The organism is Aureivirga marina (assembly GCF_015767265.1).
Lineage (GTDB): Bacteria > Bacteroidota > Bacteroidia > Flavobacteriales > Flavobacteriaceae > Aureivirga > Aureivirga marina.
The window spans coordinates 1-57,671 of the sequence record NZ_JADPIB010000005.1; the positions used below are offsets into that span (position 1 = coordinate 1).

Annotated in this window: 46 protein-coding genes (1 of these 46 running past the window's edge); 20 read left to right on the top strand and 26 right to left on the bottom strand. The window is 27.9% G+C overall.

Features of this window, described 5'->3' with window-relative positions:
• Both I1A51_RS11265 and I1A51_RS11270 read right to left on the bottom strand, forming a co-directional pair.
• A partial coding sequence (locus tag I1A51_RS11265) for a hypothetical protein (protein WP_196893948.1) occupies window positions 1–6,765 on the bottom strand: 6,765 nt, incomplete at its 3' end.
• Window positions 6,766–7,055: 290 nt separating this feature from the next.
• Window positions 7,056–8,552 (bottom strand): carboxypeptidase-like regulatory domain-containing protein, encoded by a 1,497-nt coding sequence (locus I1A51_RS11270; protein WP_196893950.1) that lies wholly within the window; start codon window positions 8,550–8,552, stop codon window positions 7,056–7,058.
• A 196-nt stretch (window positions 8,553–8,748) separates the two neighbouring features.
• Between I1A51_RS11270 and arsC the strand changes: the two genes are divergently transcribed.
• The 3 genes from arsC (at window position 8,749) to I1A51_RS11285 (ending at window position 12,908) form a co-directional block, all read left to right on the top strand.
• The gene (arsC, locus tag I1A51_RS11275; RefSeq protein ID WP_196893952.1) at window positions 8,749–9,090 is read left to right on the top strand and encodes an arsenate reductase (glutaredoxin); all 342 of its coding nucleotides are present in this window, start codon (window positions 8,749–8,751) and stop codon (window positions 9,088–9,090) included.
• A 37-nt stretch (window positions 9,091–9,127) separates the two neighbouring features.
• Window positions 9,128–10,249 (top strand): C1 family peptidase, encoded by a 1,122-nt coding sequence (locus I1A51_RS11280; RefSeq protein WP_196893954.1) that lies wholly within the window; start codon window positions 9,128–9,130, stop codon window positions 10,247–10,249.
• Between the two features lie 259 nt (window positions 10,250–10,508).
• Window positions 10,509–12,908 carry an aminotransferase class I/II-fold pyridoxal phosphate-dependent enzyme gene (locus I1A51_RS11285; protein ID WP_196893956.1) on the top strand — a complete coding sequence of 800 codons (2,400 nt, stop codon included), beginning with the start codon at window positions 10,509–10,511 and terminating at the stop codon, window positions 12,906–12,908.
• A gap of 43 nt (window positions 12,909–12,951) precedes the next feature.
• Here the strand turns inward: I1A51_RS11285 and I1A51_RS11290 are convergent, their stop codons facing one another.
• From I1A51_RS11290 to I1A51_RS11370, 17 genes are all read right to left on the bottom strand, one after another.
• A complete protein-coding gene (locus tag I1A51_RS11290; protein WP_196893958.1) occupies window positions 12,952–13,713 on the bottom strand; it encodes an ATP-grasp domain-containing protein in 762 nt (253 codons plus the stop codon).
• A gap of 104 nt (window positions 13,714–13,817) precedes the next feature.
• The gene (locus I1A51_RS11295; RefSeq protein WP_196893960.1) at window positions 13,818–14,288 is read right to left on the bottom strand and encodes a hypothetical protein; all 471 of its coding nucleotides are present in this window, start codon (window positions 14,286–14,288) and stop codon (window positions 13,818–13,820) included.
• Between the two features lie 45 nt (window positions 14,289–14,333).
• Window positions 14,334–14,717 carry a hypothetical protein gene (locus I1A51_RS11300; protein WP_196893962.1) on the bottom strand — a complete coding sequence of 128 codons (384 nt, stop codon included), beginning with the start codon at window positions 14,715–14,717 and terminating at the stop codon, window positions 14,334–14,336.
• Window positions 14,718–14,730: 13 nt separating this feature from the next.
• A complete protein-coding gene (locus I1A51_RS11305; RefSeq protein ID WP_196893964.1) occupies window positions 14,731–15,921 on the bottom strand; it encodes a hypothetical protein in 1,191 nt (396 codons plus the stop codon).
• Window positions 15,922–16,063: 142 nt separating this feature from the next.
• On the bottom strand, window positions 16,064–16,441 hold the full coding sequence (locus I1A51_RS11310) for a VOC family protein (protein WP_196893966.1): 378 nt from the start codon (window positions 16,439–16,441) through the stop codon (window positions 16,064–16,066).
• Between the two features lie 12 nt (window positions 16,442–16,453).
• A complete protein-coding gene (locus I1A51_RS11315; RefSeq protein WP_196893968.1) occupies window positions 16,454–16,792 on the bottom strand; it encodes a hypothetical protein in 339 nt (112 codons plus the stop codon).
• An 11-nt stretch (window positions 16,793–16,803) separates the two neighbouring features.
• On the bottom strand, window positions 16,804–17,322 hold the full coding sequence (locus I1A51_RS11320; protein ID WP_196893970.1) for a hypothetical protein: 519 nt from the start codon (window positions 17,320–17,322) through the stop codon (window positions 16,804–16,806).
• Between the two features lie 7 nt (window positions 17,323–17,329).
• The gene (locus tag I1A51_RS11325; protein ID WP_196893972.1) at window positions 17,330–17,866 is read right to left on the bottom strand and encodes a GNAT family N-acetyltransferase; all 537 of its coding nucleotides are present in this window, start codon (window positions 17,864–17,866) and stop codon (window positions 17,330–17,332) included.
• A 32-nt stretch (window positions 17,867–17,898) separates the two neighbouring features.
• Window positions 17,899–18,498, bottom strand: a complete 600-nt coding sequence (locus I1A51_RS11330; protein WP_394369308.1) for a CDP-alcohol phosphatidyltransferase family protein — start codon at window positions 18,496–18,498, stop codon at window positions 17,899–17,901.
• 32 nt (window positions 18,499–18,530) lie between these two features.
• Entirely contained in the window at window positions 18,531–19,073 is a 543-nt protein-coding gene (locus I1A51_RS11335; protein WP_196893976.1) for a GNAT family N-acetyltransferase, read from the bottom strand.
• A gap of 209 nt (window positions 19,074–19,282) precedes the next feature.
• Window positions 19,283–20,701 carry a WGR domain-containing protein gene (locus I1A51_RS11340; protein WP_196893978.1) on the bottom strand — a complete coding sequence of 473 codons (1,419 nt, stop codon included), beginning with the start codon at window positions 20,699–20,701 and terminating at the stop codon, window positions 19,283–19,285.
• A gap of 246 nt (window positions 20,702–20,947) precedes the next feature.
• Window positions 20,948–21,367, bottom strand: coding sequence for a hypothetical protein (locus I1A51_RS11345; RefSeq protein ID WP_196893980.1), 420 nt, complete (start codon window positions 21,365–21,367; stop codon window positions 20,948–20,950).
• 248 nt (window positions 21,368–21,615) lie between these two features.
• On the bottom strand, window positions 21,616–21,957 hold the full coding sequence (locus I1A51_RS11350) for a hypothetical protein (protein WP_196893982.1): 342 nt from the start codon (window positions 21,955–21,957) through the stop codon (window positions 21,616–21,618).
• Between the two features lie 171 nt (window positions 21,958–22,128).
• On the bottom strand, window positions 22,129–23,706 hold the full coding sequence (locus I1A51_RS11355) for a reverse transcriptase domain-containing protein (protein WP_196893984.1): 1,578 nt from the start codon (window positions 23,704–23,706) through the stop codon (window positions 22,129–22,131).
• 516 nt (window positions 23,707–24,222) lie between these two features.
• Window positions 24,223–25,617 (bottom strand): retron St85 family RNA-directed DNA polymerase, encoded by a 1,395-nt coding sequence (locus I1A51_RS11360; protein ID WP_196893987.1) that lies wholly within the window; start codon window positions 25,615–25,617, stop codon window positions 24,223–24,225.
• 6 nt (window positions 25,618–25,623) lie between these two features.
• Window positions 25,624–27,270 carry a hypothetical protein gene (locus I1A51_RS11365; protein ID WP_196893989.1) on the bottom strand — a complete coding sequence of 549 codons (1,647 nt, stop codon included), beginning with the start codon at window positions 27,268–27,270 and terminating at the stop codon, window positions 25,624–25,626.
• 6 nt (window positions 27,271–27,276) lie between these two features.
• Complete coding sequence (locus I1A51_RS11370) at window positions 27,277–30,264, bottom strand: hypothetical protein (RefSeq protein WP_196893990.1); 2,988 nt, start codon at window positions 30,262–30,264, stop codon at window positions 27,277–27,279.
• Window positions 30,265–31,012: 748 nt separating this feature from the next.
• On the opposite strand from I1A51_RS11370, the gene I1A51_RS11375 reads away from it, so the two are divergent.
• Window positions 31,013–31,420: an RrF2 family transcriptional regulator gene (locus tag I1A51_RS11375; protein ID WP_196893991.1), complete on the top strand. Its 408-nt coding sequence runs from the start codon at window positions 31,013–31,015 to the stop codon at window positions 31,418–31,420.
• 98 nt (window positions 31,421–31,518) lie between these two features.
• Here the strand turns inward: I1A51_RS11375 and I1A51_RS11380 are convergent, their stop codons facing one another.
• Window positions 31,519–32,805 (bottom strand): M56 family metallopeptidase, encoded by a 1,287-nt coding sequence (locus I1A51_RS11380; protein WP_196893993.1) that lies wholly within the window; start codon window positions 32,803–32,805, stop codon window positions 31,519–31,521.
• A gap of 1 nt (window position 32,806) precedes the next feature.
• Window positions 32,807–33,172: a BlaI/MecI/CopY family transcriptional regulator gene (locus I1A51_RS11385; RefSeq protein WP_196893995.1), complete on the bottom strand. Its 366-nt coding sequence runs from the start codon at window positions 33,170–33,172 to the stop codon at window positions 32,807–32,809.
• A 174-nt stretch (window positions 33,173–33,346) separates the two neighbouring features.
• Between I1A51_RS11385 and I1A51_RS11390 the strand changes: the two genes are divergently transcribed.
• The 5 genes from I1A51_RS11390 to I1A51_RS11410 all read left to right on the top strand — a co-directional run bounded on the left by I1A51_RS11390 (window position 33,347) and on the right by I1A51_RS11410 (window position 40,818).
• The gene (locus I1A51_RS11390; RefSeq protein ID WP_196893997.1) at window positions 33,347–33,664 is read left to right on the top strand and encodes a DUF6660 family protein; all 318 of its coding nucleotides are present in this window, start codon (window positions 33,347–33,349) and stop codon (window positions 33,662–33,664) included.
• 86 nt (window positions 33,665–33,750) lie between these two features.
• Window positions 33,751–38,058: a CusA/CzcA family heavy metal efflux RND transporter gene (locus I1A51_RS11395; protein WP_196893999.1), complete on the top strand. Its 4,308-nt coding sequence runs from the start codon at window positions 33,751–33,753 to the stop codon at window positions 38,056–38,058.
• Between the two features lie 150 nt (window positions 38,059–38,208).
• Window positions 38,209–39,453 carry an efflux RND transporter periplasmic adaptor subunit gene (locus I1A51_RS11400; RefSeq protein WP_196894000.1) on the top strand — a complete coding sequence of 415 codons (1,245 nt, stop codon included), beginning with the start codon at window positions 38,209–38,211 and terminating at the stop codon, window positions 39,451–39,453.
• A gap of 99 nt (window positions 39,454–39,552) precedes the next feature.
• Entirely contained in the window at window positions 39,553–40,095 is a 543-nt protein-coding gene (locus I1A51_RS11405; protein WP_196894002.1) for a DUF6985 domain-containing protein, read from the top strand.
• Between the two features lie 147 nt (window positions 40,096–40,242).
• Complete coding sequence (locus I1A51_RS11410; protein ID WP_196894004.1) at window positions 40,243–40,818, top strand: DUF6985 domain-containing protein; 576 nt, start codon at window positions 40,243–40,245, stop codon at window positions 40,816–40,818.
• Between the two features lie 48 nt (window positions 40,819–40,866).
• On the opposite strand, the gene I1A51_RS11415 is transcribed toward I1A51_RS11410, so the two are convergent.
• Window positions 40,867–42,258, bottom strand: coding sequence for a choice-of-anchor L domain-containing protein (locus I1A51_RS11415; protein WP_196894005.1), 1,392 nt, complete (start codon window positions 42,256–42,258; stop codon window positions 40,867–40,869).
• A gap of 334 nt (window positions 42,259–42,592) precedes the next feature.
• Between I1A51_RS11415 and I1A51_RS11420 the strand changes: the two genes are divergently transcribed.
• The 3 genes from I1A51_RS11420 (at window position 42,593) to I1A51_RS11430 (ending at window position 45,420) form a co-directional block, all read left to right on the top strand.
• Window positions 42,593–43,183, top strand: a complete 591-nt coding sequence (locus I1A51_RS11420; RefSeq protein WP_196894006.1) for a hypothetical protein — start codon at window positions 42,593–42,595, stop codon at window positions 43,181–43,183.
• 86 nt (window positions 43,184–43,269) lie between these two features.
• On the top strand, window positions 43,270–44,529 hold the full coding sequence (locus I1A51_RS11425; protein WP_196894007.1) for a multidrug effflux MFS transporter: 1,260 nt from the start codon (window positions 43,270–43,272) through the stop codon (window positions 44,527–44,529).
• A 111-nt stretch (window positions 44,530–44,640) separates the two neighbouring features.
• On the top strand, window positions 44,641–45,420 hold the full coding sequence (locus I1A51_RS11430; protein ID WP_196894008.1) for an SDR family NAD(P)-dependent oxidoreductase: 780 nt from the start codon (window positions 44,641–44,643) through the stop codon (window positions 45,418–45,420).
• Window positions 45,421–45,468: 48 nt separating this feature from the next.
• Here the strand turns inward: I1A51_RS11430 and I1A51_RS11435 are convergent, their stop codons facing one another.
• Window positions 45,469–46,341 carry an SDR family oxidoreductase gene (locus tag I1A51_RS11435; RefSeq protein WP_196894009.1) on the bottom strand — a complete coding sequence of 291 codons (873 nt, stop codon included), beginning with the start codon at window positions 46,339–46,341 and terminating at the stop codon, window positions 45,469–45,471.
• Window positions 46,342–46,463: 122 nt separating this feature from the next.
• Here I1A51_RS11435 and I1A51_RS11440 point away from each other — a divergent pair, with 122 nt between their 5' ends.
• From I1A51_RS11440 to I1A51_RS11450, 3 genes are all read left to right on the top strand, one after another.
• Window positions 46,464–46,781 carry a winged helix-turn-helix transcriptional regulator gene (locus tag I1A51_RS11440; protein ID WP_196894010.1) on the top strand — a complete coding sequence of 106 codons (318 nt, stop codon included), beginning with the start codon at window positions 46,464–46,466 and terminating at the stop codon, window positions 46,779–46,781.
• 304 nt (window positions 46,782–47,085) lie between these two features.
• Window positions 47,086–48,282, top strand: coding sequence for a C10 family peptidase (locus tag I1A51_RS11445; RefSeq protein WP_196894011.1), 1,197 nt, complete (start codon window positions 47,086–47,088; stop codon window positions 48,280–48,282).
• Window positions 48,283–48,288: 6 nt separating this feature from the next.
• Window positions 48,289–48,756 carry a hypothetical protein gene (locus tag I1A51_RS11450; RefSeq protein ID WP_196894013.1) on the top strand — a complete coding sequence of 156 codons (468 nt, stop codon included), beginning with the start codon at window positions 48,289–48,291 and terminating at the stop codon, window positions 48,754–48,756.
• A gap of 440 nt (window positions 48,757–49,196) precedes the next feature.
• On the opposite strand, the gene rpsA is transcribed toward I1A51_RS11450, so the two are convergent.
• Window positions 49,197–50,984, bottom strand: coding sequence for a 30S ribosomal protein S1 (rpsA, locus tag I1A51_RS11455; protein ID WP_196894015.1), 1,788 nt, complete (start codon window positions 50,982–50,984; stop codon window positions 49,197–49,199).
• Between the two features lie 389 nt (window positions 50,985–51,373).
• Between rpsA and I1A51_RS11460 the strand changes: the two genes are divergently transcribed.
• The 3 genes from I1A51_RS11460 to I1A51_RS11470 all read left to right on the top strand — a co-directional run bounded on the left by I1A51_RS11460 (window position 51,374) and on the right by I1A51_RS11470 (window position 55,637).
• The gene (locus I1A51_RS11460; protein ID WP_196894017.1) at window positions 51,374–51,694 is read left to right on the top strand and encodes a hypothetical protein; all 321 of its coding nucleotides are present in this window, start codon (window positions 51,374–51,376) and stop codon (window positions 51,692–51,694) included.
• 76 nt (window positions 51,695–51,770) lie between these two features.
• Entirely contained in the window at window positions 51,771–53,618 is a 1,848-nt protein-coding gene (locus tag I1A51_RS11465; RefSeq protein WP_196894019.1) for a DUF3857 domain-containing protein, read from the top strand.
• Between the two features lie 51 nt (window positions 53,619–53,669).
• Window positions 53,670–55,637, top strand: coding sequence for a transglutaminase domain-containing protein (locus tag I1A51_RS11470; RefSeq protein WP_196894021.1), 1,968 nt, complete (start codon window positions 53,670–53,672; stop codon window positions 55,635–55,637).
• Between the two features lie 35 nt (window positions 55,638–55,672).
• Here I1A51_RS11470 and I1A51_RS11475 read toward each other — a convergent pair whose 3' ends face one another.
• The gene (locus I1A51_RS11475; protein ID WP_196894023.1) at window positions 55,673–56,131 is read right to left on the bottom strand and encodes a DUF1801 domain-containing protein; all 459 of its coding nucleotides are present in this window, start codon (window positions 56,129–56,131) and stop codon (window positions 55,673–55,675) included.
• A 177-nt stretch (window positions 56,132–56,308) separates the two neighbouring features.
• Between I1A51_RS11475 and I1A51_RS11480 the strand changes: the two genes are divergently transcribed.
• Window positions 56,309–57,049, top strand: coding sequence for an HNH endonuclease (locus I1A51_RS11480; RefSeq protein WP_196894029.1), 741 nt, complete (start codon window positions 56,309–56,311; stop codon window positions 57,047–57,049).
• Window positions 57,050–57,136: 87 nt separating this feature from the next.
• Here the strand turns inward: I1A51_RS11480 and I1A51_RS11485 are convergent, their stop codons facing one another.
• Window positions 57,137–57,472, bottom strand: a complete 336-nt coding sequence (locus tag I1A51_RS11485) for a hypothetical protein (RefSeq protein WP_196894030.1) — start codon at window positions 57,470–57,472, stop codon at window positions 57,137–57,139.
• Between the two features lie 181 nt (window positions 57,473–57,653).
• Between I1A51_RS11485 and I1A51_RS11490 the strand changes: the two genes are divergently transcribed.
• Window positions 57,654–57,671 carry the 5' portion of an HD domain-containing protein gene (locus I1A51_RS11490; RefSeq protein WP_196894031.1) on the top strand. The gene runs 594 nt beyond the window's last position, so the window shows 18 of its 612 coding nt (coding positions 1–18); its start codon is at window positions 57,654–57,656; the stop codon falls past the right edge of the window.

A 57,671-nucleotide genomic window follows, 5' to 3' on the forward strand; every position in this document is an offset into this window, starting at 1 on the left:
TAATGAAGAAGTATCTGATAAGATAGCATCTGTCATCTCTGTAACATCTACACTCATCATTCCATCTCCGTCTGATTCACAGAAATAATACGTGTTATCTTCAATATTCTCAAACTCTGGAAGTGCATTTACAATCAGCTCCAATGGCACAATCACAAAACACTTCATCTCTGTATTTTCATTTGTAATCTTCACATAAATCGTTGTTGAAGAGGAGATATAAGTAGCTAAATCTGCATCTGCAATCGCTAATGTCGAATCATCCTCCACACTATCAATATCCGATTCATTCTCGAAGAATAAGAAACTCATCGATGTTGGATTTTGATTGTTTAACAGCTCTGGAATCTTACTTGTTAAATCAAAACTTGCAACTCCATCTGTATTATCATCACAAACTTCTAACGGCTCTGGAGTTAAGTTTGGTTTTGGAAGTGGCTCCACAACTAATGTCAGCGAAGAAATCGCATAACATCCTGTTGTTTGATTCTCCACACGAACATAAAGCTCCTGTGCATTTGCTGTTGTGTTTACAAAGTTTGTGAAATCTGGAATATCCACGATGTCTCCCTCTGCATTTTCCTGTGTTGTATGATAAGTTACAACCATTCCTAATTGTCCTACTAGATAATGATCATTTCTTTGTGTTAAGTCAAAACTTGCGATTCCATCATAATCATCATCACAAATAATCAGCTCATTATTTGGATCTCCAATATTTGGCATTTGCTCAATGATCAGCTCAATGCTCTCCACAATATAACATCCTCCTCCGTTTTCTACACGAATCCAAATTGTTTGTTGGTTTGCGATTGTATTTAAAAATGGCGAATCAATATCTATCGGATCTTCAATCGCTTCTGCATCTTCTTCTGATAGATACATCGTGATTGTTAGAAGTGGATTGTCTGATAAAATTCCATCTCGAATCACAGATAAATTAAAGATTGCAAATCCATCTGTATCATCATCACATAAAACAAAATCTTCTAATGGAGAAATTGATGGTTTTTCTGATAATACAAGTTGTAATGGTTGTGTGATAAAACATCCTGTATCTAAATTCTCTATTCTTACATAAATTGTTGAAGCTACTGAGTAGTATAAATCTGGAAGCATCGGTGTTCCTTCATCTGCATTTTGTTGTGTATAATGGTAAGAAATATCATACTCTTCAAATGGATCTAAAATCGTTGAAACCTCATTTAAATCAAAGATTGCATACCCATCATAATCATCATCACAAGCCTCGAAAATTGTCAACTCCTCTACTGCTGGTAGTGGATTTACAATTAAATCTAAAACAACATAAGCATTACATCCTGTCTCTGTGTTTGTAACCACGGCATACACCGCCTGAGATCCTGCTGTGATGTTTGTATATACACTTAATTTATCAATCACTGGTCCATCCACAGCTCCTTCATGGTACGTTACAACTCCTGTTGTTCCTCCTAAAATCTCTGCATCTTTCTCATATAATAAGAACCCTTCTACAAATCCGTTTGTAGAATCTCCATCTTCATCATTATCACAAAGCTCGTATGGCTCTGGTTGTGTTGGAATTGGAACAGAATTTACTTTTAAGGTTAATGGTACCACATTTCCGCAATTAGTTTCACTAAATTCACCTCGAATCCATATTGTCTGAGGATTTGTTAAATTCACAAAAGCAGCAGGGTTTACAATAAAACCAACACCTAAAGTAGTATCTGTAGTATTCCCTTCAATCGCAGCTTCTTCAGTATAGTAATATTCAAAAGTCACATCCAATTCTGTAACAAGTTCATCTTCATAAACTGTTAAATCAAAAGCAGTAATTCCATCCTCAATTTCATCATCACAAACTTCCAATGGTTCTGGTTCAATTACAAATGGCGTAGGATTAACGATTAGTTCCAAAGGAACAATTTTCGTACAACCCGTAATTATATTTTTAACTAAAGCATAAATAATTTGATTATTAATATCAATATTTGGATAAGCTTCTGGATTTTGAATTGCATCTAAATAAACTTCTTCAAAAGCATCAATATATTCTTCAAAATAAGTGATTTCAACTTGTCCTAATTGATCTGTAATATGAGAATCTTTCAAAGTCAAATTAAAAATTGTAAAACCGTCACTATTTACATCACAAGCTTCTAGAGGTGAAGGATTTTTTGTAATTGGTGAGTTATTAATATGAACATTCATAGTTGTAATACTCACACAATGTGTTATATCATTTTCAATTCTAACATAAACCGAAAAATTAGAAGGAATTGTATTTTCATAAGGCGAAGAAATGGCATTTTCATTGTCAATTGCTTCTTGTTCTGAATGGTGATAAGAAACTGTAAATCCTTCTGTATCGAAAGTATGATAAGCGTCTGCTTCATTTAAATTTATTGAAGTTAAACCATCATTTACATCATCATCGCAAACCTCAAAATCTAGAATTTCAGGAACAGGTGGCAAAGGTAAAACTTCCACATTAAAAGGTGTTACAGTTCCACAACCTGAAACTGTATTTTTAAGTACAGCATAAATTGTTTGAACTGGCGTAATTGTATTTTCAAAATTTTCTGGTGAAGAAATAAATGCAAAAGAATCTACATTTCCATTAAATTGATCATCAACAGCTAAATTTGCTTCATTTAAATCTGTAAAATATGTGATTGAAATTCCTTGTTGTTCATTTAAAATTTCTTCTGTTGTTACATTATTTGTCAAATCAAAAACAACATAACCATCTCCATCATTACATTGCTCAATATTATTTACTTCATTAATTAAAGGTTTTGGATCAACAACAATATAAAAATTCGTAATATCAAAACAATCTCCTTCGATAGCTTCAACTCTCACCCAAATTTGATCGATATTTGGAGTTTGATTTTGGAAATTTACTAAATTTATTCCTGTAATTGGCGATACACCAACTAAAGCATCTGCTTCTGATTCGTGATATGTAACAATTAAATCAGAAGTATCTTCCATTAATGATAAAATCTCATCTTCTTTAATTACCAAACTAAATAAACCAAATCCATCATAATCATCATCACAAATCACATAATTTGAAACATTTTCATTTAAAATTGGTGCAGGATCCACGAAAAGATGCACTTCTGTAACTGTATTACAAGTAGAAATTGTACTCGTAACTTGCGCATAAATCACTTTTGTATTAGAATTATAAGTACTAATATTTGTAATAGGATTTGAAAGTTGATTTAAAGCACTATCATAATTTTCATAAAAAACTATATCTAAAAAAGTATTTCCATTTGCAATTTCAAATTCAATTTCTTGTAAATTAAAAATCGCATGATTATCGATTGGGAAATCATCACATAATCTTTTTTCATATAATGGTTCTACAACAGGAAATGGTAGAACTTCTACTTCAAAACTTCCTAAATTTCCACAATCTGTATTTGGATTTATTAATGTATAATAAATTGTTGTTGTTGCTGTTGCAAAATCTGTTGGGTTTGTAATAATTGCGTCATCAAGACCTTCTGCTGAAGCTAAAGTTTCATGATAAACAATTTGATGTAATCCATTTTCTGTAAATGTAGCTTCATAAACTGTTAGATCAACATTTGCAATTCCATCTGTAGTATCATCACAAATTTCCAATGTTTCCACATCAATAATCTCTGGTAAAGGATTCACAAAAATTGTGAAAGAAGTTTCCAAAGGACACGGACTATTTTCTTGTTCTCCTAAAACGTAAATTGTTTGTTCAATTGGAATTGTATTTTGAAAATTAGAAGTATTTGTAATTATAGAACTTGGATCAAAATCTGGTTGTGTATAAAAAGAAAATGAAAAAACTTCTGGAAAATGTAAATATGTGTTGTTTTCTAAAATCTCAGTAATCTTTATGGTTAAATCAAATTCATGAATTCCGTCAAAACTTGTTCCCACAACATCGTTATCACACATTACAATATCTTCTAAATCTCCATTTTCAATTTCTTCATAAACATTAATTTTAAAAGAATCTACGGTAATACAATTCAATAAATTAAAATCAGAATTCGGTCTATCAGGATCTAGAACCATCACACGAATCCAGATTGTTTCTTCAGAAAATTCTAGATTATTAAAATAATTTAAAGGTAATTGTGCAGAATTATTCAGAGCTCCATCTTCTGTTCCATGAAAGGAAATTTGGTATAAATCTGGATCTAAACTTGCATCCAAACTTGCTAAAATATTATCTGTAATTTCTCCTGAAAAATCGAAATTATTAAATCCATCATTATTACAAATAATTTGATCTTCTATGGAATTAAAAATTGCCGAATTATAAAATTCTACATCAAATTCGAATTCTCCAATTTGATCATTATCATCATTATAAACTTCTACTTTATATTCTCCTGTTTCCGTTACTGTTAAATCCGAATTTGTGGCTCCTGGAATTGTAGAATTATTAAAAAACCATTGGAAAGTAACATCAACTCCTTCAAAATAAGTTAATGGAGTTTGTAGTGTTTTTGAATCTTCATCACATAATAAAACTTCATTCTCCAAACCTGGTCCATAATTACAAACAAAGTCTCCTCCACCTCCAATTTGTTCAATTTGAATCCATCCAGGATTTTGTGAATAATTGGTTACCATTAAAATATAAAACTCTCCTGTTTGACCAACGAAATCAAAAGTTTCATCATTAGAAGGAGAATAACTACAGGCAACAACATCATTAAAACCATTACAAGCTGGTTCTTGATAATGATCATAAGGTCCCCAAAGAATAAAATCCACATCTAACTCAGTTCCTGTTTGATCAGCATTTGAAAATTGAGAAATATTAATTTCAATATATCCTGAATTATCTACTTCTAAATAGAAAAACTTTGGAAAAGGCTCTGAACCTAAACAATCATAATCTGGTCCATTCGGAGCGGTTGGACCGCCAGTTTGATTATTTTCATTTGCATAAATTGTAGGAAAACAAACAGGTGTTGGATCAAATTCAATGGAAGGAGATGTAATTTCATGCGTATAAGAAGTCACGTCAAAACATCCTGTTTCTTTATGAATAAAACGAATATATGTTGTTTCTCCATTGGAAACATCAACATATTTTGGATACACACCTAAACTTGATAAATCATGTGCATCTGCATTTGTTGTATGATATGAAATTGTAAAATCATCTAATGTATATCCTGTCATCGAAACATAATCTAAGAATAAACTTAAATCAACTTCCGTTGTCAAATCTCCATCATTATCACAAGTAGAAAGTGAAGTCAATAAAGGTGTAATTGTAAATTGAAATATTTCAAATTCAACTTTTTTAATGTTTTCACAATAAGTGATGATATTTTTGGATTTAATATAAAAATCTAAGTTATCTGGATTTGCAAAATCTGCCAAAAAGAAAGAAACATCTCCACTTATAGCATTTGTTTCATTTTGAGCATCTGTTAAATTATCATAGAAAGAAATTTCAAACTCTGGATTGTACAAAAACTCATACATAATTGTATTTAAATCATACTCAAAAGGTAAATTCACACCATTTGATTCAGGAAATTCGTTTTCACAAAGTTGTATTAATTCATCTTCTAATAGTGGTTCTGGTGAAACTTTTACTAAAATATTAGTGAAAGAAGAACAACCCGTAATTGGATTTTCAACTTGAATATATACTGGAAAATCATTGTAATTATTATCAAAATTTGATTTTGGAAAGTTTTGCCAATTTGTAATTTCTGAAGTGAATGCTTCATCATAATAATAAGTAACAATATAATCTGAATCATTTGTTACAATCATATTCACGCCAGATAAATCAACAGTAGAAACAGAAGCATCATTTTGATAGCAAACATAAACTTCTTCTCCTTCTGTTGTTAAAATTGCTGGATTTCCTGTAATCATTATAGAAAAACTTTCTAAAATTGTCACATTTGGGAATGAATTGCTTTTTATTTCAACATAAATTGTTTCATTAAAAGGTGTTGTATTTGTATAATTTATCGGTGAAGCAATTAATGTTGAATATGTAGCATCCGAAAAATAATCAAACGTATAATTGTTGGTATTATTTGCAATTAATTGTGGCTCTATTTCTGTCAAATTAAAATTTGCAAAACCAACAGGATTATCTTCATTGCATTCTTCTAGAACTGGTGAAGCGTTAGATATATTATAAACATAAAAAGCAAAATAACTAAAACATCCAGTGTTTACATCTGTAATTTTTGCCCAAACTTCAAAGAGATTATTCGTAGCAAAATCAAGTTGATTTATGGAATTTGCATCATTTAACAAATCTGTTTCAGAAGAAAAATAGCTTACAGAATCTGATGAACTTATAGAAGAACTTGTGTTAGAAATTAAATCAAAAATAGTTCCTGACATATTAGAATTATCTGCTTCAATAGTTCCAATATCTGTATAATTTGGATTTAAATTTACTGAAATTGTAAATTGATCAATGGTGGTAGTTCCATTTATCGTATCTGTAAGTTTTACATAAATAATTTCTGTTGCTGAATTTGGTGTATAAAAAGTGAAATTTGGAATTGCAACTGAATTATTTGCGTTGTCAATCGAAGTGTGATATGTTACTAAAATTGTTGTAGAACCACCTGTAAAATCATCTTCATTTAACGTCAAATCAAAAACAGCTGCCGCAACACTTTCAGCACAAGTTTCTTGATCGCTATTGGTCTGAAAACTTATGCTTCCTCCAAAAGCAAAAGATTGAAAAATTATAAAAAATAGAAAAATTATAGATGTAATTTTTTTCATAGAGTGTCATATTTTCATTTGCATCATAAATATATTAATTATCTATTGTAAATAACTATATATTAAATAGATACAAATCATATTTTATAAATTACAACACTCCAATTTCAAGGAACACCTAGTAATCACAAGGCTTTGAGGGATTTTTATTTTTATATAAATAAATAAAATATTTTATATTAATTCATCAAATTAATACTTTATATTTTACGATATTAAAATTAAATTAACATAACTTAACAAATACAACAAACAAAAGGCTAACATCGATAAATGCTAGCCTTTTTACTTTAATTTAATTCAAATTCGAGTAGTTCTTTGGTCGGTTTTATAATATTATAATCTTCCCAAATGGAAGCATCATATTTGTTTAAATGTTCTACTTTAAACTCTTCTCTTTCTTCCATATTTGCAAAATCATTTTCTTCTAAAAGTTCTGAATTCATAAAAACCATTTCTGTATTACTTAAATCATCTAAAACAAATTTAAATTCCAATTTTGTCTTGTCTTTTTTATCAAATTTTGACACTCTATTTTTGATAAATTTTAAAGATCGATTCAAATAAATATTTGTTCCTTCGTATTCTTTCACAAAGTTTAAAGCAAATTTTCCTGATGACATTCTAGTATAAATTACAGTCGCATCCCATTTGTTTTCTTTATAAGCAACTCCTAAAAGTAATTTCATATTCAATGATTCTCCTTTTTTTCCTTCAGCGAATTTGTAATCAATCCTAAAAACTCCAAAATCTTGTGTTGAAACATACATTTTCCCTATATATTTTGCAGAACTTCTTTTTGGATTAAAATTGATTATATAAATATTTTCACCTTCATATTTAGAAACTCCAAGTAATTCATAATTGTATTTTTTCGTTTCATAAATAAAATCAAACTTTGAATCTTCTTGAATTGTATTTTTAGCAAAAACTTTCGCTAAACTTCCTTTTAGTTTTGCAGTTTTATATGTTGTTAAATTATCTTCTTTTTTCTTTGGTTCTTTAGAAATCATCCCTCCCACTTTTAATGAATCATCCACAGTAAAAATTCCAGTTTTCACTTTATATGTGGAAGTTGTATCTAAATGCGCTGTAAATCTACTTTGTACTTTTTCAACAATTTTTTCTGTTGTACGCTCGTTTTCTTCATCTTTAATAGAAACATACTTTTCTACATTTACTTTTACATTTCCGTCTTTTTTACAATATGAAAAATATTTTTCTGTATAACTTTTTGCAGCAGTTTCCATGTCTTTTTCAAATTCTTCATTCATTTCCTTGTTGATTTTCTTTAACTCTTTCTTTGAAAACATTGGCGATTTTAAAACATCAATTTTAAATTCTTCCACATGAACTTGATCAGCACTTCGAGCAAAAATATTTCCCTTTAAATTCGTTTCGTAATTTTCTACTGCATTTTGTTGAACTTTCTCTAAAATTTCTAAAACAGTTAGCTTCTTAGAAGAAAGAGAAACTTCTCCAATTTCATTTACCTCATCCTCTAAAACATATTTTTTAGAAGTAAATTCATTTTTTTCAATTTTTAATGGTTTAAATCCCAAACTTGAAATTTCAATCCATTTCATTTTCTGGAACTTTTTTAAATCAATCGCAAACTCCCCTTCTTCATTTGTTGTTGTTCCAACAAATCTTCCAACTTTAATTGCTGCATAAGGAATTGGATTTTCATCTTTATCTGTAACTTTCCCTGAAATTGTTTGTGCAAAACTTATCATGCTGAAAAAAGCAAAAAAAGTAAATGCATATAATTTTATCCTTGTATTCATATCTTGTTATTTTTAAAACAAGACGCTAAAAAAAATAGTTTGTAACATTCATTTTTTAAAAAAATCAAATTTATTTCTATAAATCACTCTCTTTCAATTAAATATTTTAGAAGCAAATCAAATTCTAGAATAATACGTATATTTGATTCGTTTCATTGAAAAATGAATTCTTTTCTCAATTAAAACATGAAATAAAATGATTAAATTATATCATAATCCTAGATGTAGTAAAAGTCGCCAAGGACTTGCTATTTTAGAAAATTCAGGGAAACCTTTCGAAACGATAAAATACCTTGAAACTCCACCAACAGAAAGTGAATTAAAAGATATTATTTCTTTATTACATATTTCTCCAATCAATTTAGTTCGAAAAGGAGAAGCTATTTGGAAAGAAAATTATAAAGGAAAAGATTTAACAGACGAACAAATCATTAAAGCAATGGTTGAAAATCCAAAATTGATTGAAAGACCAATTGTGATTAATGACAAAAAAGCTGTCATTGGTAGACCACCAGAAAACATTGAATCAATTATTTAATTTTATTTCTAAAAACATTAAAATCATTAATCTTATTATGAAAAAATTATTAGTAAGTGCTGGACTTTTATTAGCAACTTCTGCTTCTATGTTCGCACAAGAATATAAATTTAAAGATGTAATCGACATCGAAGCTACAGAAGTAAAAAGTCAAGGAAGAACAGGAACTTGTTGGAGTTTTTCTACTTCTTCTTTCTTAGAATCTGAAATTTTTAGATTAACAGGAAAAAAAGTAGATATTTCTGAAATGTACACCGTAAGAAATACGTATCCAAAAAAAGCACATAACTATGTAATGCGCCAAGGAAAAGCACAATTCAGTGAAGGTGGTTTAGCTCACGATGTTTTAAATGCTGTAGAAAGCGATGGATTAGTTCCTCAATCTGCTTTTTCTGGTTTATTTGGTCAAGAAAAAACATACAATCACGCAGAAATGATTGCTGTTTTAAGAGCAATGGTAGAAACATATGTAAAAAATCCAGGAAATCAATTAAGTCCAAAATGGAAAGGTGCAATTAATGGTGTTTTAGATGTATATATTGGTGAAAAACCTGCAAAATTTATGTTTGAAGGAAGAGAATATACTCCAGATTCTTTCAAAGATGCCATGAAAATTGATGCAGACAATTATGTTACATTGACAACTTTTACACACCAGCCTTATTATAAAAGTTTTGTTTTAAATATTCCTGACAATTTCTCAAATGGAAGTATGTATAATATTCCTTTAGATGAATTTGTTAAAGAAATTAATCATGCTTTAGAAAATGGTTATTCTATTGCTTTAGATTGTGATATTTCTGAAAAAACATTCTCTGCAAAACATGGAATTGCTACTTTACCTCACGATAAAGGAGATAATACAAAATCGATGACAGAAATTGTTGCAGAATTAAATGTTACTCCAGATAATAGACAAGTTGAATTTGAAAACTTCAATACAACAGATGATCATTTAATGCATATTACTGGAATGGTAAAAGACCAAAAAGGTAATGTTTATTATAAAGTAAAAAATTCTTGGGGAGGAGATAGCAAAAGAGTTGGAAATGGAGGATATATTTATATGAGTGCTCCATATTTAAAAATGAAAACAATTTCGGTTCTTTTACATAAAGATGGAATGACAAAAAAGATGAAGAAAAAACTTAAATTATAACTTTTGAAAGTAGCTTAACTTAATGTTAAGCTACTTTTTTTCTTCAATTTACCTGTAAAAATAAGTTGCTATCTACCTTTATTTCTACAAAAAACGCAAAATATAAATTTTTAAGCATTTTTATCACTTTTGATTATAATTAATTATTTAACACTTAATTTAAAATAATAATAAATAAGACTTAACATTATATTAATTTCATAATTTTCTTTTCTCAAAAGTCGTTTCTACCTTTAATTAAACTTTTAAAAAAACTTTCATGGTAGAAACTTTAAATCAAATTATTGAAGATGGTTTAAGTAAAAAATTACTACAAAATCATACGAACATCGGTTATCATTCTGAGAATGGATTTGTGAGTATTGACGATAAAGAAATGGCAAATTTCGGATCGTGTAGTTATCTTGGTTTGGAAAATAATCAAGAATTAAAAAACGGAGTTATAGAAGCTGTTCAAAAATATGGAACGCAATTTTCTTCTTCTCGTACCTACCTTTCTATAGGTTTGTATCAAGAACTTGAAAATTTGATGGAATCCATTTTTGAAAAACCTCTTATTGTTACTGCAAGTACAACACTCGGACATCTTGCAACAATTCCAATTATTGTAGGAAAAAATGATGCTGTGATTCTCGATTTACAAGCACATTCTAGTATTCAAATGACAAGTCAATTGTTAAAAGCGAAACAAATTCCGATGCATATTATCAAACATAATTGTATGGATTCTTTAGAAGCTAAAATTAAAGAATACAACAATAAATATGATAAAATTTGGTATTTCGCTGATGGAGTTTATTCTATGTATGGAGATTATGCTCCTTTTGAAAAATTAGAATATTTATTGGATACATATGAAAAATTTCACCTATATATTGATGACGCACATGGAATGGGTTGGACAGGTGAAAATGGTTGTGGTGTTGTACGTAGTAAAATGAAACATCATAATAAAATGATTTTAGCAGTTTCACTTAATAAATCTTTTGCAACTGCTGGTGGATGTATTGTTTTTCCGAATGAAGAAATCGAAAAAAAAGTTCGAAATTGTGGATCTACATATATTTTCTCTGGACCAATTCAGCCGCCAATGTTAGGAGCTGCAATTGCTTCTGCACAACTACATCTTTCTGATGACATCATTTTAGAGCAAGAAAAATTGTTGGAATTAATTGATTTCACAAATAAAAGATTAGATGAACTAAATCTTCCTCAATTTCAAAAAACGGAAAGTCCTCTTTTCTTTATTCCCGTTGGGTTACCTAAAATTTGTAGTGAAATTATTTCAAAAATGAAAGACAAAGGTTTCTTTCTAAATGGTGCAGGTTTTCCTGCTGTTCCAATGCGAAAAAGTGGAATTCGTTTTATGGTGAATAATACATTAAGTATCGATTTAATTGATTCCATGTTGACAACACTTCAAAGTGTATATTCAGAATGTATTTTAGAAAATGGAAGCAGTTTTGAGAAAATTTCCAAACTTTTTCAAATTCCAACTTTTGAAATAAATACGACAAATACACCTAATAATGTAAAACATCAAACAGATGAACTGAGTATTTCTATCAAACATTCGATTCACGATTGCGATAAAGAAGAATGGAATGAAATTTTTCAAAATAATGGGACTTTAGAATATGAAAATATTTCTTTAGTAGAACAGATTTTTTCTAAACAAAAAGAACTTGAAAACGATTGGAAATTCTATTATTTAACGATTAAAGACAATCATAATAAAGTCGTTATAAAAACATTTATCACAGAAGCTATCACAAAAGATGATATGTTTTCTCCTGCTTATATTTCTGAAAAAGTAGAAGAAAAAAGAAAATCAGAATCGCCTTATTTTTTAACTTCAAAAACTGTTGTTACGGGTTCTTTAATCACAAAAGGAACACATGTTTTTATAGATTATTCCAATGAATTATGGGAAAAAGCATTACAGAAGTTTAGTGAATATTTAGTAAAAATTCAAGAAAACTCAAATGCAACTAAAATTATGATTCGCGATTTTTATGGTTTACAATCTAAAAGTTTTGAATCAAAAATGTTGGAACTTGGATTTATTAAATTTCAGCTTCCAAATAATATGAATATTTCAAATTTAGGTTGGGAAAATACAGATCAATATCTTCAAAGTCTTTCACAAAAATATCGATATAATGTTCGAAAGGAAATCTTGAAATTTGAAAAAGATTTTGTGATTGAATATAATAAAGCAAATTCCGAAGAAGAATTAATGGAATACTATAAATTGTATGAAAATGTTTATGAAAAATCATTTGATTTAAATGTGTACAAACTTCCTTTTTCGTATTTCAAAGCTATGAATTCAAGTAAAAATTATGATTTTGTACAGTTATTTTTAAAAAATGGAGAAGAGAAAATTTTAGTTGGTGTGATGTTTAGTCATGTTTTCAATAAAAACTATAATGCATTAATTGTTGGTTTAGATTATGATTATGTTTTCAAAAATAAAACTTATAAACAAATCATGTATCAAACTTTAAAAAGAGCAAAAGAATTGGATTGTAAAAAGTTAGATTTGGCTTATACAGCAGAATTAGAAAAGAAAAAATTGGGTGCAGAAGCAACGGAAGTTTTTGCTTATGTTCAAGCAACAGAACATTTTAGTCATAGCATTTTAGAATCCTTATAATTGATTTAAAGCAGTTTTATTTGACGATAAAACTGCTTTTTCTTTAATAATAGTCATTAAAACAAATCTCTAAAATTTCATTCCAACGAGCGATTAATAAATTTGTATATAATTCATCATCTAAATTATAAGAACCCAAAGCAAACCCATCATTCCATTCGATAAAAGCGGTTTCTCCATTATCTAAAACTCCAAAATCAATTCCGTAAGCAGCTGTTTTTTCCGTAGAATTTTCAAAATTTTGAATTACTGTTTCTACTTCTTTTAAATTTATATTTATTTCTGGATTTCCTGCATAATTTTTAATTCCAACAATTTTAGAATTGATTACAAAAACTCTAAATTCCGACAACCAATTTACTTTTTCACTACAATATATTTTTGTTTTTTTAGAAAGTTTCTCCAAAGAAAATAAATCAGAATTTGAATTAATAACAAAACCTGTAAATAACTTAGTTTTCACTTTCGGTTTTATAAAAATTGAATGTATATTGCTTTGTAAACTTTCTTGAAAAAGAGATTCTAGAGAACTTTCCCAAACATTTCTTTTTAAATATTTCTGTAAACTTTTTGGATAGGAATTATTTATATAATCATACTTTATTCTTTTAAAAACAGTTTCAATTATCGGATGATTTCCAACAATTAAAGTATTTCTATCGATATTTAATTGATTTCTTTGAAGCGTTTTGGAAGTAAATAATTTGCAAACAATCCCTTTCGATTCAAGAATATTTTTAACAATAACATATTCGGATTCTATTTTCCCATTTCCATATTCATGAATAAAAGCTTTTGTAATCATTTTGTTCTTTTAGCTTTAAAATAATTTAAACAATTGACAATTATTATTAGAACAACAAAACAAATCCTTAACATCCTTTTACCTGAAAAAGAAGAAATGATTTATTAATCCCAATCTTCATCGCAAAAATATATTGACTTAAAATTTATTGTATCTTTTTTGTTCTTTGTTCCTAAATATATCTCAGAATTTTCATTAAAAAGGTAAATCCAACCACCTGCATTTATTTCGTAGTTATATATTTTTTTATTATTTATAAGTTTACCTTTATAACCAAAAGCAAAATTACCAAAACATTGATTCCAATCGTATTTTGTTAATGTATCAAACTCTTTTAAATATTTTAATACATCTTTTTCATTAATTTTCAACTTATGAATTAAAGTATCATTAGTTGTATCGAAAAACTTAAATGAAATAATAGAATCACGTTCCATTGAATTATTACTTATTTTATTTTCTTTTTTATAGACAGTTTTTTTATCATTAATACATGAGAAAAAAACGGAACTAATTACTAATTGCGTCAAAATAAATTTGACTTTCCAGCGATGTTTAAATTTGATCTTTTTCATATGGTTTAGAGTAGAATCATTAGCTATTTATCACAAAAATATATTTTATTCTTTAATTATTTTATTCTTTTTAGCTTTAAAATAATATAAATAACTAACGATTATTATTGGAACAAAAACACAAATAACAACGGAAGCTTCTGTATAATTTAAACCAATAATCTCAAACCAATTTAGAAAAACAACTGATTTTTGAAATAAATCTTTCGAAAAAAGATAAAAATTTGGGATAAAAAGAATTGTAATTAAAGTTAAGCTTATATAAATAGGAATCCAATATTTTTTCTTAAAAATCTTTTGAATCAAATACAGAAAATATCCAGGAATTATAAAATAATACACAATAATATTTATTTCAACATAGGTTAAACCAGTAATTCCAGAAATAGCTTTTAATAATTTATAAATAAAGTCGAAAATGGTATTCATTCTAAATGGTTAATTAAATTTTCTTCATTTCTTTTTTAATATAAGTATCAAAATTCTTCTCATTCACACCAAGTTTTTCGTCTAAAAAATGAAAAAAAGCATCATTAGAAGCTTCTTTATGAAATTCCTTTACATTTCCTCCTCCAACTTGCAAAGCATCAACAAACCCTTCAACACCATATTTTTCATAGATTTTTTTCATTAAAAATCCACCTAAAACATATCTAAAATCCGTCATATATTCTCCATTTGGAATTTGTTTCGCTAATTTATCAATATCAGATAAATCGTAATCTGGATTTTCAGCTAAAAACTTTTTTAATTTTTCCAAATGCCAATCCAATGATTTCCCTCCACTTCCACCATAAAATGTTGCAATTCCTTCACCAATCCAAAAATGATAATCTCTTGGCGCAATTTGATACGTATATAAATGAACTAATTCATGTGGATAATATTCTGAATTATTTCCTGAATAAATCATTTTATTATTAATACTAGCAACGCCTCCAGTTTGCTCAGGAATATACATTTTCACCATATATTCATATCCCCAAACATCTACAATATCTCTAGCAGAATTCGCTACGAAATAATCAAATTCAATTGGTTCTGTATTAAATTCTTTTACCATAAACCTATTAAATTCATTCATTTTCTCTGCTTGTTTTCGATCAAATTTGTGAAATGGATGAACATAATAATTAATACTTCCAACTTTATGATGTTCCAAAACAGATTTTAAATATTCTGCACTATTTATCAATAAATATATATCTCCAAATTTCTTTGCATACACAGAAACAATCGCATCTAAATGGATTTCTCCATTTTCATCTACGTGAGAAAAAGCGCTTTTTAAAGCGTAATAATCATTTTCAGCAGGGAAAATTCCAACAATTTTACATTGAACTTCATAATCTCTAGAACTTAGGTTTTGTACACCAATTGCCCAAAGATATTCATCAGGTTTTTTCATATTTTCATAAGACCAATATGGCGAATCATCGATACGAAATTTTCCTGCTTCTAAATAATTTTGCCAAAGTTCAATAATTTCTTTTTCAGGCGAATCTTTTGCATTTGTCACCTCAGCTCCAATATAAAATTTTAATCCAGATTTTTTTGTGGAAACTTCCTCTTTTTGTTGTGCGCAACTCAGTTGAAAAAATAAAATAGTTAGATAAAATAGATAGTTTTTCATAGTTTGTGATTTAGTTAATTTGCTGACAATAATAAACTATATTTCACTAATTATTATATTTTTATCATTTCCTTAACATATCTATTTTTTTATTATAAAGCCTATTACTTTAAATAAAAAGTATTCTAAATATTTTTCAATTTTAATTAATTCTCCAAGGTGGATTTAATCTATTTTCTCCAGCAAAATATAAAATCAATTGATTTCCATCTAAATCTTTTAATCTTGCTTCTCTCCACAACCAATTTTTGTCATTTGGCATTTCATCAAATTGAATTCCAAGCTTTATTAATTCTTCAACTTTCTCGTCCAAATTTTCGCATTCAAAATAAATCATAATTCCTTCTCCACTTGGTAATTTTTCTGTTTGGTGAATAGAAAAAGTTGAATTTCCATCTAAACATTCAAATCTTACATAATGTGGGAGTGCTTTTACGATCAATTTTAAACCTAATTTTTCATAAAAAGGAATCGATTTTTCCAAATCTAAAGAAGGAACTGTAATTTGATTCAAATTCATAATAATTATTTTTTATATTTTTTTCCAACTTACAATTAATTTTTCATCTTTTTCTATTCCAATTCCTACTTCTGAAATTTCTCCTTGAAAACTCCAAATCAATTCAAAATAATCGGTTTGTTTCGTGATTTTTAAATCTATTTTTGGTGAACTTTTTCCTTCAGAATCTATATAGATAATTTCATAATCTCCTTCAAATTCATTTTCAAAATTATTTTGAGAAATTCGCTTTCCAATTCCAGTTCCTTTTTCTAATTTTCCGTTGCTTGTAAACAGCCATTCTGCTTCAATTCCTGTTTTGCTTTTTGTATAAATTACACAACCCAAATTGGATATGTTTATATTTTGCATATTTATAAGTCTTATTTTTTAAAACTAAAAGATTGGAGTTTAAATAAATTTGGAGTTGTATTTTTTGAACGATTATCAAATTCTTCATAATTCTCTCCTTCTTCTATTTCAAGACAAAAACCCAAATTCACACCACTTTCTAATTCTAAACAAATTGTTCTCTGACCTAAAAAATTCGTCTTTTTACAAAAATCAATATTTTTTTCATTTAAGTGTGAAATTACATTAGATAAAGTTAATTTTTCAATATCATCTAAAAACCATTTTTTCAATTCTAATGTATTTCCTCCATCTAATTCGTTTATATAATCTGAAAAAATTAGCCATAATTCATCTTTATCAAAATGTAATTCAATGTTTCCGTATCGCCAAATTGAACTTTTATAAATCTCTGGAAATTCTTCTAAATCATCAGGATCAGGAAAATTATGAAGTATCCATTCTTTTGTTTTTCCTAATTTCAAAAAATCAAATTTACCTTTTGAAAAAAATACTTCAAAATCAATAACAACTTTTTCTTTTAATTTCATTTATAAATTATTTTAGCTGCTCCCAATCACCTCTCTCCAACTCATACCAATTATGTTCTTCCTCTTCATAGAAAAAAGTTTCTTTAAATTTCAGTCCAACTTTTTGTAAAATTTTATTCGAAGCCGAATGTTCTATTTCAGCTGCTCCACAAATTTTATCTAATTTCAAAGTTTCAAAACCATGTTTTAACGAAGCAAGTGCTGTTTCTGTCGCAATTCCTTTTCCCCAATACTCTTCTTTTAATCGATATCCTAAATCATAGTAATTAAACTCTTCTCTTAAAGCTTTTTCATATTTTAAACCTGTCCAACCAACAAAATCTTTTGTATTTTTATCAATTATCGCCCAACGACCAATCCCATTTTCTTCATATTGTTTTCTAATATAATGAATCACATCTTTGATTTCTTCTATTGATTTTACTGGATTTTTCCCTAAAAACTCATGTACTTTCGGATTAGAATCTAATTCAAACATTCCTTGAGCATCCGACATTTCAATATCTCTTAAATAAAATCTTTCTGTTTCAACGTGTATTTTCATATTCAATATTTTATAAATTCTTTAAATTTAGTCTAACCATTTAAATATTTATTTCTTTTAATCGTAGCGCCTTTTCGAATTAAATAAGCATGATAAGAACTTGGAACATCATGCGTCCATTTTGGTAAAATCAACGTGATTAAAATAACATCAATATGCGAAGTTAAACCAACAATAATTGTCAAAACAGTAGGAAACCCAGCATGATTAAATCCAATTAATGAAGTAAAAGCAATCAACAAAGTAATTCCCCAAATTTTAGATAAAAAAGCATGTGTACAAGTTTCTTTTTTAAATTTCAGCAAACTTACGACATAACAAGCTGCTTCCATTCCAATAATCGCAATGACAGCATACATATTTTCTTGAATTAAATGTGGTGATAAAATCCAAGTTGCAAATCCAATAGAAAGCCAGAAAAGAATATCAATTTGACTATCCATTCTTCTTAATTTTTCTGTGGAAATATTTTGTTTTCTAGCAACAATTCCATCTAAAATATCGGAAAACAATCCTAAATACATTAGGATTACAATAATAACTCGTGCATTTTCTCCTAAAAAATAAGCCAATCCAATGATAATAGGAACTAATAATAATCTAAATAAAATTAAAGCTTTTGGTATGTTTATCTTTTTCATTTTTCAAATAAGTATTTTCGTTTTTAATTTTCTACATTTAAAGTCATGGAAGTATAATCGTAAGAATTCCCATCAATTCGAAACATATCTTTTGTAGTTGTTAATTCTTCAAAATTCTGTTTTCTATACAAACTAATTGCAGGAATATTTTGTGACATTACTTCTAAATCTAACCAATAAATTTCTGGTTGTACCTTACAATAATCAATTACAAAATCGAGCATTTTTTGTCCAATTTTCAGTTTTCGAAACTGACTATCTACTCCCATTCCAAGTAAAACTCGATGTGAAGTATTTGGTTCCATTCGAGATCGAATATCAATATGACCAACTATTTGATTTTCTAAATTTGTAGCAATCCACATTTTTCTCCAACCTTTTTCAGCATATTTTTTCGAAAATCCACTTGTAAATTTTTCTTTCCAATCTTCTGTAATTATTGATTCTTCTTGTGTAACTGGTTGGAATAATTCTTTTTCATCTTTTCCATTTTCTGAAAGATGTTTATCTAAATATTCAAAAAAAGCTAAAAACTGTTCTTTTTCTAATTCGTTTATTTTTATCATGCTTCTCTTCTTTATTTTATTATTAATGAATAATATTTTACAAGTATATAAATAAATATTTCAATTATAGAAATAGATAAAAACAAAAACCAGTTTTAACCAAAATTAAAACTGGTTTTAAAAATATATTAATTTATAAGGTGTTCGATAACAAATCTACCGGTGACTGAGCGAAGCCGAAGTCAAATCTAGTCACATAAACAAAACTCCTAATTTAATTTATAAATATCTCCGACAACACGATAAAATCCTCCTGCAGCAACTTCTTTAATATCATCAACCATAAATTCTGCATTTTCAATTCTCAAATTCTTTGGAAACTGTACATTCCATTCATAATTATATCCAGAAGAAATCACACGAACTCTCAATTTCGAACCAACTTTCTGACATTTAAGCTTCACACCTTCTCTTGATTCATCAACAGTTTCTAAAATATCTGTTGCAATTACATCAATTTTTTGTGGCGCTTTAATATCTTTTACAGTAGGAACAGTTCCTTCTTTAGCTAAATTGATTGCTTCCTCACTAGCATCAATACAAGTCAATTCTCCTGAAGAAGTTACGATATAAAGTTTTTCATTAAAATATTGCATAGACAAAGCAGAAGAACAAGTTGTTGCCAATTTCCAAAGGCGACTTCCATCTTTGTCAAAACAATAAATCGACGAATTTGAATCTCCAGCAAAGAAATATTCGTTATTCTGAGAAGAAGCACAAGAATAAATCGTAGAATCTGCATTCATTGTCATTTGCTTTTCTCCAGCATTATTGAATAATTCCAGTTTTCCAGAACCAGTTCCAGCCAAAGCCATATTATTCATATACCAACCAAAAAGAACAGTTCCATTTGTCGATTGTTCCCAAACTTTATTTCCATCAAAACCATAATAACAAGTTACCCCAGTAGAATGCCCATGGAAAACTCTTCCAACCTCATCCAAACGAACCATCCAACCAGAAGAACCTTGACTTTTTTGCGACCATTGTTCTTCATCTTCATAATTAATACAAGTTACATTTCCTTTAGCATCAGAAACTGCTAAAAGTCCATTATTAATATCTAACCAATAAATATCAACATCTTCATTGATTTCATAAGCTAAACGAGGTAATTTTCCAGTTAAATCATATACATTTCCATCATCACAACCAACATAAATCCAATCTTCATCTCCAATAATACATTTCACACCATCTGGCAATTGATATTGATTTACAACTTCTCCTTCATGTGTCAATTTAAAAACTCTTCCTTCCTGATTTCCAACCCAACAATAATTATCATCCACATAAATTCCAAAAGCAGAAGAACCCGATTTAAATTTCCATAAAACTGGAGAACTTTTTGCTGTTGAAGCTCTTGAAGTTGTTGCTCTTCTAGTAATCGAACGTTTTTTTCGAACTCCCATTACAGCTTCTTCATATCCTTTTCTCTTTTTTGCATTAATTTTTTTCGTTGCCTCTTTTTGAGCAGCATCTTCTGTCGCAAAACTTTTCGAAGAATTTGTTCCATCTGTTCCAATTCTTCCATATCTAATTTTTAACTCAACTCCATCTACAATTACTTCATAAAATTTGTGTGCACTTCCAGAATCTTGTGATAATTCTAAATATGTTTTTTGCATTTTTTTGTGTTGTTTTTTATAAGTTATTTCAAATAACTTTGTAGTTAATTATTGGTTAGTTTTAATCTTTTTATTTGATGCAAAAATAAGTTGCTAAATCGCAATCTTACGTCGGAGTAGTTTTAAAAACACTATCTTTTCTCAAAATATAAAAGATTTTTAAAAATATTGTTTAAAATGTAGTTGATCTATTTTTATAAGTTGTAAAAATTAATTCTATATTTTTAAACAGCTTTAATAATAATTTTATCCTGCAAAAGATACATTCGCATACTTTTTATTTTTAAGCAATTTCGAGTTTCCAGAAGAACGATAAATCAAATGATCTACTTTAATTTCTTTCCAACTTTCAGGACATTCCGAAAAATATTTAAACAAATAATAATCTTTTAAAACTTTTCCTTTTTGTCTTAATATAATGGCAACAGGAAGCGAAAGACGCATTTCAAAAGTGGTAAGTCGTAAGTTATTTTCACTAATAACTTCTGAATTTTCATGAAACATTTCCATTGGAGATGAAAGTGAAGAATTCTGATCAATTGTTATGGATAAAATCTCTTTTGAAAGTACATTTTTAGAAGAAGAAATTTGTGCTTTCAAATTGTAACTAAAAAATAATAGAGAAATAACGAAAATCGTTAGGGAGAGTTGTTTGTTTTTGTTCATTACTAGTTGATTTTTGATGGTAAAAATTTTTCAGATAAATTTCTATTATTTATCAGTACAAAGCAAGTAATATCTCGGATTTTTTAAACCTTATAAATCAATTATTTCTCTTTTAAACCTATGCTTTTTCTAAAGTTTTTAATGACTTTACTTTCTTTTCTTACAAATTACTTTTAATCTCTCTTTTTCTTTTATTAATTTATATTTTAAATGAAATTATTTTTTATAAAGTGTAAGTTTGGAGATTTTTATAAATCTATCTTTAATTTTGAAAACATATTCTTTCCTTCTTTAGAAATTTTATCTAAAATAACCTTATTTTCATTCGTTTTTATTTCAACAACCTTTTTTTCAATTGAAAGTTCAATAATATCTTTAATTGCAATTTGAGTTCCAAGCAATGCTCTTTTTTGAACAATATTTTTATTTTGTGTTATCACTAAAAAATAAATAATTCCAATTAGAATTATAGCACTAAAATTATAAAATTCTTGCTTTATAATAATTTCATTAAAATCCTTTGTAAAAATTTCTATTCCTGTTTCTACAAAAGATTTTGCAAACACATAAAAGCCTATTAGTAATATCAATAAATATATAATTGAGCTAATAATTTTAAAAATTCTAAAAACTACATTTTGATTTTTCTCTAGATAAACTTTATTTTCTTTCTCTTACTTCTTGCCAATTTCCTGAATCTGTAAAACTAATATTTTCATTATCAATATTGATATAGAAACTTTTGTATTTGAAGTAGTGTTTCATAGTTTTTTTTTAGATTTTATTTCCTCATAAGCTTTTATTTTTAATTTGTGAAAATTTTTCCAAACATTACTATATTGTTTTTTTATAGAATTATCTTTATTAATCTCACTCATAATGTTGTCAGCTTTATGAATATAACTTAAAAAATTCCCCCAATCATAATAATTAGATTTTATATATTTTTTTTCAGTATTAGGTACTTTTATCCATTTCATCTTTCGTTTAGAGCCGACGTGTGTATATTTTTTATATAACCTTGTTTCATATAAGAATTCTGATGTCGAATTATTTTTTTTAGCAAAATAAGTACCTCTTTTAAAAGACCTATTCATTTTTCTATAAAATTGAGAAAACCCAGCTGTTTTAATGCGAATTTTTTTACCATCATACATGAACCCTAAATATTCTAATTGTTTATTACTATTTAGTTTTCCATCTTCAAAAATTCCTCCATGAAAATTATTATTAACATCTAATTCATATCTATAGATATTAGTCTTACTCCTTTGTATTTCAAGTTTTGAAATAATCTCAACTTCTCTTTTAATTAAATTATAAAAATACTTTTCATCCTTCTGATCGCAAATAATTATTAAATCATCACTATACCTTTGATAAAAACCTTTTTTTGAATTTTCAGAAGTATTTTTATAAATTTTTTCATCAAAATCTAACATATAGATATTTGCTAAAGTAGCACTTAAAGGAGTACCTTGAGGTATTCCCTTTAAAACCTCCTTACCCATGTTCTTTCGCAAATTATCTTTGTAAGGTTTTTCTACTCTTATTAAATCTGTAGCCTCATTAAAAAAATCTTTTTTTGTACAAAATGCAACAACATTTTCTTTCCTCAAATTATATATTTTTTTAATATATTTTCTTTTTAACTCTTTCTCATTTGTATTATGTGGCTTAAATCTCTCTATAATTAACTTATTTTGAAACCTTTTAAACAAATCATTCTCATAAACATATTTTTTTGAAACTAAATTTTTATAAAGAGCATAATGATCTTTAGGCAATTCATTAACTTCTAATATTTTTTTCCATTGAGTTTTTAGTATTTTATGATCTAAATTATCAAAAAATGAGGTTACATCTGCTACAATTATTGATAATTTTCTTGATTTATTTTTTTCTAAAAAGTTAAATGCCTCAAATGCAAACTCAATATTTGATTTATTACCTTTTCTTTCATTACCTATTGGTATTTTCCTATAGGCTACTGGAGAATCCTTAAAGGGTTTATTTTTAATATAATTTTCATATTTATTTGTTAAAATAAAATTATAATAACTATATATTATTGAGTCTAAATGAGAAGGGTAGTATATTTTTCTAATCTTTTTATCACATACTGTACGCTCTCTTTTTCCAAACTTATTTTTAGATGCACTTTTAAGTGGTCTATATTTCCTTTGACTCATTGTACGATGAATCAAGGGCACAAACTTATGCTTAGCAATTTTATCAGGATTTTGGACATATCCCAAAACCCAAGCTTTGTCTTTTTTTTTATTTAAAGGTTTACCAATATGTGGGTACCTCTTAAATTTTAACCAATCGTAATCCATAACAAAAAAATTAAAGTCAAGTAGTCGTGGCTCGCTTTAAAAATAAATACAATCCTGATGTTGCTTCTTGAATAATACAATACACAACGCCACTCTTTAATAGAATTAAGTTACTATCTTTGCTAACACAACTGAATAATATCATGGAAGTATCAACAGAAACAATAGAACTAAAGCTCATTCCAAACATTATCCTTACTTCAATGGTATTGGTTGTATCAATGACTAAGATTTGGATGAATGGAATTTACCTTCACATGTCAGCCAATTCTGCATGTGGAACACATATGTGCACTTTACATAAAACGTATTCATCAGTCTTTTCTTGACTTTAATCAATTGGTAAATATCATAAATCATACCATCAAAAAAATAACGATTTAACAATATAATTTCACATAAAAACCAGACTATTTGACATGAAAACCAAATAAATTAACATTATTGTCAGTTAAACTGTCAATCTTTCAAAAAAACAGCACCTCAAAAAAAGGTGCTGTTCTGTAATATTTTTCTTTAAATAATCTCCATCTCTAATTTACTCTCCGCATAAGCTTTCATTTTCTCAAACTGGTCTTTATTTACCATTCGAATAAATGAAAGATATCCTTCTAAATAATGATTCGGATTCTTCCCAATTTGCTTTCTAGCTTCCTCTTCTCCTTTTAATTTAAAATTGTGAATAAAAGCTCTAAACTTACGAATATCTTTTCTTGAAATTCGAATATCTCCTCCTTCATTAATGATAATTCCTGTCACTGCTTGACGCTGATTTGGACGCATCACACGAGTCTTTTCATTATTAATCTGAAATCCTTCTTCCTTTATAATTCGATGAATCCAAGAGAAAAAACTTTTTAAATTTATATTTTCATCTTCCGTAGAAAAAACCAAATCATCTGCATAACGCGTATATCGAATTCCATTTTTCTTTGTAAAATTTTCAATACGTTTATCCATTTTTTTACAAATAATATTCGTTAATGCTGGCGAAGTACAAGCTCCTTGTGGTAAAAATTTATTTCCCATAGAAACATGATAAACTTTTTCACTCATTTGTGCTTTTACCATCACAGAATCTGTACAAACAGAAGCAAAAATCGTAGCTAAAGCTTCACTATAACCAAACGATTTAAACAAACCTTTTACACGATTAAACTTAATCGATGGAAAGAAATCTTTTAAATCAATTCGAACAACAACTTTTGCATTTTGGTGCAATTTCGCATTATCTACAATAGAAATATTCTTTCTGTAAGCATACGCTTTTTCATGTAATTCAATCTTTGATAAAATCTCATTTTGAATCCATTCTTGCGCAACACGTAATCGTTTTTTCGGTGCAGAAATCTTTCGTACATCTCCGTTTTTCTTAGGAATTGTAAATCGATTATAATGATCAATATTTGAAACTTTTTTATAAAAAGCCAACCATTGCCAATGTTTTGCTGTAATATTACTTTTAACTTCTAACTCTTTTAAATCAGAAATTACAGGCAATGAAGTAGAAGTTAATCTTTCTTCATTTGTTCCTTCATATTTTAATCCAGCAGAAATTTCATCTCCTAAATAAGAAGGCATTTTTTCTTGCTTTTCAGCTATTTTTTGTTTTCTTTCAGCTTCTTTTTTTGCTTTTTCTATCTTTCGTAAAGCTCTCTTTTCTCTAGATTCTTTAATTCTTTTCTCACGAATTATTTTGATATAAGGTGTGATATCAATATCTGAATCTAACTCTCGGTTAATCTTAAAAAAGCGATTGCTTAATTTATTATAAGCCTTTTGTTTATCAAGAATTTCAGCCATAGTTTCTTTATCCATTTGAAGAAAACCAAGGCGAATCATATCTTCTATTTCAAACGCTTCTTTTCCAACTTCTTTGATGCGTTCTTTCCAGTTTTTATCTTCTGACATAACGATTTAATTTTTTGATGAATGGATATTAGACATATTCTGAACAAATAAAACAGAAGCTACCAAATGACCACAAGGCCCCTGACGCAACTTATTTCTTCTAAAGAAACTACATGTACATTCTGCTTTTTGTACTTTTCCATCTTTATCTAATAATAATTTTGTTTTAAAAGTATTCTTTCCTTCAACTTCTAAACTATATTCATTAGATTCTACACCTGTAAATGTCACTTTTCCATCTTTATAAAGCGAAATCGCATACGAATTTCTCTCTTCTTCCTCCGAATCTTTCACCTCAATATCTTGCGCAATCAATTGTCTATAACGATATTGATCTACTAGATGATCATACATTGCTTGTCCACTTTTACACAATTCTTGTAAAAGTGCAGTTGCATTACTTTGTTCAATTTGCAGTGATTCTGCTAATTCTTTTGGGGTTAATGTCAGTTTTTGCATTAATAATTTAAATGCTTTTTCTGCTAAATCTTGACTTGCTTTTCCTGTAGAAGCTAATAAATCAAAATTTGCTTTTCCAGCCCAATCATTTGCTGTCCAACCAGAAAAACCAACATCCAAACGATGACCATTTACATCAACGCTCCAATACGAAGGCATTCCTGTTCCTAACATTTTAATATCTACAACATCAGAAAGTGTTAATAAATCTTTTAATACTGTAAATCGTTTTCTTCCCCAAAGTCTAACTTCTCCTTCGTATTCTCCATCATAAATCATCGTATCTTGAACTTTCATATTCCAAGGTTCGATGGTGATTTCTACTGGTTTTCCTTTTTTAAATTGGAATCTAAGCGAACGTGGACCATCTTTTTCTTTATTTCTTTCTAAAATTCCCAACACATTTGCCATTGTTTGTGTTTTCATTTGGAAATTTGTTCCATCTAAAGAAGAAGCAGATTGCACTTGTAAAAATCCACGAACCCACGTTTCAGGTAAATCAATTTTCTTTTCTACAGATTCTCCAATATCTGTTGACATAGAAACAGAATCATAAGTAACATTCAACCAAGCTGGGCGATAACTACGAACTCGATAAAGTTCATCTGCTAAAGGTTGGCTAAAATCAATATTTGTAGTTCCATATTCTGTTTTTCCAAAAGTTTCCAATTTATGAGAAGGCACAGAAACTCTACCATAAACAGATTCATCTAAAGAAAAAGCTTCAAAAATTACAGCATCTTTATGCACACTAATCACAGGATCTAAAACATACCATTTATCTTTATCATGTTTATAAAGCCAATCATAATATTTTCTTCTAGCTATAGAAACTCCTTTTTTTAATTTACGAAGTTCTGAATAAAGTGCATTTCTTTTAGCTGCAATGGTTTCTTTTTCAGCCATTAATTTCATTTTCTGCACTTCCATATCTCCAAGGTAATTCGGCAATTCTTTTAAATATTGCTCATAAACCCATTCTTGATATGCAGAATAATCTACTTGTTTTGTTCTCCAATCTCCTACGACAACCTGGCGAAGTGCCAACATCACGCGAGCATAAGAACCACTATCTTTTATTAAAGCATTTAAGTTTACTGGTTTTCTGTTTACCTCAGCAGAAAAATCAAAAGTACTTCCTTTTGCATCACTTTTTGCAGTACTTGGTTTTGAATATTGTTGTGTAACGTTCATAGAATTTTAGATTAATTTAAAGTTTGAAACTGAATTTTCATCTACTAAAGCCATTTTTGTCAATTGTAAAATCGCCCATTCCGCATCTTTTTTATCTTTTCCATTTGCTAATTCTAACAACATATCCGCATCTAAATCTGAAGAAGATTCTAAACGATTTTTCACTAATTCTTTCGTTTTTCTTCCCATATTTTTTTGACGCATCACTTGTTTATCAAAAGTTTTTGCAAATTTCATTGGTGTATTTTCTTCTGCTTCTAACATTGCTTCCGCAACTTTTTGCTGAATAAATACATCTGGATGCTCTGCCAAACAATCCAATAAATTCGACTCTGAATAATCTAAAGTTTCTTTACGATTTTCTACCATCGCAAAACCTCTTTCACGAACTTCTAAATTCGGACTATCACATAATGCCAAAATCGTATGAACTTCATTTGGACTATTAGGTTTTACACTTTCAAAAAGTTCCATTGTAAAATCTAAAACTTCTGGAATTCCACTTTCTGCTAAACGCAATAATAAATTAATCTCCGGTTGTTCTTCACGCATAAGTTCATATCCGTAACTTCTAATTTTTGGAGATTTATGAATAGTTATTTTAAATAATGTATTTTCATTTCTTTGAATAAAAGCTTTATTCTTTTGAATCCATTTTACTTGAACAATTTCTAAGAAAGGATTTTTCACCTCTAGAATAAATGAATTTTTCTCTGCATAAAGCAATTCTAACATTCTTTCATTTTCTAATATTCTATCTGTTTTATATCCTTCTGAAATTCCTTCTTCTGTATAAAATATTTCAAGAATTTTAGACCAAATATTTGTATTTTCTGATAATGTTTCAATTCTATTAAAAACATATTCTTCCACTTCTTTCCATGCAGAATCTGTTAAAATACCAAACCAACGAATCCATCTTTCTACAGAAACTTTTTCAAAAACTTCCGTGATAAAATCAAATCCAAAACTATCAATTAACGGAACAGAATTCTCTTCATTTTTCGCTGCTCTTTCTAATACTCTAATTAATTCAGATTGGATACTTGATTTCGCTTTATCATAGATTTCGTCTTCTTGTTCCAATATCAATAAAGTCCATTTTTTAAATTCTTCTTTATGATTACCTGTAAGATTTGAAACGATATGTTCAATGAAAACAGCATTATTTCTTTTCTTTAAAGCAGCTCTTGTATATTTTAAAATAATTGACCAAAGATTTTCTGTATTATTCAATAAAACTCCAAAAGATTCTATAATTAAATCAGAAGACCAATAAGCAGACATTTCTCCTACAATATTTTCAAAAACTTTTTTGTTTTCTAATAAATTTATAATGAAAGATTCTGTTTTAAAATATGCAATAAAACTAAGCATATCTTCTCCATAATAAATCTTCGCAATTCCACCATTTACAGCTTTTTCATAAATAATTTCTTCAAATTCTTTTATAGAAAAGTACAAAGTCTTTAAAGATTCATTCCAACGAACTGATCTTCTTATTCTTTCAAATGATAATAATTTCAATTCTTTTCTTAAAACAGATATTGCAGCAGGAATCTCTTTTAAATTTTCTAATTTTTCTTGTGAAATTCCTTCATTAGAAATCATATTTAGTATAATACTTCGCTTAACCATTTCATCCACAAATTGCCAAGTAAACATTTGAATTTCCTTATTTTCATGGAATAAAATAGAAGGTAAAATATTTTCTATTTCTGGCGTAAAACTTTGGAATTTAGATTGAAGTATTTTAAAATATTGCTCCCATTGTCCTGTATCTTCCTTCGGAACCAAATCATACCAAAAAGTCAATAGATTTTCTAAAGTATCCATCGACATCATGCTAAAAACTTTCGAAACAGATTCCGGATTTCCGTATTTAATAATTAATGAAGAAATTTCCTTTACTTTTTTAAATGATAAAGAAGTCAGTAAATTCGATTTCTCAATATATTTAATGATATTTTCATCACGTTTCTTCTTTCTTTTACCCGAAAATGCCTCTTTCTTACTTATTATGGTTTTAATAAATACTTTGTCAAATTCCTTTTTCTCAGACTTATCTAATTTTGTCGTATAATTCGCAAAAATCCAATTCTGATTTTCAACATTTTCAATTGTAAATGTTCTTGAAATATTTTCAAAAGAAACTTCTTTTCCCTCTTTTAAAGATTGCATCACTTTATTTTTTGCTGCAATTTTTAAATGATTTGATGGAGAAGCTAAACAAATTTTTAATTGTGAATTATTCTCTAAAACCGACTCAAAAGCAATTCCTTTTTCTCTTAAAACAAAATAGAAAAATTCATAAACATACCAAGGATATGTTGCTGTTGTTGAGAAAAATGTAGAATAATCAAATTCAAAATCTTTCCAAAACTCTAAATTCGGAATTCCCGTTTCATGATTTCTAAAATGCCAAAACTCAAAAAATACTTTTCCATTTCCATGATTTATATGTTTATAATGTTTTGACTTCCCATATAACACAAAACTCGTCGCAAATTTTAAACTTATTTCATCTAAAATTTCACGATCCATCAAATGATAATAAAAATCTCTAGAGGTTTTAAACGATTCTACATTATAAGAATGCGGATAAATCTGACCACCATTTAAAATTGTATCAATAAATAATGTTTTCTTAGAAATTTCTGTTTTCTTGATTAATTCCAAAGCTAATTCACAATAAAGTTCCTGATTTTCTGAATTCAAATTTCTTAAAAATCGACGAACTCTACGCTTCATATACCAAATCGTTTTATTACTTGGCTGTACTTTTTTAGATGTCATCAAAGACAAATTTTCTATCTGCAAAATCATTGAAGCTAACATTTTAACTTCCACTGGATTTGCTTCCATCGCTTTGTAAAGGCTCTTAAAATTTCTCCAATGATCTTTTTCTAAAAAACCATCAAAGATGAGAAATTGTTCTAATTTCTCCCTTTCTCTGTCATTTTTCGGAGGGTAAATTTCTTTTAATAAATCCATTTTTTTAGTTTTCAAAAAATCAATTTTAAAATATTTTCGCATTATATTTTTTTTTGGGCATTCCCCCTTTTCCTCCGCAAAACTTCAGAAAATGGGTCGGGCTTTCCGCTATATCTTTTGTTGCAAAACTCCAAGCAACAAAAGGATGCCGCTGCAATCCCTAATGCATATTTTCAATAAAACAATCTCAGAACAAATGTGTCAAGTTCACACAATAAATTTCTTTCGGAATCTGTAGTGTTAGATTCACCAATGGATATGGAAGTGAAATTCGAATGTTGGTTAAAAAAAATGCGACACTTAAAATTGTGTCGCATTTAAATATCTTTTTGAATTTTGTTACAAAATCTTTCCAAGTACTACCTTCAATCACTGTAGGCGTGACGGGGGTACTATAACGTACTATTGTACCTTAAGGAATGTCAATGAATCTCAGCATTACAAGGTACAATAGTACGTTATAGTACCTAAGAGTCACGCTGAATGTCATTGACGTGTAGTGATGTAATTAGAACTTTACTCCAACCATGGCGAAACACCATAGTATTTATGCTAACAAAATCTCTCATTGCAAATATACATATTATTTTAACTTTTAAAACGCTTTTTATATATTTTTTTAACAAAATTTCGATTATTTTATTTAATTATTTAATAATCAATGATTTAAAAGTTAAAATATTTTTTAATCAAAAATTAAAATCCAATTATATATTAAAAATTCACTTAAAATAAATTATATTTGCAGATGCTTTCGAAGAAAACTAAATATGGACTTAAAGCCTTAGCTTTTATTGCTCGTCAAGAGGAAAATGAACCTGTGCAAATTGCTACGATAGCAAAAAGCGAAAACATTTCACATAAATTCCTGGAAAGCATACTTTTAACACTTCGAAAATCAGGTTTTCTCGGTTCAAAAAAAGGAAAAGGCGGAGGATATTATTTATTAAAAGAACCTGAAAATATAAAAATGGTTGAAGTCATTCGTGTTTTAGAAGGTCCAATTGCAATGCTTCCTTGTGTTAGTTTAAATTTCTATGAAAAATGTGATGATTGTCCAGATGAAAATGCTTGTAGTGTTCATAAATTAATGATTCAAGTTCGTGATAATACATTGAAAGTTTTAGAAAACAACACGCTTGCAGATTTAACTTAATTTCTTTTCACAGCAAAAGACTTCTGAAATTTTCAAAAGTCTTCCTCTTCAAATAATTTTGAAGTTCAAAGGATTTAGAATTATTTAATTTTTTCTTTTTAGCAATTATCTGTTGGTTTATTCAATGGTCCAAAAAGTACTTTTACCGATTCTTTTGCAACTTTTGGTGGCGGTGCTGGCGTATTAGGATTTTTATCATTTTTTCCTTTGATAACTTTTATCGATTTTGATGTTTTTGGAGGAGGCGGTGGTAAATTTGGTTCTTCATCATTCACGTCCTTAATTACTTTAATTGATTTTTCATCTAATTTTGGTGGCATTGGTGGAAATTTTGGAAATGCTTCTACCCTTTTTCTTTGTTTTTCTGTCATTAAATTATATAAATACTTTAAACGCTCCACATCTTTCTTCTTAATTTTCATCTTAGAAGCTTCCATTTTATTATATTGTTTTGCTAATTTATTGTATTCTTTAATTTCCTTTTTACTAGCACCTTCATGAAACTCAATTTTTTCTAAATTTTCATCTTTTGAAACTTCTTCTATTGTACTAAAACTTAAAACTAAAATTGCTAAAAGTGGAAGAATTAATAAGTTTCTAAACCATTTTTTTCTTTTGGATGTTGTTGTTTTCATAATCAAAAACCTTTTTTTAATAAGTGAATAATTTATTGAATTTGCCAAATTTGGCGTTGTTAATTTCGTAGAAAAGGTTAACAGAATTTCTTGATAATGACTTGTTTTGATTCCTTGTGAAAGCACAGCTTCATCAGCTAAAAATTCATGATTTAATCGAATACTTTTTTTAACAAAATAGAGCAAAGGATGAAACCAGAATAAAATTTGAAACAATTCAATAAAAAGAATATCTAAACTATGTTTTTGTTTAGCATGTATTTGCTCATGAAGTATTACTTCTTTAGGAATTTTATTCGTTTTAAAATCATCTTTATTCAGAAAAATATAATTTAAAAAAGTATGAGGAATTATATTTTCTTGAAGTAAAACATGAATAAAATCTCTTTCTTTTTCTTTCGGATTTCTTTCAATTTTTAATATAATTGAAATCAAATTCTTCCCAAATCTTAAACTAAAAAATACTACTCCAAGAAAATATATTATCCAAAACATTTTTAGAAACAAATCCATATAAGAGAAACTTTGATCTAAAATTATATTTTCTGGAATATAATTAGAATTTATATTTTCCGTACCATTCACATAAACAGTAAACGTAATTAATGGAATTATAATAGATAGAATTAAAATTCCTATTAAATAAAAACGCTTAAAAACATGCATTTTTTCTCTTTCTAGAAATAATTTATAGAACAGAAAAAAAGTCAATAAACATGCAGTCGATTTTAGTAAATATTCCCAAATCATCTTATTTCTTTTTAATTTCTGAATCGATTAAATTTCTTAGATTTTCCAATTCTGATTTTGATAAATTGGTTTCTTTTGTAAAAAAAGAAGCAAATTGTGACGCACTATTATCAAAAAAGTTTTTAATCAAATTATTTACATACTTTGAAAAATATTCTTTTTTCTGAATCAGTGGAAAATACTCTCTTGATCTCCCAACTTGCTCATAATCAATAACTCCTTTATCTTGCATTCGTTTTAATAAAGTAGCAATTGTCGTTTTTGCTGGTTTTGGATCATCATATGATTGAATCAAATCTTTCATCAAGCCTTTTTCAAGATTCCATAAATGATTCATTAATTCTTCTTCTGCTTTCGATAATTTCATATTTTTTTATTTTTATTCTACAAATATAGAACAAAAATATTCAAATTCTACATTTGTAGAACAATTTTTCAAAAAAAAGATATTTTGAATGATTCTCTATTATAAAAGAGAACCTATAATTTATTTTATTCTAAAAAATAAATATTACCTTTGCAGAAGAACTAAGATTCTGTTATGAATAAAGTATTAGCTGTCATATTAAGTTTATACATGTTTGCCTTGACAACCTACGAATGTCAAGATACAGTTGATTCTCATACTTCAAAAAATGAAATTTCACAAGTAGAAAATACACATCAACATGACAATCACGAAGGTGATAAATGCTCTCCTATTTGCGTGTGCGAATGCTGTGGAATCGTTGTTTCTTATCAAAGTATTGATTTTATAGAAATTATTAATCCAGTTATTTCTATTTCAGATAATTTCCCTGAAATCACTTCACAAGTATTTATTTTTACTACAGATATTGACCAACCTCCGATAGTTTAGTTACTAAATTCAATGGATACATATGTCTTTTTCTTAATGGAATAAAGACAATTCAACTTATTGTTTATTAACTAAATAAATTTGATATGTTTAATAAAATCATCAAATTTTCTATACAAAATAAGCTAATTATTGGGCTGCTTACTTTTGCCTTAATTGCTATTGGAATTTATTCTATCAAACAAATTCCTATTGATGCTGTTCCTGACATCACAAATAATCAGGTTCAAATTGTAACAAGTTCTACTTCTCTTGCACCTCAAGAAGTCGAGCAATTTATCACATATCCTGTGGAAATTGCTATGGCAAATATTCCAGAAACAGAAGAAATTCGTTCGATTTCTCGTTATGGTTTGTCTGTTGTAACTGTTGTTTTTAAAGATCATGTAAATATTCTTAAAGCTCGACAATTTGTTGCAGAACAAATTAAAGAAGCGGAAGAAGAAATTCCTAGTGAATTTGGAAAACCTACCATGATGCCAATCACAACCGGTTTAGGTGAAATTTATCAGTATGTTTTAACTGTTGATGAAGAACATAAATATCAATATTCGCTAACAGATTTAAGAACATTTCAAGATTGGATTGTAAAACGTCAACTTGCTGGAACTAAAGGAATCATTGAGATTTCTACGTTTGGAGGAAAATTAAAGCAGTATGAAGTTGCTGTAAACCCAAGTTCTCTAAGAAATTATAACATTACAATTACAGATGTTTTTGATGCTTTAGGAAAAAATAACCAAAATACTGGTGGAAGTTATATTGAAAAGCAAAACAATGCTTATTATATTCGAGCTTTAGGTTTGGTTAACAACATTCGAGATATTGAAAAAATTGTTGTTACAAATAAAAATGAAAAACCAATTTTAGTTAGAGATATTGCACAAGTTCGTATTGGAAGTGCTCCTCGTTTTGGTGCAATGACAATGGATGGAAAAGGTGAAGTTGTTGGAGGAATTACGTTAATGTTTAAAGGAGAAAATTCTTCTAAAGTAATTGAAAATGTCAAAGAAAAAATCGAAACGATAAAAAAATCACTTCCTGAAGGTGTACATATTTATCCATATCTAGATCGTTCTTCTTTGGTAGATAGAGCAATTTCCACAGTTTCAACCAATTTAATTGAAGGAGGTTTAATTGTAATTTTCGTTCTAGTTCTTCTTTTAGGAAATCTTCGTGCGGGAATTATTGTTGCATCTGTAATTCCTCTTTCGCTTTTATTTGCGATTACTTTAATGAACATTTTTGGAGTTTCTGCAAACTTGATGTCGCTTGGAGCAATTGATTTTGGTTTGGTTGTCGATGGTTCTATTATCGTTGTAGAAGCTGTTCTTCATAGACTTTATAGCGGAAAAAATAGAAAACTTTCACAATCTGAAATGGATGAAGCAGTTTTCAATTCTTCTTCCAAAATTCGTAAATCCGCTGCTTTTGGTGAAATTATCATTTTAATTGTGTATTTACCAATTCTTGCTTTAGTCGGAATTGAAGGAAAAATGTTTGGTCCAATGGCGCAAACAGTAAGTTTTGCAATTCTTGGAGCATTAATTCTTTCTCTTACATATGTTCCAATGATGAGTGCTTTATTCTTAAAAAAGAACATTGTAATTAAAGAAACTTTAGCAGATAAAATCATCAATCTTTGTAAAAAAGTCTATTTTCCTGCATTAAAATTTGTTTTAAATCATAGCAAAAAATCTGTAGCAATTGTTCTTGGAATTTTTATTATTTCTGTTATTGGTTTTAATCGTATGGGAGGTGAATTTATTCCAACTTTAGAAGAAGGTGATTTGGCGCTTCAAGCTAGTATTCAACCTGGAAGTTCGCTTTCAGAAAGTATAAAATATACTAATAAAGTAGAAAAATTAATTTTAAATAAATTTCCTGAAGTAAAACATGTAGTTTCTAAAATTGGAGCTCCAGAAATTCCAACAGATCCAATGGGAATTGAGAATTTCGATATTATGTTGGTAATGAAGCCAAAAAGTGAATGGACTTCTGCTTCCAATCGTGAAGAATTATCTCATTTAATCAAAGAAGAATTAGAAGCAATTGTTGGTTTAGCTATAGAAGTTACACAACCAATTCAACTTCGTTTTAATGAATTAATCAGTGGTTCAAAAGCAGACATTGCTATCAAACTTTTTGGAGAAAACAATGATATTTTAGCACAAAAAGCAAGTGAAATTCCTAGTTTAATTGGAAAAATTCAAGGAGTTGGAGATTTATCTGTAGAGCAAACAAAAGGTTTACCTCAGCTTTTAATTAAATACGATAGAAATAAATTGGCTCGTTACGGAATTTCTATTGCAGATGTAAATACAATTATTCGAGCAGCATATGCAGGGGAAACAGCAAGTACTGTCTTTGAAAACGAACGAAAATTCGATTTGGTTGTTCGTTTAAATGAACAAAGTAAAAAGGATGTTGTTTTAGAAAGATTATTTATCAAATCAAATACTGGAGCTTCTATTCCAATAAGTGAAGTTGCATCTGTTTCTTATGAAGATGGACCAAATCAGATCTCAAGAGAAAATGCACAACGTAGAGTTACAATTGGTGTAAATGCTCGAAATCGCGATGTGGAAAGTTTGGTTTCTGAAATTCAAACTGTTTTAGATGAAAAGCTAAATTTAGCTCCTGGTTATTATTTAAGATATGGCGGACAATTTGAAAATTTAAACAAAGCAAAAGATAGACTTTCAATTGCTGTTCCTGTAGCACTTTTATTAATCATTTTCTTGCTTTATATCACTTTTGGTTCGGTAAAATATGCTTTACTAATCTTTACTGCTGTTCCACTTTCGGCAATTGGTGGTGTTGCTGCACTTTATCTTCGAAATATGCCTTTTAGTATATCTGCTGGAATTGGGTTTATCGCACTTTTTGGTGTTGCTGTTTTAAATGGAATTGTATTAATAAGTTATTTTAACTCTTTAAGAAAAGAATATCCAGATTGGACAATTCGACAAATTATTGAAGAAGGAGCTTTAGTTCGTTTACGTCCAGTAATCTTAACTGCTGCTGTAGCTTCTTTAGGATTCTTACCAATGGCAATTTCAACATCAGCAGGTGCAGAAGTTCAAAAACCATTAGCTACAGTGGTTATTGGTGGATTAATTTCCGCAACTATTTTGACACTTTTAATCTTACCTGCTTTATATCAATTAATGGAATCAAAAATGTTTCAAAAGAAAAAATTAAATAAAAATTTCATTGCAATTCTATTTATTATTGGAGCTTCTACTTTTGTTAAAGCTCAAGAATCTCCGAAACAATTAACACAAGAAGAAGCTATCGAAATTGCTATAAAAAATTCTGTTGAATTAAAAAATGCTATTGCAAAAGTTTCTATTGTAAAAGCTGCAAAAACGGAAGCTTTTCAATTTGACGCAACAAAATTTGCGTATCAAAGTGTTGGAATTGCAGAAAATATTGATGAAAATGAATTTACAATTCAACAAAATTTTGGATCTATTATTTCACAAATTCAACAAAAAAATGTGGCAAAAGCACAGCTTTCTTTTGAAGAGAAAAATTTATTAATTCAAACAAAAGAAATTGAAAAAAATGTTTTGACTTTGTATCATAATTGGGCAAATCAATATAAAAAATTAGAATTAATTGAAGCACAAATTTTAATCGTTGAAAAAGTAAAAAAGATTTCTGATTCCTTTTTTAATGAAGGGGAAATCGGAGGTTTGGAAAGAGATTTATCTTTATTACAAACTGTAAATTATCAAGCGCAACGCATAGAAATTTTCAATAATTTACAATTTTTAGAAGCAGAATTAAAAAATGTTTTGGTTATTCAAGAAAGTATTAAACCAAAAACTGATTCTTATAAAAGAAAAAAAACTCCTTCACTTGAGAAAGAATTAAATCCTGAATTTGAAGAGTTATTGGCCGCTAAAGTTTCAGTTGCAAATAAAAATGTGAAAGCTTCAAAATCGATGTTTGTTCCTCAACTAACAGCAAAATATATCAATCGAAAAAACACAAATGCAACTGGATTTAGTGGTTATGGAATTGGTGTAAATATTCCTCTAGATTTTTGGTCGAAAAATGCGAAAGTAAAACAAGATAAAATTAAAAAAGATCAAATTATTACGGAAACAAATGCTTCTAAAAACAATTTAAAAAATAAAGTTTCACAATTGAAGCAGCAATTGATTTATATGCAAAAACAATTGGATGAAATGGATCCGAATATTGTACAAAAATCAGAGAAATTTAAATCGAAAATTCAAACAGCTTATAAAGAAGGAGAAATTGATGCTTTTGAGTTTTTACAGAGTTTTACGACGTATTCACAAATTATGTTGAATTATTTAGATGTGATAAATAATTATAATCAAACAGTTATTGAATATTCTTTTTATGTTGAGGAGTAGTCCTTCGACTATGCTCAAAACCTTTTGATTTATTTTAAGGAAAACCTAAATAAATTAAATAATTTATACTAACACAAGAGATAATGAATACACTTTTTAAAAGTGTGCTAGTTTTTAAAATAGAAATCAATAGATTAAAAAATATAAAAAATGAAAAAAGTAATTTGGATTTTAGCACTAGGAATCATCTTTGGTTCTTGTGGAAATAATTCGGAAACTAAAGTAGATTCTCATGATAAACATGAAGAATCTGGACATAAAGATGAACATGAGGATCATAAAGACAATCATGAAGACGAACATGGAGATGAACATGAAGAAGGAAATGGAAAAGAAGTTCATTTGACAAAAAAACAATTAGAAATTGCAGGAATTAAAACTGGAAAAATTGAATTAAAACCTTTACAAGAATCTTTGGTTGTAACAGGAGAAATTCAGGTTCCACCAAAAAGTAAAGCGACAGTTTATGCTCCTTTGGAAGCTTTTGTTGCAGAAGCAGATTTATTACCTGGTGATAAAGTGAAAAAAGGTCAAAATGTGGCAAAATTATCACATCCAAGTTTTTTACAATTGCAGCAAAAATATTTAAAAGCTTTTAATGATTTTAAACTGGCAAAACAGAATTTTGATAGAAAATCGAATTTGTATAAACAAGAAATTATTTCCTTGAAAAACTTACAAGAAACTGAAGCAACTTATAATACTGCAAACGCAACTTTACAAAGTTTAAGAGCAAATTTAAAATTAAGTGGTTTACATCCAGAATCTATTGAAAAAAATGGAATTCAACAATCGATTTATGTAAAGTCACCAATTGATGGATATATCACAGAAAATTATGTAAATAAAGGAAAATATGTTTCGCAAAATGAGATGATGTATGAAATTATTGATACGGATCATATGCATGCAGAATTACAAGTTTTTGGAAAAGATATTTTTAAAGTAAAAAAAGGTTCGAAATTCGAGTTTAAAGCGAATGGAAATGATGAAATTCATATTGGAGAAATTGAATTAATTAGTAATAAAGTAGATGAAGAATCAAGAACTGTAGATGTTCACGGACATTTTGATGATTCTACGGAAACATTAAAATCAGGAATGTATATTGATGCAATTATTTATGCAAATGATGCAAAAAATGTTTATACAGTTCCAAATACAGCAATTTTTGAAGAAGCTGGAGAGAAATTTATTTTTGTTGTGAATGAAAAAGAAAAAAATTCATTTGTAAAAACAAAAGTAGAAACTGGAGTTGTACAAATGGATTTTACAGAATTAAAAGCAATTGAAGGGAATAATTTTAATGTTTCTATTATAACAAAAGGAGCTTATTATGTGAAAGGAGCTTTAATGCAAAGTACTGGAGAAATGGGTGGACATCACCATCATTAAGCAAATTTTCTTGAAAAATATTTAAAGAACAATCACACTGACATCATTTGGCGTGGTTGTTTTTTATTTTCGCCATGTACAACATAAAACCACAAGAAAATGTCAGTGAAAGTCGATTATTACAAAGAATGTTTAGATGTTATGACTTTAGAAGGAAAGCAATTAGAATTTGAAGAAATGGAAATGGAGATGAAAGTTGATTTTTCTAAATATAATTCTGAAAAAAATTTAAGACAAATCAAATGGAGTGATTGGATTCATTTGTTTATTGCAGATTCATTTACAATTGATTTGTCTGAAAAAATTCCATCGGATACAACTTTAAAAACTTTGCAATATATATTAGAAAATACAGATCAAATTATTGAAAATATTTGTAAGAAAATCTGTAAAAATCAAGAACTGATTGATATTTATGATGCTAATTCACCTGAATTTTCTTATGGAATTCCGACATATGAGAATCATAAATTAGCAACGAGACATTTTATGATTACTTCTTTACATATTTCTGAAAAAGAAAAAGATGGATTAAAATACTTCAGTTTTAAAGGAGAATGTAGTTGGGATTATGAACATGGAATTGGTTGTGTTCTTCATAAAGATGAAGTCTTAAAATTAGGAAGTTGGGATGTAGGATAACGATTACAAAATAGTATAAACCATATCTAATTAGATATGGTTTTTTTATGCTTAAAATCAAAATATATTTCATTAGATTGACATCAATTGGCGTAGTGAATTTTTATTTTTAAAACATGAAAATAATTAAAAATAAATGTTAGAAAAATGGGAAAAGCTTCTAATTATTATGAGTTTATTATTGATGAAATAACTTCAGGAGAAGAAGGAGAATTTAAAGGAGGATATTCAGAATTTGAATTAGATGTAGATATTTTTTTGAAATATAATTCGAAGAAAAATTTAAAAAATGCAGAATGGGATGATTGGCTAGAATTAAATATTTTAGATAATTATACAATTGATCCTTTTGAGAAAAAACCTTCCGATATTAGTTTAAAAACTATAAAATATTTCATTGAGAATGAAGAGAAAATCATTGAAAATCTTTGTAAAGAAATTTGTAATAATGAAAAATTAATTGACATTTACGAGGAATATTCACCAGAATTTGATAATGGAATTCCGACGTATGAGAATCATAAATTAGCTACAAGACATTTTATGATTAATGGCGTAAATATTTTTGAAGAAGAAAAAAATGGATTTAAATATGTCGGTTTTACAGGAAATTGTAATTGGAATCCAGAATATGGATTTGGTTGTGTTATTCATAAAGATAAAATCATGTTAATTGGAAATTGGAATGATGGTTATTATTTCAATGATGGAGAAATCAATTAAAATAAAATATAAAAAACCACATCTAATTGATGTGGTTTTTCGTTTTGATTATTCTAAAATCAGTTTATCGAGATAAACCTCCCCTTCTCTATTTTCAATTTCCAGAAAATAAATTCCGTTTTCTAAATTTTGTAAATCAATTGTTTTATTTAAAACTTGATAATCACAAACTTCAGCTCCACGATAATCGAAAACTTTAAAAGAAGCTATTTGTTCATAATTATTTATATAAATCGTTCCATTTGATGGATTTGGATATATTTTAAATTTCTCAAAAGCAGATTCTTCAATTCCAATTTGTACAGGGATAAAATCCACCATAAAACTTATATCATGAGTTTTATTTAAAATATGATCCGTTACTTCTAATGTTACAAGCGTATTTTCATGAATGATAGTTCCAGCTTCAGGAGTTTGAACAATTGTCAATTCTTCTTCTTGAGTAATTGTCATTTGTATTTGTTCCTCAGAAAGACAATTATAATTTATGTTTAACAAATCTGAATAATCTGGTAATTGACTTCCTGCTCCCGCAGAATCTTCTACTAAAAGAATATCATCATCAATTTCATCAAAATAAAAATCTGGCAAAATAAAACTATTTCCATTTAAGAAAACAGCGCTATCAAAAGCAGAATCTCTAGAATCAGCTATAACCATTTTAACATGGTATGTTTCACCAGGAATCACATTAATAATTGCTTCCATTGGCAAAGTTTCTCCACTATATTTTGATTCTGGAAGTTCATAATTATACCATTCTTGATTTTTTCCACCACAAGAAGTAGATTCAGGAATTATATTTGTTACTTGAACTGGAATATTTGTATTTGGAATTAAAGCAATATTTTTTCCACCTAAATCGATTAAAGCATCAGGAGTTGAGGAATCACCATCAATATCATAATAATTTGCAGAATCGATTCCTGGTCCACTTACAATTAAAGCAAATCCATCAGAATAAAAGCATTCAAAAGGTCCATATTCATTAGAAGCAAATAAATATTCAAATCGAACTTCATTTAAATCAACTGGAGCAACAAAATCAAATTCAAAAGTTGTTGCATTAAAACTTGATTCTTCCGTGAAAATTTCTAAATCATTGTCACCCAACCAAGCTGGCGAACCAACACTTTGATCCGTTCCTCCAGCAGAACCTGTTGTTAGAACAATTCCATTTTCAAAAGGAAAAGGCGAACCATTTTGTCTTTCAAAATAGCCGTAACTCTTCTCAGAATCTGTATTTGTATAATTTGGATTCGACACGGAATTTGTAAAATTCACTGTTATACAAGAAGTATTCGCAAAAATATCTTCTACTAATTGTTGTGGTGTGTAATTTTCTTCACCGTTTGCAAATGTTGAATTCACATCAACAGTTTGTGCTGATAAAATGGTACTAGCAACTAAAAAACTTAAGTTTAGTAATTTTCTTTTCATATTATAAATTTTAGATTTAACAATAAAAACCATTCCTATAGAATTGGTTTTATTTTTTATTTTATAATCAATTTTTTATGAAATAAAAATATTTTACATTATCCGTTTCATGAAGTATAATTACAGAAGAATTCCAAAAGTTTAAGGAAAGTAATTTTCTTTTCATCTCATTTCAATTTTTATTTTTTCAAATATATGAAATGATATTTTATTATTTTAATACTATTTTAACATATTTTTTAATTTATATATATTTTAGATAATTTCATTTTACTATTACATTAAAATTACAAATGACATTTCTCTTATTCTTTTAGATTTTTTATGTTTGAAAATGAAAAAAATTAATGTCTTCAAAGAAACTCAAAACTATTTAGCAATTGGTTATATTTATTTGATTGTTTTAGGAATTTTAAGTGAATCTTTATATTACAATCAATTTGGAATTAACATTTTAACTTATTCCTCTATTCTAGATGTTTTAATCAGTCCAATTGCTAAATTAACTTCCAGTATTTTAGGAATTTCAATCTTCATTTTTTTAATAATTCTAATTTTCAGAACTCCAGAATATTTAACCAAAAAGAGAAAAAAAGAATGGTTTCAAAAAAGATTTAAATTCGAAGAAAATATTTCAGATGAAGAAATAAAAAATTCTCTTTTAAAAGTGTTTCTATTTATTTTTTCTATTGCTTTGATTGGATTTTATATTGGAAATGGCTTTGGTTCAGGAAGAAAAATTGCATCACTTGTGAAAGAAAAAGAAATTGAATATAAAGACCAAATCACTTTTACAAATAAAGAAACGAAGAATGTTTATATTATAGGAATGAATAGTGCTTTCATTTTTTATTTAATGGAAAACGAAACTTCTACACAAATTTCTCCAATTAATGGAAACATCAAAACAATCATTGATAATTAGAATTTTACACAAAAAACATAAACAATAGTTTAACAAAACATCACTTGTTTTATGAGTAACTTTATTAGAAAGCTAATAAAGTCGGTATGTATAAAAAGAATTCAGCAAAATTCATCAATTTATTTGCAATTTCCATTTCTTTATATGGTTATTTTACAATAAATATTGGTTTACCAGCCTACCCTTCTTTAACAGAATATTTCGGTACAACAGAAGCTTTGGTAAAATTTTCAATTACAGTTTTACTTTTAGGATTCGGTTTTTCGCAAATTATTTGGGGAGCTTTATCTGAAAAATACGGAAGACGATTTGTCATCATCACAGCTGTTGCAATTTCTATTATTGGAAGTATTTTCACTGCAATGGCAAACTCTATCGAATTTTTTACAATTGCCAGATTTATAGAAGGTTTTGGAGCTGGATTTGCAACAGTTCTTTCTAGAGCAATTATTGCTGATTCTTTAAAAGATAAAACTTTACATAAAACTATTTCTAATATTGTTGCAATTGTTGCTTTGGCTCCTGCTATTTCTCCAATTCTAGGTGGAGAAATTTTATATTTAACTTCTTGGCAAACAGTTTATATCGTACTTACAATTTTAGGTGTTTTATTAATTTATAGCGCAATATTTCAATTAAAAGAAACACACAAAAAACCAAATAAATCTTTGAGTTTTAAAAAGGTTTTAAGCATTATCTCGACAATTTTTCAACATAAAAAATTCATGGGATATTTTCTTTCCTACAGTATTATTTTAAGTGGATTAATTACTTTTTATACTATTTCTCCATATATTTTCATCAATCAATTTAATTTTAGTGAAAACACTTATAGTTATTTATTAATTGCTGTCGGTGGTTCTTATGCTTTTGGCTCACTTTTTTCTAAAAGATTAATTGAAAAAATGAATTCTAAAAAAATCCTAGCTTTAGGTTTTCTAATTGGTTTTTCTAGTGGAATTTTCACTTTTCTCTTTTATTTATTAGAAATTTATAATTTTTACATTGTTCTTTTTGCAATGATTCTTTATGGAATTTCTTGTGGTTTTATCAGTCCAATTTGTAATGCAAAAGCAATTAATGCTTTGGAAGATGATAAAAAATCAAACGGACATAAAGGAATAACTTCTTCTATTTTAGGCGGAGGAATTATGATTTTCTCAAGCCTTCTCACCTTTTCTATTGCTAAAATTCAATTTGATACTATCTTAAAAATTTGCTTATATATTTCTTGTTTGGTTTCTGTAAGCTTTCTTGTTTTTTGGTTTTTAATTGAAAAAAGAAAATTACTTTTCAAAAACATGTTCAATTTAAAGTTGATTTACATTTTTTTCCGTAAAAAATAATTCATTTTCGACATTTTCTGTAAAAAATGTTTTCTTTTCCGTATTTCGTGTTTCTTTGAAATTGGAGAAACATAGAACTTTGTCCAATAATTAATCATTAATTAAACAAAGATGAAAAACGTAGCATTAATCACAGGAGCAAGTAGCGGAATTGGAGTTGAATTTGCTAAAATTCATGCAAAAAATAAAGGAGATTTAATTATCGTTGCAAGACGTAAACATAAACTAGAAACATTAAAACAAGAATTAGAACAAACTTATGGAATTCAAGTGAAAATCATCGCTAAAGATTTAACGCATTCGGAAGCTGCTTTAGAAATTTACAAAGAAGTGAAAGAATCTGGAATTCAAATAAATTACTTAATTAATAATGCAGGTTTTGGCGGACATGGAAAATTTCATGAAAGAGATTGGGAAAATGATTTACAAATGATTCAATTAAATATTGTCGCTTTAACAGCACTAACAAGATTTTTCTTACCAGAATTTGTAAATAAAAACAAAGGAAGAATCTTAAATGTTTCATCTACAGCTAGCTTAATGCCTGGCCCACTTCAAGCAGTTTATTTTGCTACAAAAGCTTTCGTAACTTCTTTTAGTAATGCAATTGCAGAAGAACTTCACGATACAAATATTACAGTTACAACTTTGCTTCCTGGAGCAACTGAATCTGAGTTTGCACAAACTTCTGGTATGGATAAAACAGATCTTTTTGAAAATACATTTAGTGCTTTAGAAGTTGCAAAAGCTGGTTATGATGGGATGATGAAAGGAAAATTAAATGTGTTAGCAGGTTTGACTTTTTCACAAAAAATAATGATGGCAACTGTTCCTTTTGTTCCAAAGAAAACGATGTTAAAGCAAATTAGAAATATGCAAGAATTAAAATAAAAAAACTTCCTTTTCTTTCAAAATTGATAGAAAAGGAAGCATTCATTTTTAATTCCAAGAAATACTTTCTACCCAATCTTTTGTAGATTGTATTTCTACATTTAAAATTTCTTGTGATTTTTTAAAATTTTTAGCAATTAATTCTTCATAACGATTTGCTACATAACGATATAAATTAGAAATTTCTTTAGCAGGAATTTCACCAAAAGCAGAAATTAAGTTTTGTTCAAAATCATCTGGAGTTAAACTTACAAAATGAACTTCTTTTCCTATTTTTTCTGAAATTTCTTTTGCAATTTCTTCACCAGAAACTAAATTCCCACCGATTGGAAGTGTTTTACCAATTAATTCTTTATGTTCAATTGCATTTACAATAAATTTTGCTAAATCTACATGACTAATCCATGGAATTTTCTTTCCAGAAGCCACAGGGTAAGGTAAAATTCCTTGTTCTAAAATCACGGGAATCGACCAAGGTGCAGCGAAATTATCTATAAAAATATCTGGAACTAAAGTAATAACATTCAAACCTGAAGCGTCAAACATTTTTTTCATTTCAACTTTAATATCAATTGCTGTCAAACCAGTTTTTTCTTTAGGTAAATCAAAACTTGTATTAAAAATCACTAATTCTACTTTATTTTCTTTTACAGCTTCCATAAAATTCTGTGTCATTAATTTTGCCGTTTCCAAATCAAAAACCAAAGGCAATGTAAAAATTGCTATTTCAACATTTTTTGTTGCAATTTTAATGTCTTTTTTGTTTGCTAAATCTCCTTTTATAAAAGTCACATTTGGATTTTCATTTCCATTTATTTCTCTTTTTAAAGAAACTATTTCATATTCTTTTTTTACTAATTCATTTGTAATTGCACTTCCTTGAAATCCAGTTGCTCCTGTGATAAATATTTTCGTTTTCATCTGTAATTCATTTTAATATTTGATGACAAAATTATAATTTAGCAAACTATAAATCAAGTACTTACCTAAAAGTTAACTACTTACTAAAAAGTAAGAATTATTGATTTTCAATACATTATATTATGAAAAAAAATGAAATTAATAAAATAGAATGTCCAGTTGGGAAAGCTTTAAAAATAATTGGAGGAAAATGGCGACTTCGCATCTTAAATGAAATTGGCGAAGAAAAACGTCGTTTTGGAGAATTAAAACGATTAATTCCAGATATCAGTGAAAAAATGTTGATTCAAGAATTAAAAACTTTAATGGAATATAATTTAGTTTCTAAAAAATCCTATCATCAAATTCCACCAAAAGTAGAATATTCTTTGACTGAAAAAGGAAAAAAAGTATTTCCAGTTCTAGAGCAGATTGTAATTTTTGCGAATGTAATTGATTGATTTTAGTTTACATTTTAAGTAAAAAATAATAAAATATACAATCTTAAACAATATGCTTTAAAAAATGATTTATAGTTACTTTATACGTTAATTTAATAAAAACTATAAACCTTATAACTTAAAAATTTAATTATTTGTTAACTAAATATTTTGTTATTGTTAAAATTTTCTTAAATTCGCCACCGCTATAACAAATTTACAGTATCTGTAAAAAAAGAAAAAGTTTGATTTTAAAAATTTAAAAAAACTATATCTAAAATAAATTATATAACAAAAACGATTAACTAACATTAAAATCAAACAAATGATTAAACTTAATCTAATTAAAAAGTTATTTCTAATTTTCGCTGTAGGATTCTTATTAACATCATGTAATAAGGAAGAAAATTCAGATTTAAACCAAAAAGATTTCCAAGATGAAAATGTGCTTTCTGAGTCTTCTGCAAAGAACTTTGCAAATCACTTACTTTTCGGAGATGGAACTGCCGCAGACTCAAATGCTAGAGTCGTAAAAAGAAAAATTGTGGAATCTGTTTTTGGAGTTCCAGATGCAAATGATTTACCAGCTTATTACATTGTAAATTATCGTAATGGTGGATTCGTAATTTTATCTGGAGATAGAAGAACAGAGCCAATTTTAGCTTTTTCTGAGACAAACAGTTTTGATCTTGACCAAAAAGAATATCCAGGAGGATTAGTAACTTGGTTGTATGACACAAAAGTAAACATTGAAGATATTCGTAAAAAAGATGAAAGACCTTCGGAATTTGTTGAAAAAATGTGGAGTAATTTAGAAAAAGGTGAAATGGATGTTTTACTTAACCAATCTAATGTAAAAGAGAGAAACACAAGTGCTGGATGTACACCTTACAATATTCAAAGAGGGCCTTATATTCAAACTACTTGGGGACAAAGTTGTGGTTATAATTCTTTAACTCCTTCAAATACTTGTGGACCTTGTGATCATTATTATACTGGATGTGTGGCAACTGCAATGGCTCAAATCATGAAATACCACCAATATCCTTCAAACTATAACTGGTCAGGAATGCCAAATTCATATGGAACAACTTCGACTGCTACTTTAATGGCTGATATTGGAGATGCTGTAAATATGAATTACGGATGTGATGGTTCTTCTGCGGATACAAAAGGAGAAGCTCCTTCTTCATTCAAAGATGATTTCAACTATAGTTCTGCGGATTATGCAGATTATAATATTACAAAAGTTACAAACGAATTAAATGTTAGTCGTCCAATGATTTTAAAAGGAGGAAAAAACACAGGATGGTGGATTTTCGGAATTTATTCAGGAGGACATGCATGGGTTTGTGATGGATATTTAAATTATATCGATCCTTGTGGTTCAAATTCTTTAAAATTAAGAATGAACTGGGGATGGAGCGGAAGCTACGATGGATGGTATAGCTCTGATAATTTCAATCCTGGAACAAGAACTTATAACTATAAGAGAGGAATGGTTTATAACATTAGACCATAATCTAATTTGAAAAAAATATTTGTATATCTATGGAGTTTTGTTTGTATTTCTTGTAAAACAAATTCAACGGAGAATTTTGTTGTTGACACTGCTTTTGACATATCAATTACAAATCAAGATTCCATAGATTTATTAAATCCAAAAAATAAAAATGCCTTTATTGAAAATCAAATTCAATTATTTCATCTAGAAAATAACGAATTGATTGCAGTAAATTATCCTGATTTAACTTACCCAAAAGGTTTTCATATATTTCAAAAAGATGATACATATCGAATTCGAATTTTTCCTCATAGAAATAGAAATTCAAAGTTTTACGAACTAATCATTTATTGGAATACGACAGAAATAGATAAAATAAAATGTGAAATGGATTCGAGCAAAAACATCTTAAAATGTGTAAACATTTGGGTAAATGATCAGTTAGTTTGGTCTGAAAATAAAGGAGAAAGATTTTTTGAGATCATAAAATAAAAGTTTTATTTTTTTTGATAAGAAAGTGTAAGAACAGAAATGTCTTGCACTTTTTTTGTTTTAAGACTTATAATCTTTTTATTATTTTTTATTAGTAGAATTTAATCTTCTAATGATTTGATCATAGTAGATGTTTAAAAATTATTTCAAAAAATAAGATATCTATTGTTTAAAATTTGGTTGACCTATTTTTTAAATTGTAAAAATACAAGTCTTGATTTTTTTGGTTCGTTTTTTTATCAATAAAAAAATAAATAATATAAAACACTGAAATTCAATCCCATATTTTCAAAATCTTTATATATAGAAATAAAACAGCTATTTTTATTATTGCAAGAACAAATTTTACAATTCATAGACATAAAATAATTATACACAATAAAAAAAACATCGTTTCAAAAGAAACGATGCTTTAAATTTTATAATGATATCAAGAAATATTATTTATTTCCTTGCTCCATTTTCTTCTTTAAATCAGCTAATCCAGAGATATCTCCTAAAGTAGTCTTCTCTACTGAGTCAGACTTAGCTTTTTGGGCTGACATGTTTTTCTTTTCTTCTTCTCTAAAGATAGAAGTGTGAGAAACAACGATTCTTCTGAATTCTTTGTTAAATTCGATAACTTTGAATTCAGCAGTATCTCCTTTTACTAATTTAGATCCATCTTCTTTCTCCATGTGACGTCCTGGTACGAATGCCTCAACACCATCTTCGAATAATACGATTCCACCTTTGTCAGTTTTTTCTTTAACTGATCCAGTGTGAACTGAATTTAATGGGTAATTAGCTTCGTGAACATCCCAAGGATTTTCTAAAGTTTGTTTGTGACCTAAGTTTAATTTACGTCCTTCAGCGTCTAATTCAAGAACTACAACTTCTAATTTATCTCCAACTTTCACAACCTCAGATGGGTGCTTAATTTTCTTAGTCCAAGATAAGTCAGAAATATATACTAATCCGTCAATTCCTTCTTCTAATTCAACGAATACTCCAAAGTTAGTATAGTTTCTTACAGTTCCCATGTGCTTAGATCCAACAGGGAATCTTTCAGCGATGTTAGTCCATGGATCTGGGTGTAATTGCTTGATACCTAAAGACATTTTTCTTTCTTCTCTGTCTAAAGTTAAGATTACTGCCTCAACTTCGTCACCGATGCTTACGAAATCTTGTGCAGAACGTAAGTGCGTTGACCATGACATTTCAGAAACGTGGATTAATCCTTCAACACCTTTAGCAACTTCGATAAATGCACCGTAATCAGCGATTACAACTACTTTACCAGATACTTTATCTCCAACTTTTAAGTCAGCATCTAAAGCTTCCCAAGGGTGAGCGTTTAATTGTTTTAATCCTAATTGAATTCTTGTTTTCTCATCATCGAAGTCTAAGATTACAACATTTAATTTTTGATCTAATTCTACAACTTCAGATGGGTGGCTGATTCTTGACCAAGATAAGTCAGTGATGTGGATTAATCCATCTACACCTCCTAAGTCAACGAATACTCCGTAAGAAGTGATATTCTTAACAACTCCTTCAAGAACTTGACCTTTTTCAAGACCAGAGATAATCTCTTTCTTTTGAAGTTCGATATCAGCTTCGATAAGTGCTTTGTGAGATACAACAACGTTTTTGAATTCGTGGTTAATTTTAACAACTTTGAATTCCATTGTTTTCTCAACATATTGATCGTAGTCACGGATTGGTTTAACATCAATTTGAGATCCTGGTAAGAATGCCTCGATTCCAAATACGTCAACAATCATTCCTCCTCTAGTTCTACATTTAACGAAACCGTTAACTACTTCACCAGATTCGTGAGCTGCGATTACTCTATCCCATGCTTTGATTACACGAGCTTTTTTATGAGAAAGTACTAATTGTCCAGTGCTATCTTCTCTTCTGTCAACTAATACTTCAACTTTATCTCCAACTGCTAAGTTAGGGTTGTAACGGAATTCGTTTAAAGAAATAACTCCTTCTGATTTAGAGTTGATATCGATGATTGCCTCACGATCAGTTTTTCTTACAACAGTTCCCTCAATTACTTCGTGCTCATTTACGAATCCTAAAGTTCCATCTAATGCATCTTCGAAAGCTTTTAACTTATCTTCGTTTACTGCTTCAATTCCTTCTTCGTATTTGTGCCAATCGAAGTTCTCTAAAAATTCTTGTGGGTTTACTGGAGCGTTTTGCTCTTCCGCTACGTTTTTTGTTTCTTCAGACATAATGTTCTGAGATTTAAATTTGTATCTTCTCATTGTTCAGATTTCTGCTACGAAAACAACTTGAAGAGAGGTTTCTATTAAATTAAATTTAAATACCTTTTGAAATCTTTCTCGTAAAAAGGCGTGCAAATGTACCTATATTTTAGAAATTAGACAACACTTTTTAAGTTTATTTTCAAACTATTAGAGTTATTTAATAGAAGATTAACATTAGATTTTATATTTTTTAAACCCCTAAAACTTAACATGTTTTAATTAATTGATTTACAGTTATTTATATATATTTACTTAAAGTAATATTTTAACATAAAAAATAGATATTCACAGAATATTAATACTCTTTTTACTGAAAACAAATTATCTTAGAATGAATTTAAAATGCAACAAAAGTGGAAAAAGAAAGCAAAACAATCGCAATAATTAGTTATATAACAGTATTTGGAACTGTAATCGCTTTTATTATGAATATGAATAAAAAAGATGAATTTGCAGCTTTTCACATTCGTCAAATGATTGGATTACTTTTCCTTCAATTCATTCTTGAATTCTTAAATATGATACTTTCTTTTGGAAGAGTTACTGCTTTAATTATCCATGCAATTTTATTCATTTTTTGGATAATTGGTTTAATTAGAGCTATTAATTATTCCACAATTCCAATTCCTATTATTGGGGAATATTTTCAACGTTGGTTTCAAAATTTAAAATAATTCCTTTTAACATAATAAAACACTATTTTATCCTTTTAATTATTTAATATTGCAAAAAATTTTATAATTAAAAAGAATGAAAAATAAAGTATTGCTATTGCTTTTTTTTTGCATCCTATCTGTATGTAATTTAAAAGCTCAAGAGAAAAGTATTGCCCCAAAAGAAATTAATGCAACCATTGTAAATCAATCAGAAGTTGTAAATATTAAAAAGGTAAATTCTTTAACTTATTCCTATTATTTAAAAGTAATTGTACACAATAAAAGTGGATTTGAAAGCATTATTGATCCTGTTTATTATAGTGATGAAACAAAAATCAAAAAACTAAAAGCTACTATTTTAAATCAAAATGGTTCTGAAATTAAAAAGTTTACTAAAAGTGATTTTAAAGATTATAGTGCTGTTCCAAATGGAACCATTTACTCTGATGATCGAATGAAGTTTTTAGATTACACACCTCTTTCCTATCCGTTTACTTTGATTTTTGAATATGAAATTACAAGTTCAAACACTAGTAGCATTCCAAGTTGGATTCCTATCAGATTTACAAAAGTTTTAATTGAAAATAGTTCTTATACCTTAAATTATAATCCAAAATTAACAATTCAAACAAAAGAAAAAAACTTTAAAAATTATACAATTGAAGATACTAGTTCAGGAAATACAATTAAAAAAACACTTCAATCTGGTTATTTAAAATATGAAAGTGAATTTGGAAAATATATAAGAGATATAATTCCAATTATGCGTGTAAATGTTAGCCCTTTTCATGTTTCTGGTTATGAAGGAAGTTTTTCAAATTGGAAAGAATTTGGAAAATTTATGTCTGATAATTTATTAATTGATCGACAAGAAGTTTCAGATGAAACAAAAAATGAAATTTTAAAATTGACTTCCATTACTGATAATCCTATAGAAAAAGCAAAAATCGTATACCAATACGTGCAAGACAATACGAGGTATATTAGCGTACAAGTTGGAATTGGTGGAATGCAACCAATTCCTGCAAAAGAAGTTGATAAAGTAAAATATGGAGATTGTAAAGGACTTTCTAATTATACACAATCTTTACTGCAAATCGTGGGTGTTCCTGCATATTATGCGCATGTAGAATCTGGAAATCGTAAAATTGATTTTGACCCAGAATTTGCAGATTTTAGACAAGGAAATCATGTAATTTTATATTTACCTATTTCTGAAGAAGGAATTTGGTTGGAATGTACAAGTCAAACAATGCCTTTTGGTTTTTTAGGTGATTTCACTGATGATCGTGATGTGGTTGTGATGACTCCAGAAGGTGGAAAAATTATGCATACAACTTCTTATTTAAATGAACAAAATAGTATGCTTACAGAAGCAACTATTACTTTTGATTCAGAAGGGAATTTGAATTCTAATGTTTCGATTACAACAAAAGGAACACAATATGATGGCAGATTTTATTTAGAATCGCAAAATAAAGAATACATAGAAAAATTCTACAAAAAAAGTCATTGGAATTATTTAAATAATATTTCTTTTGAAAATATTTCATTTAAAAATGATAAAGAAAAAATTGAGTTTACAGAATCTTTACATGTTAAAGCAAAGAAATACTTAATTCCAATTGAACAAAATTATTTATTCTCTATCGACCCTTTTTCAAGAGCAAACTACACTCCTTCTAGAAATAAAAATCGAAAATCGCCAATTATAATCCAACGTGGATATAAAGATATTTCTGTTTATACAATTAAATTACCTGAAGGTTTTTCAATTCCAGAAGCTATTTTCGAGCCAACAGAATTTTCATGTGAACAAGGAAAATATTTTTCTAAACTGGAAAAAATTAGTGAAACAGAATTAAAATATACAAGAGAAATCTCTTTAAATAAAGGAGAATATCCAAAGGAAACTTACAAAGATTTCCGTAAGTTTTTTTAGAAAAGTCAAAAAAGCAGACAATGCACAAATTTTATTCAAAAAAAATAAACTATGAAAACAACATTTATTAGAAATTCAATTTTATTCCTTTTTATTTTTGGAATAAATATATCATTTGCTCAAAATATTAAATTCGGAAATATCTCTGAAGAAGAGTTAAAAGAAGAAAAACATCCGTTAGAATCAGACGCAAATGCTGCAATCTTATATAGCTCAAGAGAAGTTTTTTATGGATATAATTCACAAGATGGTTTATATCAAGAAAACAGATATCATTTACGTTTAAAAATCTATACAAAAGATGGATATAATTATGCAAAAAAAGAAATAGGATTATACGAGCAAAATTCTGGAACAAGAGAAAAACTATTTGAAGTTAAAGGAGCAACTTATAATTTAGAAAATGGTAAAATTGTAAAGTCTAAATTGAAAAGTAGTGGAATTTTTAAAGAAGAAATTACAGAACATTTTATTAAAAAAACAATCACTTTTTCAAATGTAAAAGAAGGAAGCGTTATTGATTTAAAATACAAAATTAGATCTCCTTTTTTGACAAGTATTGATGCTTCCATAATTCAAGAAAATATACCTATAAAACTTTTAAAACAACGAATTCTAATTCCAGGTTTAATCAGTTTTAACTTGCATTATGGAGGAAGACATCCTTTCAATGTAAATCAATCAATGCAAAATGAAACATATGGTTCAGAATCTATCGAAACAGATGTTTATGAAATTCTTGAAAAAAATATTCCATCTTTGAAATCAGAACCTTATTCTGGAAATTTAGAAGATTATCGTTCTAGAATTGATTTTGAAATTCGTTCTATTAGACCAATAGGTGGAGTTACGAAAGATTATGCAAAAACTTGGGAAAGTGTTTGTAAAGCAATTTATGAAAACAAAAATTTTGGAGATCAATTAGAAAAAACAAAGCATTTTACAGATGAATTGACTGTTATTACTAGTACAAGTAAAAGTAAAATGGAAACTGCTCAAAAAATTTATGCTTTTGTAAAAAATAAGATAAAATGGAATGAAAATACTGGAAAATATACTGAAAAAGGAGTAAAAAAGGCATTTAAAGAAGGAATTGGAAATGTTGCTGATATCAATTTAACTTTAATTTCAATGCTTAGAGCTGCAAATTTACAAGCACATCCTGTATTAATCAGTACCAGAAATCATGGAAAGACGATGTTTCCAACTTTAGATGGATTTAATTATGTGATTGCATATTTAAAAGATCAAAATGGAAACGAATATTTATTAGATGCTACAGATCGTACTTTGGCTTTTGGTTCTTTACCAGATCGTACATTAAATTGGACAGGTCAATTAATTACGGAGAATTTACAAATCAGACAAGTTACATTACCAAGTTACATCAAAGCAACTCAGAAAAGAAATATTAGCGTAAAAATTGATGAAGATGGTTTTATCACAGGAAATGTAAGAACTTCTTATGATAATAGATTTGCTTATTATTACCGAAAAAGTTTAGGGAGTCTTTCGAAAGAAAAATTGATGGAAAAAATCGAAGAACAGAACGAAGCTATTGAAGTTACAAACTGTAGAGCTAGTAATGTTACTGATTTACAAAAGCCAATCATGGAAGTATATCAATTTGAAAGTGAAGAAGGAGTTCAAAAAGTTGGTAATGAATTGTATTTCGATTCTATGCTATATTGGGGAGATTCTAAAAATATTTTTACAGCAGATGAGAGAAAATTACCAATTGATTTTATCTCTGCTTGGAATGAAACAAATATCGTTCAATTTAATATTCCTAATGGTTATACTTTAAAAGCAAAACCTGAAGATTTTAATACTGTTCTACCAGAAGATATTGGATTATTTACTTTTAAAATAGAGCAAAAAGGAAATAAAATAATCGTGTATTCTATCGTAGAATTCCAAAAAACATTAATCACTCCTGAATATTATAATGATATTAAAGGAATGTTGGATAAAGTTGTAGAGAAACACGCTGAAAAAATTATTTTAATCAAAAACTAAAAACAAAAAGGCTGTTCAAATGAACAGCCTTTCTTTTATCTATTTTTTACATTTTCTTCATAAATAGAAATCCACTCATCCGCTGTCATTTTACGAACAAGTTCTGCAATTAAATCATAAGGAATTTTCTTTATATTTTTAAATCGAATACAGCTCTTTCCCATATCCAATTTATTTGTGCAATGTTTCGGATATTCTTCCTGAAACCATTTTAAAAGTTTAGGTTTTGCATAAATTCCTGAATGATACAAAGCAATAAAATTCTTCTGCAATGCAATATTCATAAAAGGCAATGGCAAGCTAGTATCACAATGATAACCATCTGGATAAACAGTATGCGGAACAACATATCCAATCATTCCATAACTCATCGCTTCTTCAAATTTCTCTGGTAAATTTTCCAAAATCACAGCGCGCAATTTTTCCATTGCTTCTCTCCTATCTTTTGGAATTTTCTCCAAATATTCATCTGGCGAATTTGCTTCAATTTTCATAATTCAAATCTATTTTTTGTTAGTCTTCATTGCAATGTTAAGGATAATTTTTGAAATGAGGTTTAATCAATTTTATCTAAAATTTAACAACATAAAAAATATATAATTTGGATTAAAAATTAAATATAATTTCATTTGTAGATGATTATAATTTTTTAAATAAAACTTAAATTTCCTATGATTAAGATTACAAAAGAAATGACGTTTATGGCTTATGAAATTTCAAAAAAAATTTTTCTAAAACAAATTAAAAAAGAAGAAGGTTTAAAAATTCTTGTTGAATTAGGTATGAATAAAGATACGGCTGGTTTTCAAATTCAAAATTTCATCCATTTTATACACGGTGAACAATTCACAAGAACTCAAAATGAATTTACTACAAAATATTTCCTAGATAAAATTTATGATGATTTTGGAATTAACTCTTTAAAAAATGCAATCTCTGCTTTAGAAAAACATATTGATTATTATGAAAACTTACCTAAGGGATCAAAATTACCTGGAAAAAGAAAAATCTTAGACTATTATAAAAAAATTGTAAATGAAAGTTTAACAACAACTAATTTTCATCCAACAGAAATTACTGAAGAAGAGCAACTATTCACAGAAGGAAGTATTAAAAAAGTTTTGGTTAATAATTATGAAAGAAATTCATCTGCTAGAAAAAAATGTATAGAATATCACGGTTTTAATTGTGCTGTATGTGATATGAATTTTGAAAAATTTTATGGTAAAGAAATAGGAAAAGATTTCATTCATGTTCATCATAAAATTGATCTTTCGTTAATTAAAAAAACCTATACAGTAAATCCAATAACTGATTTAATTCCTGTCTGTCCAAATTGTCACGCCATGTTACACAAAAAAACTCCTGCATATACTATTGAAGAATTAAAATATTTAATTCAAAAAAATTAAATTCTAATTTCACTCATCTTATCAGAAATTATTCATTATTAATCTTTTGATAAATGAGTGAAGCCTAATCACAATTTCATTTTACCTTCAATAATACCAAACAGGTGAATGAGCGGAGCTGAAGTTCCAACTACAAACAATTTTATCTTCTATAAATATTAATAAGGAGACTGAGCGGAGCCGAAGTCCCAACAATAGCTCTGTTTCATCCAACTGCAAACCTGTTTTATCCAATTGCAGACCTGTTTTGCCCAATTGTAGACCTGTTTTACCCAATTGTAGACCTGTTTTACCCAATTGTAGACCTGTTTTATCCAATTGCAGACCTGCTTTGCCCAATTGCAGACCTGTTTTACTCAATTGCAGACCTGTTTTATCCAATTGCAGACCTGCTTTGCCCAATTGTAGACCTGTTTTACTCAATTGCAGACCTTATTTTATCTCCTATAATAGCTAAATTGGTGACTGAGCGAAGCCGAAGTCACAATTTCAGGCTTCATTTATCAAAGAATAAACTCTATTTAATCATTTCACGATCAACAATTTCAATCAAATTCAATAAATCCGTACATTTATTCCACAATTAACCAAAACACCAAAAACAATGGAAAACCTATGGAAT

What these genes read in the sequence shown, in the direction of transcription:
- I1A51_RS11270 (WP_196893950.1), bottom strand. Translation starts at nt 8,552, where the DNA reads ATGAATACAAGGATAAAATTATATGCATTTACTTTTTTTGCTTTTTTC.
- arsC (WP_196893952.1), top strand. Translation starts at nt 8,749, where the DNA reads ATGATTAAATTATATCATAATCCTAGATGTAGTAAAAGTCGCCAAGGA.
- I1A51_RS11280 (WP_196893954.1), top strand. Translation starts at nt 9,128, where the DNA reads ATGAAAAAATTATTAGTAAGTGCTGGACTTTTATTAGCAACTTCTGCT.
- I1A51_RS11285 (WP_196893956.1), top strand. Translation starts at nt 10,509, where the DNA reads ATGGTAGAAACTTTAAATCAAATTATTGAAGATGGTTTAAGTAAAAAA.
- I1A51_RS11290 (WP_196893958.1), bottom strand. Translation starts at nt 13,713, where the DNA reads ATGATTACAAAAGCTTTTATTCATGAATATGGAAATGGGAAAATAGAA.
- I1A51_RS11295 (WP_196893960.1), bottom strand. Translation starts at nt 14,288, where the DNA reads ATGAAAAAGATCAAATTTAAACATCGCTGGAAAGTCAAATTTATTTTG.
- I1A51_RS11300 (WP_196893962.1), bottom strand. Translation starts at nt 14,717, where the DNA reads ATGAATACCATTTTCGACTTTATTTATAAATTATTAAAAGCTATTTCT.
- I1A51_RS11305 (WP_196893964.1), bottom strand. Translation starts at nt 15,921, where the DNA reads ATGAAAAACTATCTATTTTATCTAACTATTTTATTTTTTCAACTGAGT.
- I1A51_RS11310 (WP_196893966.1), bottom strand. Translation starts at nt 16,441, where the DNA reads ATGAATTTGAATCAAATTACAGTTCCTTCTTTAGATTTGGAAAAATCG.
- I1A51_RS11315 (WP_196893968.1), bottom strand. Translation starts at nt 16,792, where the DNA reads ATGCAAAATATAAACATATCCAATTTGGGTTGTGTAATTTATACAAAA.
- I1A51_RS11320 (WP_196893970.1), bottom strand. Translation starts at nt 17,322, where the DNA reads ATGAAATTAAAAGAAAAAGTTGTTATTGATTTTGAAGTATTTTTTTCA.
- I1A51_RS11325 (WP_196893972.1), bottom strand. Translation starts at nt 17,866, where the DNA reads ATGAAAATACACGTTGAAACAGAAAGATTTTATTTAAGAGATATTGAA.
- I1A51_RS11335 (WP_196893976.1), bottom strand. Translation starts at nt 19,073, where the DNA reads ATGATAAAAATAAACGAATTAGAAAAAGAACAGTTTTTAGCTTTTTTT.
- I1A51_RS11340 (WP_196893978.1), bottom strand. Translation starts at nt 20,701, where the DNA reads ATGCAAAAAACATATTTAGAATTATCACAAGATTCTGGAAGTGCACAC.
- I1A51_RS11345 (WP_196893980.1), bottom strand. Translation starts at nt 21,367, where the DNA reads ATGAACAAAAACAAACAACTCTCCCTAACGATTTTCGTTATTTCTCTA.
- I1A51_RS11355 (WP_196893984.1), bottom strand. Translation starts at nt 23,706, where the DNA reads ATGGATTACGATTGGTTAAAATTTAAGAGGTACCCACATATTGGTAAA.
- I1A51_RS11360 (WP_196893987.1), bottom strand. Translation starts at nt 25,617, where the DNA reads ATGTCAGAAGATAAAAACTGGAAAGAACGCATCAAAGAAGTTGGAAAA.
- I1A51_RS11365 (WP_196893989.1), bottom strand. Translation starts at nt 27,270, where the DNA reads ATGAACGTTACACAACAATATTCAAAACCAAGTACTGCAAAAAGTGAT.
- I1A51_RS11370 (WP_196893990.1), bottom strand. Translation starts at nt 30,264, where the DNA reads ATGGATTTATTAAAAGAAATTTACCCTCCGAAAAATGACAGAGAAAGG.
- I1A51_RS11375 (WP_196893991.1), top strand. Translation starts at nt 31,013, where the DNA reads ATGCTTTCGAAGAAAACTAAATATGGACTTAAAGCCTTAGCTTTTATT.
- I1A51_RS11380 (WP_196893993.1), bottom strand. Translation starts at nt 32,805, where the DNA reads ATGATTTGGGAATATTTACTAAAATCGACTGCATGTTTATTGACTTTT.
- I1A51_RS11385 (WP_196893995.1), bottom strand. Translation starts at nt 33,172, where the DNA reads ATGAAATTATCGAAAGCAGAAGAAGAATTAATGAATCATTTATGGAAT.
- I1A51_RS11390 (WP_196893997.1), top strand. Translation starts at nt 33,347, where the DNA reads ATGAATAAAGTATTAGCTGTCATATTAAGTTTATACATGTTTGCCTTG.
- I1A51_RS11395 (WP_196893999.1), top strand. Translation starts at nt 33,751, where the DNA reads ATGTTTAATAAAATCATCAAATTTTCTATACAAAATAAGCTAATTATT.
- I1A51_RS11400 (WP_196894000.1), top strand. Translation starts at nt 38,209, where the DNA reads ATGAAAAAAGTAATTTGGATTTTAGCACTAGGAATCATCTTTGGTTCT.
- I1A51_RS11405 (WP_196894002.1), top strand. Translation starts at nt 39,553, where the DNA reads ATGTCAGTGAAAGTCGATTATTACAAAGAATGTTTAGATGTTATGACT.
- I1A51_RS11410 (WP_196894004.1), top strand. Translation starts at nt 40,243, where the DNA reads ATGGGAAAAGCTTCTAATTATTATGAGTTTATTATTGATGAAATAACT.
- I1A51_RS11415 (WP_196894005.1), bottom strand. Translation starts at nt 42,258, where the DNA reads ATGAAAAGAAAATTACTAAACTTAAGTTTTTTAGTTGCTAGTACCATT.
- I1A51_RS11420 (WP_196894006.1), top strand. Translation starts at nt 42,593, where the DNA reads ATGAAAAAAATTAATGTCTTCAAAGAAACTCAAAACTATTTAGCAATT.
- I1A51_RS11425 (WP_196894007.1), top strand. Translation starts at nt 43,270, where the DNA reads ATGTATAAAAAGAATTCAGCAAAATTCATCAATTTATTTGCAATTTCC.
- I1A51_RS11430 (WP_196894008.1), top strand. Translation starts at nt 44,641, where the DNA reads ATGAAAAACGTAGCATTAATCACAGGAGCAAGTAGCGGAATTGGAGTT.
- I1A51_RS11435 (WP_196894009.1), bottom strand. Translation starts at nt 46,341, where the DNA reads ATGAAAACGAAAATATTTATCACAGGAGCAACTGGATTTCAAGGAAGT.
- I1A51_RS11440 (WP_196894010.1), top strand. Translation starts at nt 46,464, where the DNA reads ATGAAAAAAAATGAAATTAATAAAATAGAATGTCCAGTTGGGAAAGCT.
- I1A51_RS11445 (WP_196894011.1), top strand. Translation starts at nt 47,086, where the DNA reads ATGATTAAACTTAATCTAATTAAAAAGTTATTTCTAATTTTCGCTGTA.
- rpsA (WP_196894015.1), bottom strand. Translation starts at nt 50,984, where the DNA reads ATGTCTGAAGAAACAAAAAACGTAGCGGAAGAGCAAAACGCTCCAGTA.
- I1A51_RS11465 (WP_196894019.1), top strand. Translation starts at nt 51,771, where the DNA reads ATGAAAAATAAAGTATTGCTATTGCTTTTTTTTTGCATCCTATCTGTA.
- I1A51_RS11470 (WP_196894021.1), top strand. Translation starts at nt 53,670, where the DNA reads ATGAAAACAACATTTATTAGAAATTCAATTTTATTCCTTTTTATTTTT.
- I1A51_RS11475 (WP_196894023.1), bottom strand. Translation starts at nt 56,131, where the DNA reads ATGAAAATTGAAGCAAATTCGCCAGATGAATATTTGGAGAAAATTCCA.
- I1A51_RS11480 (WP_196894029.1), top strand. Translation starts at nt 56,309, where the DNA reads ATGATTAAGATTACAAAAGAAATGACGTTTATGGCTTATGAAATTTCA.